A 56,213-nucleotide genomic window follows, 5' to 3' on the forward strand; every position below is an offset into this window, starting at 1 on the left:
CAGCAATTGTTGACCTTCAGGAAAGCCACAACCCTCGCAGAAGGGCTTCTGGAAGAATTGCGGGTGGTCTACACCGGCTCTCTCCAAGCCAACAACATGGCGCGCTTCTACGGCATCGAAGCCGTCGAGCGCGCCATGAAAACCATGGAGGACATCGCCATTCCCATCGGCGGTCACACCTATCCGCCCGATACGCTCAAATGGTTGACTGTCGATACCAGCCCCGGTGAGGCGGTATTGTTCGACCATTCGACGCGCATGATCGTCGCCACCCAACCAAAAGGTGCAACGTCCTGGTCACGCAGTACGAATGCCTCGGAGGCCTTTCGTCAGAGAACCGCGGAGATCTTCGATGCACTGTTTATGGAAAAGGTGATCACACAAACGCCCAACAGCGCTTTGAAGATCGATAAGACGATGAGAACGCTTCATAGCATGCTCCCTCGTGGCAAGCGATCCAGGAATCCCAGGAACATCGCCTATGCGGAAGTCACGACCGCGTCAGGCACTCGCGAGGTATACGTCAGTGTTTCGGGGGCTCAAGGGATCACCGGACAGCTTCCGCTATTCAAGCAAAACTTCGGCGCAGATCAGGTCACCATGGGGGAAACCACTTACTTCAATATCGACATGAACCAGTCGTTTTCCAGCACCTCTCTGGACGTAACCGCCGAGGGCAAGCTGCTCGCCGTGCCGCGCACTATCGATGACATTGGCACTTACCGTCCGGAGCTGACCAGCCGACCGACCTCACTGGACAGCGAAAGCAAGTTGATCAGCGTGATCCGTGCCAAGTACCCGGACAGTGAATCGATCCAGTCGGTCAATGTCGCCACAACCATGGCGCCATGCGATTCCTGCTCGGTGGTGATGAAGCAGTTCGCCTACGACGGCGGGGAAAATGCACTGGAGGTCCTGTGGAAATGACCTACAACTGCTGCAAATGCCCATAAAGCTTGGCGTACAACCCACCATCGGCAATCAGTTGCTGATGGTCGCCATCCTCGGCAATGCGCCCGCCATCGAACACCAGCACGCGGTCGGCCTGTTTCACCGCTGACAGCCGATGGGCAATGATCAGCGTGGTGCGTTCACTGAGGAAGCGCGCCAGGGCTTCATGCAGGTTGTATTCGGTGGCGGCGTCCAGCGCCGAGGTGGCTTCGTCGAGGATTACCACTTTCGGCTGGGCCAACACCATTCGAGCAATGGCCAGGCGTTGGCGCTGGCCGCCGGACAGGCGCACGCCGGAACGCCCGACCACGCTGTCCAGGCCTTGGGGCAAGCCGCGCACGGTGCCATCGAGTTGGGCGATTTCCAGGGCCTGCCAGCACGCTTCGTCGCTGCGCTCGCGACCCATGGTCAGGTTGGCGCGGATGGTGTCGTTGAACAGCGCCGGATGCTGCAGCACCACCGCGACATTCTCCCGCACCGTTTCCAGGCCGATTTCCTGCTGCGTCGCACCGCCGAAACGAATGGTCCCGGCCAGCGGCGTGTACAGGCCCAGCAGCAATTGCACCAAGGTACTTTTGCCGCCACCGCTGGCGCCGACAATCGCGACTTTTTCACCGGGGGCGATGGACAGGTTCATCTGGTCCAGCACCAGCTCGTCGCCGTAGCTGAAACTCAGGCCCTGCACCTCGATACCCACGGTGTTGCGGCCCTGGAACGGATCAACGCCACCGGGGTATTGCGGCTCATCGGCCCGGGCCAGCAACTCGTTGATCCGCGACAGCGCGCCACCGGCGGCGTAGTAGGCGTATTGCAGGTTCAGCAGCTGTTCCACCGGACCGATCATGAACCACAGGTAGCTGAACACCGCGAGCATCTGGCCGATGGACAGGTCGGAGAACAACACCGTAAGCATCGCCGCCGCGCGGAAAATATCGATGCCGAACTGGAACAACAAGCCACTGGCGCGGTTCGAGGCATCGGTTTTCCACTGCGAGTTGACTGCGTAATCCCGCACTTCCCGGGCCCGTTGGCCGAGGCGTCCGAGGAAGAAGCCCTGGCGGTTGCCGGCGCGTACTTCCTGGATCGAATCCAGGGTTTCGGTCAGGGCCTGGGTGAAGCGCGAGGTGCTGTCGTTCTCCAGTTTTTTCAGGTGCTTGACCCGTTTGCCCAACTGCACCGTGGCGTAGATCACCAACGGATTGAACAGCATGATCAGCAGCGCCAGTTTCCAGTGCATCCACACCAGAATGCTCGCAGTGCCGACCAGGGTCAGCATGGCCACGAGGAAACGGCTGAGGGTTTCACCGACGAATTTGTCCAGGGTGTCGAGGTCGGTGACCAGGTGCGTGGTCACCGTGCCGCTGCCCAGGCTTTCGTATTCGCCGAGGGAGATGCGCTTGAGCCGTTCGATCAGGCGCACGCGAATGCGATAGACGATGTCCTTGGCCAGCGCCGCGAACAACTTGGCCTGGACCACGTTGAACAGCAATGCGCCGCAACGCAGGACAAAGGTCACCAGCAACATCAGGCCGATGTAGCCGGCGGCTTTCTGCCAAGCGTCGGGCAAGGCGTGATTCATGATTTTCAGCGCGGAATCGCCGTGCCCCAGCAGCACTTCGTCGACCAGCAACGGCAGCAGCAACGGAATCGGCACGCTGCACAAGGTCGCCAGCACAGCCACGCCGTTGGCAATCCACAGGGATTTTTTGTGATGCAGGGCCAGTCGGCGGATTTCCGCCCAGCTCAGTCGATCGACACGCGGGGCTGCGGGTGCATCATCGGGCAGATCATGCACAGGCAGCGCGCTCCAGCCAGCGGCCGAGCAGCGGTGACAGGACACTCAAGGGTTGATAGCCATTGGTCAGCAGCGCCAGTTGCCCGTCGCGCTCGGCCAGCAAGGTCGGGAACCCGGCGATGCCCAGGTCCTGGACCCAGGTGAAATCGGCGGCGGTGGCGGCGTGTTGATCGGCGCGGTCGAACGCGGCGGCGAATTCGATGCGTGGTACCCCGGCCTGCTCCGCCAGTTCCACCAGGACGCTGGCGTGGGTGACGTCGCGACCTTCGGCATAGAACGCATGCTGGATCAGCCCGAGCAGTTTCCACGCGCAATCCGGCGCCAGGCTGCGCGCCGTCACCAGCGCCCGGCAAGCGGGCTCGGTGTCGTAGACAAAACCGTCGGGCAAGGCGCCTTCGCGTTTGAACGGCTGGCCGGTGGCCTCGGTGACCGCCTGCCAGTGCTCAAGAATGTAGCGCCGGGTGGTCGGCTCCAGGGCCGCGCCGCTGCCGGTGCGCAAGCCGCCCACCACCAGATGCAACTCCACGCCCGCTGCCTGTGCCTGCTCGACCAGCGCTTCAGCCACCGGCGCGAAGCCCCAGCACCAGGAACACATCGGGTCCATCACATAGAGCAGGCGAGCAGACATGATTCAAGCCTCGGCAGGGGTTTGCTTGTAGTTGTAACCGATCGGGTGCGGCAGGTTGCGCGCCTTGGCCAATTCGATCTGCTTCTGCCGATCAATGGCGCTGCGACGGGTTTTCTCACTCAGCGTATCCCAGCAATGCGGGCAACTGATGCCCGCCACATAGTGCTCGGACGTGCGGTCTTCGACGCTGATCGGTGTACGACAGGCATGACATTGATCGTAGTCGCCTTCGCTCAAGTCGTGACGCACGGTCACGCGGTTGTCGAAGACGAAGCAGTCGCCCTGCCACTTGGTCTCTTCCTGCGGCACCTCTTCGAGGTACTTCAGGATGCCGCCCTTGAGGTGATACACCTCGTCGAAGCCCTGGCTGAGCATGAAGCTCGACGCCTTTTCGCAACGAATGCCGCCGGTGCAGAACATCGCGACTTTCTTGTGCACGGCCGGGTCGAAGTGCTCTTTGATGTAGTCGGGGAATTCGCGAAAACTGGTGGTTTTCGGATCGATGGCGCCTTCGAAGGTGCCGATCGCCACTTCGTAGTCGTTGCGGGTGTCGATCAGCAGCACTTGCGGGTCGCTGATCAGCGCGTTCCAGTTCTGTGGCTCGACGTAGGTGCCGACAGTTTTGTTCGGGTCCACGCCTTCGACGCCGAGGGTGACGATTTCTTTCTTGAGCTTGACCTTGGTGCGGTAGAACGGCTGGTCGTCGCAGTACGACTCTTTGTGGTCGATGTCGTCCATGCGCGGGTCGTTCTTGAGCCAGGCCATCAGCCCGTCAATGCCTTCGCGGCTGCCGGAGACGGTGCCGTTGATGCCTTCTTCGGCGATCAGCAGGGTGCCCTTGATGCCGTTGTCGACCATCGCTTGCAGCAATGGCTCACGCATCTCGACGTAGTTTTCCAGGGTGACGAACTTATACAGTGCCGCCACAACAGCCCATCAATCCTGCTGGAGCCGCGTCGATCTGTGCCCATTCTTCTGGCGTGTAGGCTTCGAGCGGCAAGCTATAAGCGGCAAGTTAAAGCCGCGCGCCTGATCTTGCAGCTCGAAGCTTGCAGCTGCTTTTTACTGCTTTCCTCCCGCACAGGTCGGCGAGGCGGGGGCCGCGTCGATCTGTGCCCATTCTTCTGGCGTGTAGGTATGCAGCGCCAACGCATGAAACTCACCCATCAGCTCGCCCAGAGTGCCGTAGACCTTCTGGTGACGCTTGACGCGATTGAGGCCCTCAAACTGCTGGCTGACGACCACCGCCTTGAAGTGGGTTTGCAACCCACGGCTGTGCATGTGGCTTTCATCCAGCACTTGCAGGTGCTCGGGCTGCAACAGCCCCAGCGTTGATTCGATGCGTTGTTGCATGGTCATACTCGACTCCGCTTAAGGCTTTTTCTTGACGGCAGGAGCAGCGGCGCCTTTAGGCTCCAGCTCGGCAGTCATGTCAGCCAGCAGTTTGTTGACCACTGGTACCGCGCTTTCGAGCTTGGCCTGGGTCATCTGGGCCGATTGCTGAGTCAGCTGCGGCATTTTTTCCAGGACTTTTTTACCCAGTGGCGACTGGTAGAACGCGACCAGGTCCTTGAGCTCGGATTCGCTGAAGTTGGTGGTGTAGAGCTTGACCATGTCAGGTTTCAGCTTGTTCCAGCCAATGGCCTGGTCCAGAGCGGCGTTGGCCTTGGCCTGGTAAGTTTCCAGCAGGGCTTTTTTCGATTCGGGGGCTTTGGTCTGCTCAAATCGCTGAGCGAACATTTGCTGCACTTGCATGTACACCGGAGTGCCCAATTTGTCAGCGTGCGCCAGGGTCAGGAAAGCTTCGGCACTGGCATTGTGGCTGGCGGTATCGGCAAAAACAGGGCCGCTGGCGCAAACCAGTGCAACCGCGGTACAGATGGCACGAAGACGAGTCATCGAGTTTCCTTTCTAGCAGGCGAGGTCGTTACCCCAAGGGCGACCATTCTGCACCTAAAAAAGTGTGTCACTCAACCCCAAGCCTTGTCGGGCCTGAATTAGAGGGGTTGAATGGTCAAAAAACAGACTGATGGAACCACGGCCGACGATCACGGCCTAAACTGCGCAATCAGACCTACAGGAGTGTGAGCGATGAGCCGTATCGAAACCGACAGCCTTGGTGAAGTGAACGTCCCGGATGAAGCCTACTGGGGCGCACAGACCCAACGTTCGCTGATCAACTTCGCCATCGGCCAGGAACGCATGCCCCTGGCGGTGCTGCACGCCCTGGCGCTGATCAAGAAAGCCGCGGCCCGGGTCAATGACCGCAATGGCGACCTGCCGGCGGACATTGCCCGGCTGATCGAGCAAGCCGCCGACGAAGTACTCGACGGCAGCCATGACGACCAATTCCCGCTGGTGGTCTGGCAGACCGGCAGCGGCACCCAAAGCAACATGAACGTCAACGAAGTGATCGCCGGTCGCGCCAACGAACTGGCCGGCAACGCCCGCGGCGGCAAGTCGCCGGTGCACCCCAACGATCACGTCAACCGCTCCCAGAGTTCCAACGATTGCTTCCCCACCGCCATGCACATCGCCACGGTTCAAGCCGTGCAGCACAACTTGCTGCCGGCGATCAGCGAATTGTCGGGCGGCCTGGCCGAGTTGTCGGCGCGGCACATGAAGCTGGTCAAGACCGGCCGCACCCACATGATGGATGCGACACCGATCACCTTCGGCCAGGAGTTGTCGGCGTTTATCGCGCAGCTGGATTACGCCGAACGGGCGATCCGCAGCGCCCTGCCCCAGGTCTGCGAACTGGCCCAGGGCGGCACGGCGGTCGGCACCGGGCTGAACTCACCCCATGGATTTGGCGAAGCGATTGCCGCCGAACTGGCCGCGCTGTCCGGCCTGCCGTTTGTCACCGCACCGAACAAATTCGCCGCCCTCGCCGGCCATGAACCGCTGACCACGTTGTCCGGGGCGCTGAAAACCCTGGCCGTGACCCTGATGAAAATCGCCAACGACCTGCGCCTGCTCGGCTCCGGGCCACGGGCCGGTTTCGCCGAAGTGAAGCTGCCGGCCAACGAGCCGGGCAGTTCGATCATGCCCGGCAAGGTCAACCCGACCCAATGCGAAGCCCTGTCGATGCTGGCGTGCCAGGTGCTGGGCAACGACGTGTCCATCGGCTTTGCGGCGAGTCAGGGCCACCTGCAATTGAACGTGTTCAAACCGGTGATCATCCACAACCTGCTGCAATCGATCCGGCTACTGGCCGATGGGTGCAGCAACTTCCAGCAGCATTGCATTGCCGGGCTGGAGCCGGATGCGCAGAAAATGGCCGAACACCTGGAACGGGGCTTGATGCTGGTGACTGCGTTGAACCCGCACATTGGATACGACAAGTCGGCGGAGATCGCCAAGAAGGCCTACAGCGAAGGACTGACCTTGCGCGAGGCGGCGTTGCAATTGGGTTATCTGACCGATGAACAGTTCGATGCCTGGGTACGGCCGGAGAATATGCTGGAAGCGGGCGCCAAGGGTTGACCCCCTGAACTGATCGTTCCCACGCGTGGGAATGCCTCACCGGACGCTCTGCGTCCGCTTCAGTAGGGGCGCGGAGCGTCCCGGGCTGCATTCCCACGCGGAGCGTGGGAACGATCAATTAACTGACGGCCATCCGCTGACGCCGCGCCCGAAGCCCCGCCATTAACGAAGGCCCCAACGCCACCAGCGCCGACCCGACCACCACCAACACCGCCCCGCCATACCCCAGACCATTAATCGTCTCGGCGTGCACATATTCCGGCCACGCCCACGCCGCCCCCGCCACCGCCACAAATGTCACCAGCGGCGTAATCGCCAGCGTCGCACTGACCCGCGAAGCCTCCCAGTGCGCCAGCGCTTCGGCAAACGCGCCATAAGCGATCAGCGTGTTCATGCAACACGCCAGCAGCAGCCAGCCTTGCCGCGGGCTCAGGCTCAGCGCCTCCAGTGGATGCACCCACGGCGTCAGCAGCAGCGCGCAGAACAGGTAAATCACCATCATCACCTGCAACGAGTTCCACACCGTCAGCAATTGCTTCTGGCCCAGGGCGTAAAACGTCCAGACCGTGGACGCCGCCAACACCATCAAGACGCCAGCGGTGTAGTCGGTGAGGGAGGTGAGCAGCTCCATGAGCCGCTGATTGAAAAACAGCCCGAAACCGATCAGCAGCACCAGCAGGCCAATGCCCTGCCCCACGCTGAATCGCTCCTTGAACACAAACAGGCTGGCGATCAGCAACATGATCGGGCCCATCTGCACCACCAGTTGCGCGGTGCCGGGGCTGAGCAGGTTCAGGCCCATCAGGTACAACACGTAGTTGCCGACCAGGCCGAGCACCGCCATCAGCACCAGCCAGCCGCCCTTGGGTCCGAGCACCTTGCGGCTCGGCAAGCGCCTGGTCGCCGCCAGATACAGGAACAGGCACCCGCCGGATACCGACAGGCGAAACCAGGTCACTGTCACCGGGTCCATCACTTCCAGCACCTGTTTGAGTTTGATCGGCAAAATGCCCCACAGCAGCGCCGTCAGCAGCGCCAGGAACAGTCCATACACCCAGCGACCCGATGAAATATGCATGCCGACCCCAAAGCCCAGTGACAAGAATCGTCATTCTAGGCCCGGCACCCGACGGCACACAGGGACAGTTACGCACCGGCCGCGAATGAAACTGTGCAGGTCGCAACGCTAAATTGACGCAGTGCCGTCGATCAGGTCGCCGGGCACTGCAAGTACTTCACACCTAAGCTCATTGGATCCGCAAACAGGACTTACCCTCAGGAGATCGCCATGTACGGCATGCGCGCCCAGGACAACGCCCCCGCCACGCACTTTCGCAGTGACCGGATGTGTCGTGTGAATGGGGAGTTGTATTTCAGCACCCGGGAAAACACCCTTGAAGGGCCGTTTGATAACCCCGAGGCGGCGGCGCGGGAGATACAGGCGTATATCGAGCGGATGCAGATTCAGAGCAAAAACCGGTAGACCTGTGGCGAGGGAGCTTGCTCCCGCTGGGGTGCGAAGCGCCCCCAAAGAATGGGACTGCTGCGCACTCCAACGGGAGCAAGCTCCCTCGCCACAAAAGCATTCAATCCAGGTTAACGCACCGCCTCAAACAACCCCGTCGCCCCCATCCCGCCCCCCACGCACATGGTCACCACGCCATAACGCAATTGGCGCCGCTGCAACTCGCGCACGAGATGCCCGACCTGCCGCGACCCGGTCATGCCGAACGGGTGGCCGATGGAAATCGACCCGCCATTGACGTTGTACTTCGCGTTATCGATTTCCAGTCGATTACGGCTGTACAGGCACTGGGAAGCGAACGCTTCGTTGAGTTCCCACAGGTCGATATCAGCGATCTGCAAGCCCTTGGCCTTGAGCAACTTCGGCACCGAGAACACCGGGCCGATGCCCATTTCATCCGGCGCGCAACCGGCCACGGTGAACCCACGGAAGAACGCTTTCGGCTTCAAGCCCAACTCCAGGGCTTTTTCCAGGCTCATCACCAGCGTCATCGACGCGCCATCGGACAGTTGCGACGAGTTACCCGCCGTCACCGAACCGTCCTCGGCAAATACCGGATTCAAGCCGGCCAGGCTTTGCAGGGTGGTGTCCGGGCGGTTGCAGTCGTCGCGATCAACCATACCGTCGAGGATCTGCACCTGGCCGGTGGCCTTGTCTTCGACCCGGTATTTGACCGCCATCGGCACGATTTCATCGTCGAACAGGCCGGCAGCCTGGGCCTGGGCCGTGCGCTGCTGGCTCTGCAACGCATACAGATCCTGTTCTTCGCGGCTGACGTTGTAGCGGCGGGCGACGATTTCGGCGGTCTGGCCCATCGGGAAGTAGATGCCCGGCACCTGCTCTTTGAGCAGCGGGTTGATCAGGTTGTCGGTGTTGACGCTTTTCATGGTCAGGCTGATGGACTCGACGCCACCGGCGACGATGATGTCGCTGCACCCCGAGGCAATCTGGTTGGCGGCAATCGCGATGGCTTGCAGGCCCGAGGAACAGAAACGGTTGAGGGTCATGCCGGCGGTGCCGATGCCCAGGTGCGAGAGCACCGCGACGTTGCGTCCGATGTTGTAGCCCTGGGCGCCCTCGTTGGAGCCGGCGCCGACGATGCAATCCTCGACACTGGCCGGGTCGATGTCGTTGCGCGTGAGCAGCGCATTGACGCAATGGGCCGCCATGTCGTCCGGACGGGTCTGGTTGAACTTGCCGCGAAAGGACTTGGCCAGGCCGGTCCGTACGCTGTCGACGATCACCACTTCACGCATGGCATACCTCATTGTTGTGGTCGGTTGAGAGTGGACCGAGCATAAGTCCACCCCATTACCGACCGCGACAATCATTCACCCCGCGTATGCGCAACCATCGTTTCACTTCTTGTGCTTGCTGGCCTTCTTGTCGGCTTTTTCAAACGCCTCTTCCAGCGCCCGGTTGATGGTGCGCAACACCTTGATCCGCGCCCAGCGCTTGTCGTTGGCTTCCACCAGGGTCCAGGGCGAAATTTCGGTGCTGGTGCGATCGACCATGTCGCCGACCGCCGCGCGGTAAGCGTCCCACTTGTCGCGATTGCGCCAGTCGTCCTCGGTGATCTTGAAGCGCTTGAAGGGGATCTCTTCCCGGGCCTGGAAGCGCTCCAGTTGGGTCTGCTTGTCGATGGCCAGCCAGAACTTGACGACGATGACGTGCGACTCGGCGATCTGCTCTTCGAAATCGTTGATCTCGCTGTAGGCCCGCAGCCAATCCGCCGGCGGGCAGAACCCTTCGATGCGCTCCACCAGTACCCGGCCGTACCAGGAGCGGTCGAACACGGTGAATTTGCCCTTGGCCGGGAGGTGCCGCCAGAACCGCCACAGGTAAGGTTGCGCCCGCTCTTCTTCGGTCGGCGCGGCAATCGGCACGATGCTGTACTGGCGTGGGTCGAGGGCGGCCGCGACCCGACGGATCGCCCCGCCCTTGCCCGCCGCGTCATTGCCTTCGAACACCGCCACCAGGGCGTGCTGGCGCATGCGTTTGTCGCGCATCAGCCCGGAGAAACGCGCCTGCTCGGTAATCAGTTGTTCTTCGTAATCGTCCTTGTCCAGGCGCTGGGTCAGGTCGAGGCTGTCGAGCAGGTTGATTTGATCGATGTGGGTAGGCAACGGCGCGGCGTTGACCTTGTCGGGGTGGATCTTGGGCCGCTTGAGGGCATTCTGCAGACCTTCGAGCAGGATCTGGCCGACCACCAGACTGCGGTAATTCGGGTCCGCGCCTTCAATCACGTGCCACGGCGCGTAATCGCGGCTGGTTCGGCGCAACACGCGCTCGCCGTACTTGACGAATTTGTCGTAGGTTTTCGATTGCTGCCAGTCCAGCGGACTGATGCGCCAGCTGTGCAACGGATCGTCGGCAAGGGCCTTGAGCCGCGCTTTCATCTGTTTCTTGGAGAGGTGGAACCAGAACTTGAAGATCAGCGCGCCTTCGTCGCAGAGCATTTTCTCCATGCGCTCGGCCTGGTTGATCGCCTGATCCAGCACCGGGTCCTTGAACAAACCATGGACCCGCCCTTGCAACATCTGGCTGTACCAATTGCCGAAGAAAATCCCCATGCGGCCCTTGGCCGGCAGCATCCGCCAGTAGCGCCAGGCCGGTGGTCGCGCCAGTTCTTCGTCGGTTTGCTGGTCGAAGGTGCGCACCTCGATCAGGCGCGGGTCCATCCACTCGTTGAGCAACTTCACCGTCTCGCCCTTGCCGGCGCCTTCGATGCCGTTGATCAAAATAATCACCGGGAAGCGTTGCTGCTGCTGAAGTTCGAACTGCGCTTCGAGCAAGGCTTCACGCAGGATCGGCACTTCGGTGTCGTAGGTTTCTTTGTCGATGGCGTGACCGATTTCGGCAGATTCGAACATGGGCGGCTCCGTTCCTAGATTGAGCAAGACTAGCGGATTGACCTGATAGGTATCAGAGAAATTCCGTATGTCGTGAGGCTTATGGCTTGAGGCTTTTGACTTTGTGGCGAGGGAGCTTGCTCTCGCTCGGCTGCGAAGCAGTCGCGAAATCAGCCCACTCGGTTTACCTGACAAGTCGAGTTGTCTGGATTTGGGGTCGCTTCGCGACCCAGCGGGAGCAAGCTCCCTCGCCACAAAAGCCCAATGCTCTCTCACTTGTTTTCCCGCCACCTTGCCATGGATCAAGCGCCGCCCCACCGATCAGCTAGAATGCCCGCCTTGCCGTTGCCGAGCCTGCCATGAACCCTGAATTGCCCAACGCCCAGCTCGACTGGGACGACCAGGGACGCCCGTACTCGCGGGTGTTCGATGATGTGTATTTTTCCGACCTGTCCGGGCTGGAGGAAACCCGCTATGTGTTCATCGAACAAAACCGCCTGAAGGAGCGCTTCGCCGCGTTGCCCGCCGACGGGCGCCTGGTGATTGGCGAGACCGGGTTCGGCACCGGGTTGAATTTCCTCTGCGCCTGGCAACTGTTCGAAGAACAAGCGGTGGCCGGTGCGCGCCTGCATTTTGTCAGCGTGGAAAAGTACCCGTTGACCGCCCCGGACCTGCAACGGGCGCTGGCGTTGTGGCCGGAACTCAAGCCGTTCGCCGATCAATTGTTGGCCCAGTACGTGGCGATCCATCAAGGCTTTCAACGCCTCGTGCTGGATAACGGCCGGGTGACCCTGACCTTGCTGATCGGCGATGCGCTGGAACAGTTGCCGCAGCTGGATGCGCAAATCGACGCGTGGTTTCTCGACGGTTTTGCCCCGGCGAAAAACCCCGACATGTGGACCGCCGAGCTGTTCGCCGAACTGGCGCGCCTGGCCGCTCCCGATTCCACCATCAGTACCTTCACCAGCACCGGTTGGGTCCGGCGTTTGCTCAACGCAGCGGGCTTCAAGATGAAGCGCACGCCGGGCATCGGCCATAAATGGGAAATCCTGCGCGGTGCTTTTGTCGGTTGGCCTTCTGAGACACCGGCACCGACGCCTGCCAAGCCCTGGTTCGCTCGCCCTGCGCCACATAACGGCGAACGCCGCGCCCTGGTGATCGGCGCCGGGCTGGCCGGTTGCGCCAGTGCCGCCAGTCTCGCGGCGCGGGGTTGGCAGGTGCGGTTGCTGGAACGTCACGCCGATATCGCCCAGGAAGCTTCGGGCAATCCCCAAGGCGTGCTGTACCTGAAACTGTCCGCCCACGGCACGGCGTTATCGCAACTGATTGTCAGCGGTTTCGGCCATACCCGGCGGGTGCTCGAACAGTTGCAGCGCGGCGTCGACTGGGATGGCTGCGGCGTGCTGCAACTGGCGTTCAATGCCAAGGAAGGCGAGCGTCAGGCGCAATTGGCGGCGGCGTTTCCTGCCGACTTGCTGCACCTGCTGGATCAGCCCCACGCCGAGGCCCGGGCCGGTATTGCGCTGGCCCATGGTGGCTTGTTCTACCCCGAGGGTGGCTGGGTGCATCCGCCGGCGCTGTGCCAGTGGCAGGCTTCGCAACCCAATGTGCAATTGCTGACCCATCGCGATGTGCTGGAGTTGCGCAAGGTCGATGACCAGTGGCAAGCCTGGGACGGCGATACCCTGCTCGCCAGTGCTCCGGTGGTGGTGCTGGCCGGCGCCGCCGAGATCAAGCGTTTCGCACAAAGCGCCGACCTGCCGCTCAAACGCATTCGCGGGCAAATCACCCGGTTGGCACAAACCACCGAGAGCCAGAGTCTGGCCACGGTGGTTTGCGCCGAAGGTTACGTGGCGCCGGCACGCCTGGGCGAACACACCCTGGGCGCGAGCTTCGATTTCACCAGCGACGACCTGACACCGACCGCTGCCGAACACTTGGGCAACCTGCAATTGCTGGAAGAAATCTCCAGCGATCTGGTCACCCGCCTGCACGCCGATCAACTCGACGCCGAACAGCTGCAAGGTCGCGCCGCGTTCCGTTGCACCAGCCCCGATTACCTGCCCATCGTCGGACCACTCGCCGATGGCGAGGCGTTTAACCTGGCCTATGCCGCCCTGAGCAAGGACGCCCGGCAAGTGCCCGACGTCCCCTGCCCCTGGCTCGACGGTTTGTACGTCAACAGCGGCCACGGCTCACGGGGCTTGATCACCGCGCCGCTGTCCGGTGAGCTGCTGGCGGCGTGGCTGGACAACGAACCGTTGCCGTTGCCACGCAGCGTGGCCGAGGCCTGTCACCCGAATCGCTTTGCCTTGCGCCGGTTGATTCGCGGCAGTTGAGCAGACCGCAACAAGACCTGTAAACCCAGATCGACCCCTTCCATCGCCTCGTCGGTCAATCGCTCCAGCACTTGAGTCTCGCGGGGGAAAACCACCCGCGACACGGCGGTTGTGCCTACCGTCCGCAACACCCCGCCCCCGCTACTTATAACCGATCGATCTAAAACTCCCGCCAACCCACCGGGTCAGTTTCAGAGTACCCGCCGTTTTGGCGCGGACTCGAATGACCCTCCCCAACGGAAAAACCGGTAAGGACTTTATGTGCGGATTAGCTGGCGAGTTACGCTTTGATCATCAACCTGCGGACCTCGCGGCCGTTGAACGAATCACCCATCACCTGGCCCCTCGCGGCCCGGATGCCTGGGGTTTTCACAGCCAAGGGCCGATTGCCCTGGGCCATCGTCGCCTGAAAATCATGGACCTGTCGGACGGCTCGGCGCAGCCGATGATCGACAACCAACTGGGCCTGTCCCTGGCCTTCAACGGCGCGATCTACAACTTCCCGGAACTGCGCACCGAGCTTGAAGCGCTTGGCTATGCCTTCTATTCCGGCGGCGACACCGAAGTGCTGCTCAAGGGCTATCACGCCTGGGGCGAAGCATTGCTGCCCAAGCTGAACGGCATGTTTGCTTTCGCGATTTGGGAACGTGACGCCCAGCGCCTGTTCATCGCCCGTGACCGTCTCGGCGTGAAGCCGTTGTACCTGTCGCGTACTGGCCAACGCTTGCGCTTTGCCTCGGCTCTGCCGGCGCTGCTCAAGGGCGGCGATATCAGCCCGATGCTCGACCCGGTGGCGCTCAACCATTACCTGAATTTCCACGCGGTGGTCCCGGCCCCGCGCACCTTGATCGCCGGCATCGAGAAACTGCCGCCCGCGACCTGGATGCGCATCGAGGCGGATGGCACCACCGAGCAGAAAACCTGGTGGACCCTGCCCTACGGCCCCCACGCCGATGAGCTGAACCTGACCCTGGAAGACTGGCGCGACCGCGTGCTCGACAGCACCCGCGACGCCGTCGCCATCCGTCAGCGTGCCGCTGTCGATGTGGGCGTGCTGCTTTCGGGCGGTGTCGATTCGAGCATGCTCGTGGGTCTGTTGCGTGAAGTCGGGGTGGAAAACCTCTCGACCTTTTCCATCGGTTTCCAGGATGCCGGCGGCGAGCGCGGCGACGAGTTTCAGTACTCGGACCTGATCGCCAAGCACTACAACACCCAGCACCATCAACTGCGCATTCAGGAAAGCGAGATCATCGAGCAACTGCCCGCGGCGTTCCGCGCCATGAGCGAGCCGATGGTCAGCCATGACTGCATCGCCTTCTATCTGTTGTCCCGGGAAGTGGCCAAGCACTGCAAAGTGGTGCAAAGCGGCCAGGGCGCGGATGAGTTGTTCGCCGGTTATCACTGGTACCCGCAAGTGGACGGCGCCGCCGATCCGTACGCGGCGTATCGCGAGGCGTTCTTCGACCGCAGCTACGAGGACTACGCCGCCACCGTGCAGCCGAAATGGCTGACCGCGAATGACGCCGCTGGCGACTTCGTGAAGGAACATTTCGCACAACCCGGCGCCGATGCGGCGGTGGACAAAGCCCTGCGTCTGGACAGCACGATCATGCTGGTGGACGACCCGGTCAAACGCGTCGACAACATGACCATGGCCTGGGGCCTGGAAGCGCGTACGCCGTTTCTCGATTATCGCCTGGTGGAATTGTCGGCCCGGGTGCCGGGCAAATTCAAACTGCCGGACGGCGGCAAGCAAGTGTTGAAAGAAGCCGCGCGACTGGTCATCCCAAGCGAAGTGATCGACCGTAAAAAGGGCTACTTCCCGGTGCCCGGCCTCAAGCATTTGCAGGGCGACACGCTGAACTGGGTGCGCGAACTGCTGCTTGATCCAAGCCAGGATCGCGGCCTGTTCAACCCGGCCATGCTTGACCGCCTGCTGACCGATCCCCAAGGCCAGTTGACCCCGTTGCGCGGCTCCAAGCTGTGGCAATTGGCGGCGCTGAACCTGTGGCTCAGTGAACAAGGACTCTGATCGATGAAACCCCACGCCTCGGCTTATAGCCAACGCTTGTTGCGCGGTCAGTCCCCTTCCTACGAACGCTTGCAGGCGCGCCTGGCCGAAGACGGCAGCGAATTGAACGCCGCGCCGATTGCCGTGCATTGCGGTTGGGGCCGGTTGCTGATCGGCCATACCTTCCCCGATGCCGCGAGCATTGCCCAGGAGTTACTCAACGAGCGGCCCGGCGAGCGCGACATCGCCTTGTACGTCGCCGCGCCCCAGCAAGTGCTGGGGCTGGAACCGGCGCAGTTGTTCCTCGATCCGTCCGACACCTTGCGCCTGTGGTTCAGCGATTACCGCCAGTCGACCCGGGTGTTCCGTGGCTTTCGCATTCGCCGGGCCCAGAGCGAGGCTGATTGGCAGGCGATCAACCTGCTGTATCAGGCGCGCGGCATGTTGCCGATCGACCCGTCGTTGCTAACCCCGCGTCATATGGGCGGCCCGGTGTATTGGCTGGCGGAAGATGAAGACAGCGGCGCGATCATCGGCAGCGTCATGGGCCTCAATCACCACAAGGCCTACAACGACCCGGAAAACGGCAGCAGCCTCTGGTGCCTGGCGGTTGACCCGCATTGTTCGCGGCCCGGTGTCGGAGAAGTGTTGGTGCGGCACCTGATCGAACACTTTATGAGCCGGGGTCTGAGCTACCTCGACCTGTCGGTATTGCACGACAACCGCCAGGCGAAAAGCCTGTACGCCAAGCTCGGTTTTCGTAACCTCTCGACCTTCGCGATCAAGCGCAAGAACGGCATCAATCAGCCGTTGTTCCTTGGGCCGGGGCCGGAGGCCGAGTTCAATCCTTATGCGCGGATCATCGTCGAGGAAGCCCATCGGCGCGGCATTGATGTGCAGGTGGATGACGCCGACGCCGGGATGTTTACCCTCAGCCATGGCGGGCGCCGGGTGCGTTGCCGCGAGTCCCTGAGCGACCTGACCAGCGCTATCAGCATGAGCCTGTGTCAGGACAAAAGCCTGACCCACAAGGTGCTGAAGGCCGCCGGTTTGAACCTGCCCTCCCAGCAACTGGCGGGCAACGGCGACGACAACCTGGCGTTTCTCGACGAGCACGAACGGGTGGTGGTCAAGCCGCTGGACGGCGAACAGGGTCAAGGCGTGGCGGTGGATTTGCAGACCATTGAAGAGGTTCAGCAAGCTATCGAAGCGGCGCGCAAGTTTGATTCGCGGGTGTTGCTGGAAAGCTTCCACGAAGGCCTGGACCTGCGGATTGTGGTGATCGGTTTTGAAGTGGTCGCCGCCGCGATTCGGCGGCCGGCGGAAGTGGTCGGTGACGGCCAGCATTCCATCGGTGCGCTGATCGAAGCCCAGAGCCGACGCAGGCAAGCGGCTACCAGCGGCGAAAGCAAGATTCCGCTGGACCACGAAACCCAACGCACCTTGCAAGCGGCGGGTTACGACTACAACAGCATTCTGCCGGCGGGTGAGCATCTGTTCGTACGGCGCACGGCGAATCTGCATACCGGTGGCGTGCTGGAGGATGTCACCGCGATCCTGCATCCGACCCTGGTGGACGCCGCCGTGCGTGCGGCGCGGGCGCTGGATATCCCGATGGTCGGGCTCGACCTGATGGTGCCGGCGGCCGACCAGCCGGAGTATGTGTTTATCGAAGCCAATGAACGCGCCGGACTGGCGAATCATGAACCGCAGCCGACGGCGGAGCGGTTTGTGGATTTGTTGTTTCCCCATAGTCAGCCGGCGGTTTAACCCCCTTCATGATCGTTCCCACGCTCTGCGTGGGAATGACTCCTCGGACGCTCCGCGTCCGTCTTGGGACGCAGAGCGTCCCTGGCTGCATTCCCACGCAGAGCGTGGGAACGATCAGTCGTCACCTCATCAGGAGTTTCCATGACCAGCAAAATCCCCGAACCGGATCTCAACTATCTGCAAAAAGTCCTGCTGGAAATGCTCGCCATTCCCAGCCCGACCGGGTTCACCGACACCATCGTGCGTTACGTCGCCGAGCGGCTCGAAGAGCTGGGCATTCCGTTCGAGATGACCCGGCGCGGCACCATTCGCGCCACCCTCAAGGGCAAGAAGAACAGCCCCGATCGCGCGGTGTCCGCGCACTTGGACACCATCGGCGCAGCCGTGCGCGCGATAAAGGACAACGGGCGCCTGACCCTGGCCCCGGTCGGCTGCTGGTCCAGCCGGTTTGCCGAGGGCAGCCGGGTCAGCCTGTTTACCGACAACGGCGTGATCCGTGGCAGCGTATTGCCGTTGATGGCCTCCGGGCATGCGTTCAACACCGCTGTGGATGAGATGCCGATCAGTTGGGATCACGTCGAGTTGCGCCTGGATGCCTACTGCGCCACCCGCGCCGATTGCGATTCCCTGGGGATCAGTGTCGGCGATTTCGTTGCTTTCGACCCGTTGCCGGAGTTCACCGAAAGCGGCCATATCAGCGCTCGTCACCTCGATGACAAGGCCGGGGTGGCTGCACTGTTGGCGGCGATGAAAGCCATCATCGACAGCGGCGAAGAGCTGATGATCGATTGTCATCCGCTGTTCACCATTACCGAAGAAACCGGCAGTGGCGCGGCGGCCGCGTTGCCGTGGGATGTCAGCGAATTCGTCGGCATCGACATTGCGCCGGTTGCCCCGGGCCAGCATTCCAGCGAACACGCGGTCAGCGTGGCGATGCAGGATTCCGGCGGGCCGTATGACTATCACCTGTCGCGGCATCTGCTGCGGCTGGCCAGTGACAATGAATTGCCGGTGCGCCGCGACTTGTTCCGCTATTACTTCAGCGACGCCCATTCGGCGGTCACCGCCGGGCACGACATCCGCACCGCACTGCTGGCGTTTGGTTGCGACGCGACCCACGGCTATGAACGGACGCACATCGACAGCCTGGCGGCGCTCAGTCGCTTGCTCGGCGCGTATATCCTGAGCCCGCCGGTTTTTGCCAGCGACGCACAGCCGGCCAAGGGTTCACTGGACCGGTTCAGTCATCAGATCGAACATGACACGCAGATGGAAAGCGACACGCGGGTGCCGTCGGTGGATAGTCTGGTTGGGCAGCGCAACGACAGCTAAGTCCTGCGGTGTTTGAACAATCGCCTTCGCGGGCAAGCCTTGCTCCTACAGGTCTTGTGTTGACCTCGATATCCGGGCACGACACAAAACCTGTAGGAGCAAGGCTTGCCCGCGATGGCGTCAGATCAGGCAATGAAGAGCTCAGGCTAGCCGCAAAACCTCATTCGCCGTAGCATCGCGCCATTGTTTTAGCCGAGGTGCCTATGCTGATCCCTTACGACCAACTTGAAGTCGACACCCTGACCCGCCTGATCGAGGATTTCGTGACCCGCGACGGCACCGATAATGGCGACGACACGCCGCTGGAAACCCGCGTATTGCGCGTTCGCCAGGCACTGACCAAGGGCCAGGCACTGATCGTTTTCGACCCGGACAGCGAGCAATGCCAGTTGATGCTCAAGCACGACGTGCCCAAGCACCTGTTCGACTGATCGCCTAGCGTCCTTTGCTTTTCGCCCGTTTGATCTGGATGCGTTCGTAGACTTCGGCCCGATGCACATTGACGTCTTGGGGGGCTTCGACGCCGAAGCGCACGCTGCCGCCGTTGACCGCCAGAATGCGTACGGAAATGTTGTCACCGATGGAAATCAACTCGCCTACAACGCGACTGAGTACAAGCATGGCATTCGTCCTTCAGAGTTACCGGACCCTGAAGATGCCCCGCGCGTACTTGGGCTTCAATGCGTTGCGGGCAAATCAGTCCTGCCCTACAGCCCAGGACGTCGCAACCCTCAGACAACTCCTACAAACACCGTGAAATGAAGGACCGATCCTTCAGGACGCGGAGAAACGTGGGCCGAAAAGGATGACAGACGCGCCAATCACGCACAGCGCCACGCCGATCCAGTCCGAACCCAGCGGACGAATCCGCTCGACCACCGCCAGCCAGCCAATCGACGCAATGATGTAGATGCCACCGTAGGCGGCATAGGCGCGGCCGGCGTACGTGGCTTCGACCCGGGTCAGCAGCAAGGCGAACAGGGTCAGGCTCAGCAGCGCCGGGATGACCCACAGGGCACTTTTACCCTGGCGCAACCACATCCAGAAGGCGAAGCAACCGGCGATTTCGAACAGTGCGGCGAGAAAAAACCACAGGTAATTGAGCATGCAGGCGTCTCGTTTGGATGACCGATGGCGGCCACCCTAACGACGCGGGTGCCAGCGGGCAAGATCAGCCGGCGGTTTGTTTGGCCTTGGCGCGCATTTTGTCGGCCATGACGGTCATTTCGTTGTAGAGCAGTTGCGGGTTTTTCTGCTTGAGCGCCCACGCCATGCGTCCCTGTTCGTGGGGCAGGATCATGAATTCGCCGGCGGCCACTTGCGTGTAGATGTAGTCGGCAATGTCGGTGGCGGTGATCGGTGAGCTTTCCAGCAACTTGCCGACCTGGGCTTTCATGGCCGGGGTCGGGCCACGGAAGGAATCCAGCAAGTTGGTCTGGAAGAACGACGGGCAGACCACATGGACCCCGACTTCCTGCTGGGCCAATTCGATCAGCAAGCTTTCAGAGAGCGCCACCACACCGGCCTTGGCCACGTTGTAATTGCTCATGGCCGGCCCCTGCATCAGCGCGGCCATCGACGCGATGTTGATGATCTTGCCTTTGCTCTTTTCCAACAACGGCAGGAAGGCCTTGCAGCCTTTGACTACGCCCATCAGGTTGATCGCGATCTGCCAGTCCCAGTCTTCCAGGGACAGCTCACTGAAGAATCCACCTGAGGCGACCCCGGCATTGTTGACGATGACATCGATGCCACCGAGCCGCTCTTCGCAAGCCTGGGCAAACGCCGTCAGCTGGCTGTAATCACGCACATCGCAACGCTGGATAAAACCGTCGCCGCCGGCTTCGCGAACCCGTTTCAACGTTTCTTGCAAGCCGGGCTCGCTGACATCCGACAAGGCCAGTTGCCAGCCTTCGCGGGCCCAACGCAGCGCGATTTCGCGACCCAGGCCTGAGCCTGCGCCAGTGATCATCATGCGATTTTGCATAGCAAACAGCCTTGTTGTTCTGGGGAAGATGCGCCGAGTGTAGCGAAGGATATTGCCCGACCCACGCTCCATCAGATTGCTGAATGGTCTGCGCAAACCGGGGCATGGCGTGAGACCGAGTCGCGGCCTTCGCGGGCAAGCCTTGCTCCTACAAGAAGAGCGCCGCGTTCCCCGTAGGAGCAAGGCTTGCCCGCGAAAAACGATGACACGGTTTAACTGACCAACTAACAACAAAACGCAAAAAAGAAATAAACCTTCGTTCCAAAAAACATTAAAAAACTTTGAATTTTCTTTCAGTTGCACAAGTCGGAGTTGTTAAGCAGTTCGGATTTATCGCATTCCGGCTGATAGTTAAAACGTTAGGTCATTCAGAACACTTCCAACAAGGAAATAGACATGGGCACAATTCTTATCGTTATCCTGATCCTGCTGCTGGTCGGTGGTTTGCCAGTCTTCCCGCACTCAAGAAGTTGGGGTTATGGGCCATCGGGTATCCTCGGCGTCGTGTTGGTAGTGCTGTTGATTCTGCTCTTGCTCGGCAAGATATAAAGATTTAACCCGACCAAAAAAAAGAGGCCCTTGAAAAAGGGCCTCTTTTTTATTGCATCAAAAACGTTAGTCCGGCTTGCCGTTCACCACGCCGGCGGTGTTATCCAGCAGGCTCTTGGTCGCGGTTTGCAGGAACGACTCAAGTTTCTGCTTGAGCGCCGCTTCATCAGCCGACTCTGAAATCACCACCCCTTTCGGGTTAGCGCCCAATTCGTACTGATACAGCTTCGGCGGCATCTCTTTTGGCAGCACCAGCACACGGTCGGCGGTCAGCAATGCGACGGTCTGATCGCTGCCCGAAGGCTTGATCACGCCGAAACCTTTATCGCCTTCCGGCAGGTTCAGCAGGTCGCGGCCCCAGCACTGGTGAATCACATCGCCACCGACGCGGCCCATGATGGTCGGCACGATGTCGATCTGAGTGCCCACGGTGTGGTCACGCTGACCGAATTTTTCCTGGATGCCCGGCGCAATCATCAGCATCGGCACGTTGAAGCGGCCCAGGTCCATTTCAGTGATTTGCTGCTCGTCGCCGAAACCATGGTCGCCCACCACCACGAACAGGGTTTCATTGAAGTAAGGCTCTTTACGCGCCTTCTCGAAGAACTGACCCAGCGCCCAGTCGGAGTAGCGCATGGCGGTCAAGTGTTCGTTCAGGCTGCCGCGATCGGTCACGCGTTCGACCGGCAAGGGTGTCGGCAAGGCGTACGGCGTGTGGTTGGACAAGGTTTGCAGCAAGGCATAGAACGGTTTTTTGTCCTTGCCATCGCGTGCCTTCAGTTCTTCCAGGCCACGGTTGAACATGTCCTGGTCGGACACGCCCCAGGTCGGGTCGGAGAACACCGGGTTGACGAAGTCATTACGCCCGATGAAGTTGGTCATGCCCTGGTTGCTGAAGAAGCCCGACTGGTTGTCCCAGGCGAAGTCGCCGTTGTAGACGTACACATCGTCATAGTTACGGGTACTGAGCAACTGCGGCAGGCCGGACAGTTTGTGGCTGCCTTCCGGGGTCTGCATCAGGTATTCGAAACCCGGCAGGTTCGGGAAGCAGGCCATGGTGGCGAACATGCCCTGGTGGGTATGGGTGCCGTTGGAGAAAAAGCGATCGAACAACAGGCCTTCTTTCGACAACTTGTCGAAGGCGGGCGTGATGTTGCCCGGACGACCCAGGGCGCCCACCGAGTGACCGGCGAAGCTTTCCATCAAGATGACCACGACGTTCTTGATCGGCAGGGTCTTGTTGGCGTCCGGCGTGTAGTTGCGGCGCACTGCTGCGATGTCGGCATCGACCAGTTTGTCACTCGGCGTCAGCAACATGTCGCGCACGGTCTGCTGGGCCAGAGGCTGTGGCAGCGTGGCTTTCCAGATGTTGTCGCGCTCTTCGGACATCCGCGCCTTGCCGGCGGCAATCAGCGACAGCGTGCCGTTGAGGCCCAACTGGTTGGCGAAGTTGGAGTCGGTGGTGTAGACGTCACCCCAACGCAGGGGCGGGCCTTGACGCAGGGTGCCACGGGCGGCGACCACGCACACCAGCAGGCACACCACGAACACCGCGATGCGCGCATACCACGGGGCGATCTGGCGCGTGCCGATGCTGCCACCGCTGAACGGGCCGCGAGGACGGGTGGCGCGGTCGGCGCCCTTGAATGCCAGGGTCAGGATCAAGGTGCCCACGGCCCAGGCCAGCAGGTAGCGAACCACCGGGAAACCGTACCAGAGCATGCTCATCACGGTTTTCGGGTCTTCCTTTACATACTGGAAGACCAGGCCGTTGAGGCGCTGGTGGAATTCACGGTAGAAGTCCATCTCCATCAGGCCGAGGAACAGCGCGATGCTTGAAGCAATGGTCAGCCAGAGGCGGAAGAACCCGCGGGCCGCCATGGCCCGGGCGCTGAACAAGGCCAGCAGCAACGGAATAATGAGGTAGACCACCAGGCGCAGGTCGAAACGCAGGCCGTTGGCGAACGCTTCGAGGAAAGTCGAAGCCGGTGTGTCGAGGATCATCGCGCGGTTGTAAACCAGCAGCGCAACGCGCAGCAGGCTGAACATGACCATCATGACCAGGGCACACAGTAGCGTGTAGGCCAGATGCGATTTGACGGTCGGTTGCAGCAGGCGACTAGAAGCTCGCTGCTGATTCAGGGCGTCCGGGTTTGCCATGTCGTTTTAGGACCCATTGGAAGTTGAAGTTGCAAAAATACAGCTGCGCCCTGCCCTCTGTTGGCCACTACTTGGCCCCGGGGCTTGCGCGGAGCGCAAATGTTGCACGATCACTCGCGGCATTGCCATTGATTACTGTCCGCAATGTTGGCGCGGGCGAATTGTCTTGGACACTTTGTGAAAAATTCGTGCAACGCATATCCGGAAACACAATAAAGCCGCTGCATGTCCCCCAACGAAAAACGCCCCGAACCAGTCGGGGCGTTATCGAAAGAGCGGCGCGGTTACTTCTCGGCGCGTTCTTTCAGGGCTTTCAGGGTGTTGAACGGTGCGTCGACCACGAACTTGTTGGCCACCATCGACGGCACGCTGCCACCCGGCTCAGTGTGCACCTGGTAGGTCACTTCGACCTGGTCACCCTTGGGTACGAACTTCCAGAAGCCGTCGACTTTGGCGACCCGGACGAAGCCTTTTTCCTCAGGAATGTATTTGGGTACGCCTTCGAGTTTGCGGGTCAGGCTGCCGTCGGCGCCTTCGACCGTGGTGACGTGCAGTACCGAATCACGCGGAGTGACGGGCCAAGGGGTGTTGAACTGAGTGTAGGTCCAGCTCTGATCGCCTTCGTGTTTGAGCAGCTTCTGGGCTTTGCACTCATGAATCCACGAGCAGGCGCCCGCCACGTCTTCCTGCAACGCACGCAACTTGGCGATGGTCGTCTTCATCAGGGTGACGCCCTGGTAGGCCTTGTAATCGGAACCCGCCACTTCACTCAGGGACACCTTGATGCCGTCTTCGTTTTTGGCAACTTTCCAGTCTTCAGCGTGAGCGGCCGTGGTGGCCAGCACAACCGTCAAACCACACAGCACAGCCATACGATGCAGCGAACCCATAGTCTTATTCCTTATTGTTGAAGTTCCATTCTTGAACACATCACGCCGCCGTCATTTGCTCCCACCAGCCAAGCAGCCGGATGGCTTCTTCACTGCTGTTTCCGCAGACCTCGGCATCGGCTTCGAAAGCCGAGCAGACAGCCGGACGTTCGGCCTGGCCGAAAATATTGCACAGGTTTTCGACAGACAGTTGCACGCAACGTTCTCCGGCAGGTTTGCCTTGCGGCATGCCGGGAATCGGTGAACTGATGGAAGGGGCAATACAGCAGGCGCCACAGCCTTCACGGCATTTCATGACGACAAACACCTCGCGACGGGCAATGTGTAAAAGGGACGTGGCACAGAGTACCCGCTAAAACGACTGTTTAAAATTACCTGGCCCGCAGTTTTTGTGCTCAAGCGAACGTGACCGACCAGTCTCCGACGAAGTGTCTGGCCCGCGGCTCACCGATGGGAATAATTTAACGCTTGAACTCGAATTCCAGCGCCGCGCCTTCAACATCACGACGCTCTTCGTTGCGCAGTTGCAGCTGCATTTCGTTGCTCAGCAGACGGCCGTTGAGTTGGAAGTCACTGGTCTTGTCACCGAACATTTGTGGCAATACCCCATCGTGTTTGGGCAATGGCACAGTCCCTTTGGGCTTGAGCTCTTCGACCATTTGCTTGGGCAAGCTCAAGTCGAGCGTGGCCGGTGGCAGTTGAGTGGTCTTGACCACTTCACTGGCCGATTTGGATTTGGAGGCAATGGGGGGACGTTTTTTGATCGGTGCGGCCTTCTTTTTAGCAGGCGTCGCTTTTTGGGTCACAACCGGTTTCTTCGGAGTTACCTGGGCACTACTGGCAGCCGGTTTACCCTGGGCGGCAGCGGCCATGACACCGACCGGAAACGCAGTCACCAACAGGCAGATCGACAGCCAGGCAGCAGAAAAAATCGTTTTCATGGACCCAACGGCACTAACGGCAGAGGGCCATATGCTCGCCTGTTGGGAGCGACATGACAAGCACGGGCAGCAGATGACCTGCCCGTGGGGTCAAAAACCGTTGGCCGTCTCCTGGCAGAGCTGGGTCGCCAGCATGCCCAGCGTCATCAATGCCCGCTCGGCTTCACGGTTCCAGGGCGTGCCACAGTTCAGTCGAATGCAGTGATTGAACTGCTCGGTGTTACTGAAGATCAGGCCCGGGGCGATGCTGATGCCTTGCTGCAAGGCTCGCACATGCAATTCCTGAGTGTTGACCCGCCCCGGCAGACTGACCCACAGAATAAAGCCACCGGTTGGCCGGCTCATCTGCGTGCCTTCGGGGAAATACTGTTGCACTGCCAACTGGAAGGCGCTGAGGTTTTTGCGGTACTCCTGACGGATGAAACGTAAATGCCGGTCGTAGCCGCCGTTTTCCAGGTACGCCGCGATGCCCATCTGCGTGACGCTACACGCCGAATGGGTGCTGAACGTTTGCAGACGCTGGATTTCCTGCTGGTATTTACCGGCGATCATCCAGCCGATCCGCACGCCCGGCGACAGGGTCTTGGAGAAACTCGAGCAATAGATCACCCGGTCGAGCCGGTCGTAGGCCTTGAGCGCTTTGGTCCGACCCTGCTCGAACATCAGCTCGCCGTAGATATCGTCTTCGACGATCTGGATGTCGAAATCCGAGGCCAGGCGCAGTAGTTGTTTCTGGCGCTCTTCGGGCATGGTGCCGCCCAATGGATTGCTCAGTCGGGTGGTCAGCACCAGCGCCTTGATCGACCATTGGTTGGCGGCCAGCTGCAGCGCTTCGAGGCTCATGCCGGTGGCGGGATCGCTGGGAATCTCGATGACTTTGAGGCCGAGCAGGTCGGCCAGTTGCAGCAGCCCATAATAGGTCGGCGACTCGGCGGCGATCAGGTCGCCCGGCCGGGTCAATACGCGAAGCGACATCTGCAAGGCATCGACGCAACCGTGGGTGATCACCACTTCGGACGGATCGACCACCACGCCGGCATCGCGCATGCGAATCGCCACCTGACGGCGCAACGGTTCAAAACCCGGGCTGAACATGTAGCTGAAGGCCCGTGGGCTATGGAAGCGAGTGACCTTGGCCAATTGCTGATGCAGCGCCCGCACCGGCAAATAGTCGACGCTCGGCACCGCCGCACCCAGCGGGAACACGCCTTCGCGGCGGGATTCCACCAGCACTTGCTGGATGATGCTGCTGCGGGTGACCAGGCCGGGCCGTTCGACCCGGGCAATGTCCGGGGTCGGCGCGGTCAGGGCGGGAGTCTGGTGCACGTAGTAACCGGACTGCGGCCGGGCGCGAATCAGGCCCTGGTCCTCAAGGTTGGCGTACGCCTGCAACACCGTCGCATGGCTGACATTGAGCTGCGAGCTCATCTTGCGCACCGAAGGCACGCGCTCCCCCGGTTGATAGACACCACGACGGATGTCCTCGGCCAGTTGCTGAGCAATACGTTGGTAGAGCAAGAGATTGGTCATGACGCAGCACTCGATTTCACGGGCATTTTATTCTTGTGTGAAACAATACCGGAACAGTTTAGAAGTGTACGGGGACAGTTGCCACAATAGTCGACCGTACAGTGCAGTGTCAGCAAAATCTGTACTGCTTTGTGAAGCGATTGGCAGGCGTAAAAAAACCCGGCGCTGACGGGCAGGCCGGGTTTTCCAGAGACGCTGCCCTATCGGGCGGCGCCGAGCTGGCCTTTTTCGTCGGAGAACACAATTTCTACTCGACGGTTCTGTGCGCGACCACGCTCAGTGGCGTTGACGTCCACCGGGTATTCATCGCCATAGCCTTCGACCTGGATGCGTTTGTCTTCGATACCCAGGTCCATCAACACGTCGGCCACCGATTGCGCGCGGTCGCGGGACAGTTTGAGGTTGTCCTGCTTGCCGCCGGTGCTGTCGGTGTAGCCCTCGATCCGCACCACGCGTTTCGGGTTGAGTTGCAGGAACTGCACAATTTTCAGCACCACACGGTTCGCCGAGTTCTTCAACTCCGCCTCACCGGTATCGAACAGTACGTCGCCCAGGGTCATCACCAGTCCGCGATCGGTCTGGGTGGTGGCCAGTGCAACGATCTGCTCTTCAAGCCACTTGCCCTGTTGTTGCACGCTGAGCAACTTGGACTCGCGCAGGGCCAGTTGCAGGCGCTGGCGCTCCAGTTCGAGCTTGGCCGCCTGCTCCTCGTTGAGCACCTGATTGGTGTGTTCCCGGGCAATTTCGCTGTAGCGCTGGCTCAGGTACGCGTAATGCACCACATCCGAGCCGCTGCCCCAGTAGCTGGACAAACGATCGGCCCGGGCCAAGGACTCACCGGCGCGGATCACATCCTTCGGCGCAATGCGCAGCACGTTGGAATCTTCCTTGACCTTCTGGAAGTCGGCGCTGGCTTCTTGCAGGGCCGACTCACTGTGCTGGCCGGCGCAGCCATACAGGCTGACGCAGCCTGCGAGGAGCAAACCGCCGAGTGCTTTGGTCTTGAGGCTCATTGGGCATCTCCCAGTTGCTTGCGCAGGCGAGTGATGCGGGTATTGAGTACGTTCAACTGCTCCTGGCTCTTGAGGGTCAGGACCCGGGCTTCGGCCAGACGCGCATCCAGTTCAGCCTGTTCGGCGCGCATGCGGGCGTGCTTGTAGGACTGGTCGGTCATGTCACCTTGGGCGCGGGAGAATTTGTCTTCTGCCAGCTTCAGCTCAGGCACTTCGTCAGCGGTGGCGCCAACGGCCTTGGCTTGGACGAGGGCCTGCTCGGTCAGGCGTATTTGTTCATTCGGCGCAGGATCGGCTGCACAACCCGCCAGAGCCAGAACGGCCAGGGCAGCGAAAAGAGGTCGAATACTCACTAAAAATCCCTACTGTTTTGGGGTACTGGCGGGGTGTTGCTGCAGTTGCTGCTGGGCTTTCCAGCGCTCGATGTTGCGTTGCAGCACGGCTTCCGTCAGTCCGGACGCGGGCAATTCTGTCATCTTTTTGGCCAGCTGTCCGCGCAACCACGGATCGTTGCAGGCGGAGTTATGGGAAACCGCGAGGAACAGGCCGGGCCTGTCGACCGGTTGCGGATAGGCTTGCAGGTCGTTGCCCATGCTCAATGCCTGCGCGGCCGCCATGCCCGAGTAGCGCCCGGCGAGTACATATTCCACCTCGCCCAGCAGCAATTTCTGAAAGGCCTGGGTCAGGTTTGGTGTACGGCTGAGGGTCAATTGCTGCTCGGCGAAAGTGCCAAATTCCCGGGTCATTCGAGACTTTTCCGACACAGCGCCGGTGTGCCCGTGCAGGTCTTGGGCTTCGCTGTAGGGCAGCGTCGAGTCTTTACGGGTCCAGACCAGATAGTCGTTTTCCAGCAACGGCGGATGGATGTAATCCAGGGTTTCCAGCTCGCTGAGCGTCAACGGCGCGTCCGCCAGCATGTCCATGCGCCCGCTGCGCACTTCATCCAGGGCCTGGGCACGTTTGCCGGCGTAAAGCATCTCGATCTTGATACCCAGCTCCCCTGCCACGCGCTGCAACAAATCGGCACTGGCGCCGATCAGGTGCTTGGGGTTCTGCGGGTCTTGCCACAGGTACGGCGGTGCATCCGGGCTGCCGGTGACCACCAGGCGCTCGCATTTGCCAGCGGCGCTCGCGAGCCCTGGCAACAGCGTCAGCCCCAGCAGCAATGACCAGCCACCTACGCGGCGCAAATCCATGGCAACACTCTCCCATTCAAATCCGGAACAAAAAAAAGCCCGACCAAAAGGTCGGGCTCTTTATAAGTCAGGCCGCTGGATTAGACCAGCTTCTCGAACTCAGGGATTGCTTCGAACAGGTCTGCCACCAGGCCATAATCGGCCACCTGGAAGATCGGCGCTTCTTCGTCCTTGTTGATCGCAACGATCACTTTGGAGTCTTTCATGCCAGCCAGGTGCTGGATCGCGCCGGAGATACCGACCGCGATGTACAGCTGTGGAGCAACGATCTTGCCGGTCTGACCGACCTGCATGTCGTTGGGTACGAAACCTGCGTCGACCGCAGCGCGGGAAGCACCGACGGCAGCGCCCAGCTTGTCGGCCAGGGCGTACAGGTGTTTGAAGTTGTCGCCGTTCTGCATGCCGCGACCGCCGGAGACGACGATCTTGGCAGCGGTCAGTTCCGGACGATCGGACTTGGCCAGTTCTTCGCCAACGAAGCTCGAAGTACCAGCGTCGTGGGCAGCGGCAACCGCTTCCACAGCAGCCGAACCACCTTCAGCGGCAACCGGGTCGAAACCGGTGGCACGCACGGTGATCACTTTCACTGCGGCGTTCGATTGAACGGTAGCGATGGCGTTACCGGCGTAGATCGGACGCTTGAAGGTGTCAGCGCTTTCAACCGAGATGATCTCGGAGATCTGGTCAACGTCCAGCTGCGCAGCAACGCGCGGCAGGATGTTTTTGCCGTTGGACGTCGCGGCAGCCAGGATGTGGCTGTAGCTTTTACCCAACTCTGCAACCAGAGGAGCAACGTTTTCCGGCAGTTGGTGAGCGTAGGCAGCGTTGTCAGCCACCAGCACTTTCGCCACGCCAGCGATTTTCGCTGCGGCTTCGGCCACGGCGCCAGCGCCTTGGCCTGCAACCAGCACGTGGATGTCGCCGCCGATTTTGGCAGCAGCGGCCACGGTGTTCAGCGTGGCCGGGGCCAGCACTTTGTTGTCGTGTTCAGCAATAACCAAGATAGTCATTTAGATTACCTTCGCTTCGTTTTTCAGTTTCTCGACCAGTTCAGCCACCGACTTGACCTTGATGCCCGCGCTGCGTGCAGCCGGCGCTTCGACTTTCACGGTCTTGTTGGTGGAGGCGGTGGAAACGCCCAAAGCGTCCGGAGTCAGCACTTCGAGAGGCTTCTTCTTGGCTTTCATGATGTTTGGCAGGGACGCGTAACGCGGCTCGTTCAAACGCAGGTCGGTGGTGACGATGGCCGGCAGTTTCAGGGAAACCGTCTGCGCGCCGCCGTCGATTTCGCGGGTCACGGCAACGGTGTCGCCAGTGACTTCGACTTTCGAAGCGAAGGTGCCCTGACCGTAGCCGCTCAATGCAGCGAGCATCTGGCCAGTCTGGTTGTTGTCGCTGTCGATGGCTTGTTTGCCAAGGATCACCAGCTGAGGCTGTTCCTTGTCGACGACAGCCTTCAACAGTTTGGCAACGGCCAGGGAAGTCAGATCTTCAGCGGATTCGACGAGGATGGCGCGGTCGGCACCCAGAGCCAGCGCGGTGCGCAGTTGCTCTTGTGCGGTGGACGGGCCGATCGAGACGACGACGATTTCAGTCGCAACACCTTTCTCTTTCAGGCGTACGGCTTCTTCCACTGCGATCTCGCAGAATGGGTTCATCGACATCTTCACGTTAGCGAGGTCGACGCCGGAATTGTCCGCCTTGACGCGAACCTTGACGTTGTAATCCACAACGCGTTTGACAGCTACAAGAACCTTCATGGATTCCTCGTTACTCTCCGGTGAAAAGAAAGTCGCCTAGGCGAACCTGGCGGTTGATGCTCGTGGGCGCAAGGGCACCTCTAAAAACGCTGGCATCTGAACGGGGTGACACGGCTCGCGTTGCTGATGACCGTTCGTCAGTGGTGACCGATGAGTCATTCATTACCGCGGCGTGTAAACTGCGCGCCGAATCCTCGCTACGCATCACCTTGTACTGCCATCGCCCTGTCTTTAGAGGTGCTCTTGAAACCAACAGTCAGCCTACGGCGAGCGCAAAACCGCCCGTATCTTGACCGGAACACCTATTCCGGTCAATACGGCAAAATGGCCAGTCATAAGCCGCGTGACTTGGATTTCTCTGGCTTTGAGCCAATTCAAACAAACGTTTGTATTGGACGCTAGGAGTGGTGTAGATATAATGCGCCACCCAGAGAGAAAGGTGGTTCATCGATTGTCCTCTTCCGGCCTTGCGCCGGGATTCATGGATGCGACACCAAACCTCCAATATTAGAAAAAAAACTGTTGAGCCTTGAGTAGGAGATAACCTGTGGAACGCGAATACATGGAATTCGACGTGGTCATCGTCGGTGCCGGCCCCGCTGGTCTTTCCGCCGCCTGCCGCTTGAAGCAGAAGGCCGCCGAAGCCGGTAAGGAAATCAGCGTCTGCGTGGTCGAAAAAGGCTCCGAAGTCGGTGCTCACATCCTGTCTGGTGCCGTGTTTGAACCACGCGCCCTGAACGAACTGTTCCCGGACTGGAAAGAACTCGGCGCCCCGCTGAACACGCCGGTCACCCGCGATGACATCTTCGTTCTCAAGAACGCTGAAAGCGCGCAGAAAATCCCCGACCTCTTTGTGCCCAAGACCATGCACAACGAAGGCAACTACATCATCTCCCTGGGCAACCTGTGCCGCTGGCTCGCTCAGCAGGCCGAGAACCTGGGTGTGGAAATCTACCCGGGCTTCGCCGCCCAGGAAGCGCTGTTCGACGAAAACGGCGTGGTACGCGGGATCATCACCGGCGATCTGGGCGTTGACCGCGAAGGCCATCCGAAAGAAGGCCTGTACACCCCAGGCATGGAGCTGCGTGGCAAGTACACGCTGTTCGCCGAAGGTTGCCGTGGCCACATCGGCAAGCAACTGATCAAGCGCTTCAACCTCGACAGCGATGCCGACGCCCAGCACTACGGCATCGGCCTGAAAGAAATCTGGGAAATCGACCCGGCCAAGCATCAGCCAGGCCTGGTGGTCCACACCGCCGGTTGGCCGCTGGACATCATGGGCACCGAGAACACCGGTGGCTCGTTCCTCTATCACCTGGAAAACAACCAGGTCGTAGTCGGTCTGATCGTCGATCTGTCCTACAGCAACACTTACCTGTCGCCGTTCGACGAGTTCCAGCGCCTCAAGCATCACCCGGTGCTCAAGCAGTACCTGGAAGGCGGCAAGCGCATCAGCTACGGCGCTCGCGCGATCTGCAAGGGTGGCCTGAACTCGCTGCCGAAAATGGTGTTCAAGGGCGGCGCGCTGATCGGGTGCGACCTCGGCACCCTGAACTTCGCCAAGATCAAAGGCAGCCACACAGCGATGAAGTCCGGCATGCTCGCCGCAGAATCCGTAGCCGAGGCGTTGTTCGCCGAGAAGGACGGCACCGAAGAGCTGACCACTTACGTCGATGCGTTCAAGAAGAGCTGGCTCTACGACGAACTGTTCGCCAGCCGCAACTTCGGCCCGGCGATCCACAAATTCGGCGCCATCGTCGGCGGCGGTTTCAACTGGCTCGACCAGAACATCTTCGGCGGCAAACTGCCGTTCACCCTGCACGACACCAAGCCGGATTACGCGTGCCTGAAGCTCGCGGCGGACTGCAAGAAGATCGACTACCCGAAACCCGACGGCAAGCTCAGCTTCGACAAACTCAGCTCGGTGTTCATCTCCGGTACCAACCACGAAGAAGAACAGCCGTGCCACCTGAAGCTGACCGACCCGAGCATCCCGATCAGCAAGAACCTGCCGCTGTACGATGAGCCTGCCCAGCGCTACTGCCCGGCCGGCGTGTACGAAGTGGTGACCAAGGAAGACGGCGAGAAGCGCTTCCAGATCAACGCCCAGAACTGCGTTCACTGCAAGACCTGCGACATCAAGGACCCTGCACAGAACATCACCTGGGTGGCGCCGGAAGGCTCCGGCGGCCCGACTTACCCGAACATGTAAGCGCCGCACGCCTGAACATCGAGGCTCCCGAATGGGGGCCTTTTTGTTGCCTACGATTCAGGAATCACCACAACCCAAATGTAGGAGCAAAGCTTGCTCGCGATAGCGGTATGCCAGGCAACGACAATGCCGAATGACAGACCGCTATCGCGAGCAAGCTTTGCGCCTACAGAAGATTGTCGGTGTTTCAGGCAGCGCGCTCATCCCCCGGATTACGCTCAAAGTAGCGCTTGTACTCACGACTGAACTGCGACGTGCTCTGATACCCCACCCGATGCGCCACCTGCGCCACGCCCAACCCTTCAGCCAGCAACAACTGCTGCGCCTTGAGCAAGCGCAAACGCTTCAGATACTGCACCGGCGACAACAACGTGCTGCGCTTGAAATGCTCATGAAAGGTCGACGCGCTCATGTTCGCGCAACTGGCCAGCGTCTCGACATTCAACGGCTCGGTGAAATGCCCGTGTAAATGGTTGAGCGACGCCGCAATCCGCGCGAACTGCCCTTGCTGTTCCACCAACGCCCGCAACACATCGGCCTGGGGACCGCGCAAGGCCACGAACAATAATTCACGCACCCGCGCCTGGCCCATGATCTGGCATTCCAGCGGATCGTGCAGGCAGCGCAGCAGCCGCTCCACACAACCGCGCATGCTGTCATCGAGCACCGTCGAGGTCATGGATTCCAGCGTCTGCGCCGCAATACTGCGCCCCGACACCAGCCCCATGGCCAGCACCAATTCACCAAGCAGGATCCGGTCGATGGCGATGGAAATCCCCAGCATCGGCCCCTCCGGCGCGGCAAAGGTTTCGCACTCGAACGGCACCGGCAACGCCTGGATCAGATAATGCCCGGCGCCATATTCCAGGGTTCGCGGCCCCAGGTACGCCAATTTGCTGCCCTGGACAATGATCACCAGGCTCGGCTCATAGATCTGCGGCCCACGGGCCACATCGCAACTGGCGCGCAACACCTGCACACCTGGCAACGCCGTGGGGGCGAAACCGTCGCGGGTGGTCAGCGGCTGGAGCAGTGAAACCAGCGTGGCATTGGCATCTAAATGACGAGTCAACAACATGGGGAAAACTTCATGGAAATCGGGATGAAAGCATCATCGCAGGTCTGATGGCCAATGCGACCGATCCGAGGCGCATGCCGGAGGATTAGGCATGACACCCGGAGGAATCGCCATGGCCGACACCCGGTTCGGTCCCCAGAATGGCCCACCTCACCTGTCACTGCTTTTGCGAGGTTTCTCATGTACACCGCTATCGGATACGCCGCCCAGTCGGCCACCACTCCCCTCGCCCCCGTGAAATTCGAACGCCGCAGCCCGCGCGCCGACGACGTTGCGATCGACATTCTGTACTGCGGCGTCTGCCATTCCGACATCCACCAGGCCCGCAACGAGTGGGGCATTGCCGTTTACCCGCTGATGCCCGGCCATGAGATTGTCGGAAAAGTTACTGCCATCGGTGCGAACGTGACCAAGCACAAAATCGGCGATCTGGTCGGCGTCGGCTGCATGGTCGATTCCTGCCGCAGCTGCGAAGCCTGCCAATCGAACCTTGAGCAATACTGCCTCGAAGGTCCGACCATGACCTACGCCACCCCGGACCGGGTCGATGGCAGCAACACCATGGGCGGTTACTCCGACAGCATCGTGGTCAGCGAGCACTTCGTGGTGCGCATCCCGGAAAAACTCGACCTGGCCAGCGCCGCGCCGATCCTCTGCGCCGGCATCACCACCTACTCGCCGCTCAAGCACTACGGTGTTAAGGCTGGCGACAAGGTCGGGATCCTCGGCATGGGCGGCCTCGGCCACATGGGCATCAAATTCGCCAAGGCCATGGGCGCGGAAGTGACGTTGTTCACCCGCTCGGCGAGCAAGGCTGAAGAAGCGCGGCGCCAGGGCGCGGACCACGTGATCGTGTCCACCGATGCCGAACAGATGAAGGCCGCCGCCGGGCATTTCGACTTCCTGCTGGACACCATTCCGGTGCAGCACGACCTCAACCCCTACCTCGACACCCTGCGCTTCGACGGCGTGCATATCCTGGTGGGTTTGATCGAGCCGGTTGATCCACCGGTCCACGCCGGCAAACTGGTGATGAGCCGCCGCGTGCTGGCCGGTTCGCTGATCGGTGGCGTTGCCGAAACCCAGGAAGTGCTGGATTTCTGCGCCGAGCACAACATCACCTGCGACATCGAAATGCTCAACATCCATCAGATCAACGAAGCGTTCACCCGCATGATTGCCGGTGACGTGAAGTACCGCTTCGTGATCGACATGGCGACGCTGAAGGTCTGATCAGACCTTAGCGCCGAGTTCGGCAGAGAGCCGGGCCGTGACCCCTTTGATCAGGGGGATCAGCTCGGCCATTTTTTCCAGCGGCATGTACGGCACGGTGCTGGCGATGCTGATACCGGCGACGATGCGCTTGCTGGCATCTCGAATCGGCGCCGCGACACAACGGATCGACGGTTCGTTATCTTCCAGATCAAACGCGTACCCCCCCGCCACATATTCGACCATGCGCTGCTGAAACTGCTCCCAGGACTGCTCCGGGTGCTGCGGCCAGAACTGACTTTTCCCACCGGCCGGCAGGCTCACTTCGTACAGCCGCTTCCAGTCTTCCTGGGTGTCATCGAGCATCAGCGCCTTGCCGATCCCGGTGCGCGCCAACGGCATGCGATGGCCGACCCGCGAACGCATTTCCGGGCCATTGCGCCCCGGATTCTTGTGCAGGTACAGCACCTCGTCGCCCTCACGAATCGCCAGGTGAATGGTGTCGCCGGTCAGCGCCGACAACTCATCCAGATACGGCCCGGCCAGGGTCACCAGTGGCAACTCTTCCCGCGCCTGGAACCCCAACTCGATCAACTTCGGCCCCAACAGATAACCGACTTGCGGCACCACCCGCAGGTAACGCTCGTCCACCAGGCAACTGGCCAGTCGATGGGTGGTGCTGCGCGTGGTGCCGATCAGCCGGGCGATTTCCTTGAGATCCCGGGCGCCACTGGCCACGGCCTGAACCACACCCAGGCCGCGAAGCAGTGTCTGGGTGCCGGTCGGCGCGGCGTCCTTGGCGATTTTTGGGGCGTCTTCCTGCATATCCAGCCTTTACCGTTGAGCGAGGGAACGGGCGGCATTATGGTCGCCCGACGGCTGCCACTACAACTCGATACGCTCGACCTTGCCCACCAGCAGCACGTAGGACAACGCACCGATCAGCGCCAGCACCGCGATGTAAGTAATGGCCGGGGCAAACGAATCGCCGGTAGCGAGGAAACCGATGACGATCGGTGTGGTAATCGCCGACAGGTTGCCGATGAAATTGAACACCCCGCCGGTCAACCCGAGCAACCGTGCCGGGGCCAACGTTGACACCAGCGACCAGGTGATCGAGGCGAGCCCGTTACCGAAGAACGCCAACGCGAGGAAGGCGATCACCAGCGGCGTCGATTCGACGAAGTTGGCGCCGATGATCGAGGTGGAAATCAGCAGACCACCAATGATCGGCAGCTTGCGCGCGAAACCGACGGTGTAGCCGCGACGGATCAGGAAATCGGAAAAGAACCCGGAACACAGCACACCGACGAACGCCGCGAGAAACGGCAACGATGCGAGCAAACCGGACTTGATGAAGTCCATGCCGCGATATTTCACCAGGTAGGTCGGGAACCAGGTCAGGAAAAACCACAGCGTCGAGTTGAGGCAGAACTGGCCGAGGTAAATGCCCCACAGCTTGCGTTTGCTCAGGACGATTCCGAGGTCGGTCCAACTGAATTTGGCCTTGGCCTTGGCGGTGTCCGCCTGGATATCCACCAACCCGCCGCCCTCGCGGATCAAGTCGATTTCCGCTTCGTTGGCGCCCTTGAAATCCCGTGGCTCGCGATACACCGCGTACCAAATCACCGCCCAAATAATGCCGACGACACCGGTGCTGACGAACACCATGTGCCAGCCAAACTCATGCTGCAGCCAGGCCAGAACCGGCGTCAGGAACGCCAACCCGACAAACTGCCCGGAGGTGTAGAAGCCGATGGCGGTGGCGCGTTCGCGCTCGGGGAACCAGGTGGTGACTACGCGGCTGTTGATCGGATAGGCCGGGGCTTCCAATGCACCGACGGCCATGCGCAGCACGAACAGCGCGATGAAGCTGGCGGCGAAACCGAGCATCACCGTGGCAATCGACCACAACAGCAGTGCCACGCTGTAAAGAATGCGCGGCGGCACGCGATCCACCAGCCAGCCGCCGGGGATCTGCATCGCGGCGTAGGTCCAGCCGAACGCGGAGAAAATCAGGCCGACGTGGATCGGGTCGATTCCCAGTTCACTGGTCAGCGCCGGGGCGGCAATCGACAGGTTGCTGCGGTCGAGGTAGTTGATCACCACGGTGATAAACAGCAGCACCATGATGAAAAAACGCTTGCGGCTGGGCGTCACCAACGACGCCTGCCCGGTGAGGGTTTGCGGTTGCATGAGGGATGCCTCTTCTTATGTTTATTGAGGGCGTAAGTTGTGATCGTTCCCACGCTCTGCGTGGGAATGCAGCCCCTGACGCTCTGCGTCACAGCGTGAACAGCGGACGCGGAGCGTCCATGGCGGCATTCCCACGCCGAGCGTGGGAACGATCACCGAGTGGGTATCACCACTCCGCAAAACTGCCATCGGCATGGCGCCAGATCGGGTTGCGCCAGCGATGCCCGACCGCCGCGCGTTCGATCACATATTCCTCGTTGATCTCGATCCCCAGCCCCGGACCATTCGGAATCTTCACGAAGCCTTTGTCGTAATCGAACACCCGCGGATCCTTGACGTAATCCAGCAGGTCGTTGCTCTCGTTGTAGTGGATGCCCAGGCTCTGTTCCTGGATGAACGCGTTGTAGCAAACCGCGTCCAGTTGCAGGCACGCCGCCAGCGCAATCGGACCCAGCGGGCAATGCAGCGCCAGCGCCACGTCGTAGGCTTCGGCCATGTTCGCGATCTTGCGGGTTTCGGTGATGCCACCGGCGTGGGACGCATCAGGCTGGATGATGTCGACGTAACCTTCGCTGAGCACCCGTTTGAAATCCCAACGGGAGAACAGGCGCTCACCGAGGGCAATCGGCGTGCTGGTCAACGGTGCCAGTTCCTTCAGCGCTTCGTAGTTTTCGCTGAGCACCGGCTCTTCGATAAACATCAGTTTGTACGGGTCGAGTTCCTTCATCAGTACCTTGGCCATGGGCTTGTGCACCCGGCCATGGAAGTCGACGCCGATGCCGACGTTCGGCCCGACCGCGTCACGCACGGCCGCGACGTTGGCCAGTGCCAGGTCGACTTTCTCGAAGGAATCGAGGAATTGCAGCTCTTCGGTGCCGTTCATTTTCACCGCGGTGAAGCCACGCTCGACCGCTTCTTTCGCCGCGCGAGCGGTGTCCGCCGGGCGGTCACCACCGATCCACGAATACACGCGAATCTTGTCCCGCACCTGGCCGCCGAGCAAATCGCTGACCGACACGCCCAGGGCCTTGCCCTTGATGTCCCACAACGCCTGGTCGATGCCGGCCAGGGCGCTCATGTGGATCGCGCCGCCGCGGTAGAAGCCGCCGCGATAGAGCACGGTCCAGATGTCTTCGATATTGCGTGGGTCTTTGCCGATCAGGTAGTCGGACAATTCTTCAACGGCAGCGGCGACCGTATGGGCGCGGCCTTCGACCACGGGTTCACCCCAGCCGGTTACGCCTTCGTCGGTTTCAATCTTGAGGAAGCACCAGCGCGGCGGGACGATGAAGGTGGTGAGTTTGGTGATTTTCATCTCATTGTCTCTCTTGTTAGATGCAGCGCTCACAGCGCCAAAAATTCTTAGCTCAGGGCTTTCCAGGCAGTGACGTAAGCCTTGGCATTGGCCGCCACTTGCTCGGGGGTCATGCCCGGTTTGAACAACCCGGAACCGAGGCCGAAACCTTTGACGCCCGCGTCGATAAACACCTGCATGTTGTCCGGTGTGATGCCACCGACCGGCGCCAGAATGGTTCCGGCGGGCAACACCGCGAGCCAGGCTTTCACCACCGCTGGCCCCATCTGCTCGGCGGGAAACATCTTCAGCACATCGGCGCCTTCGGCCAACGCGGCGAACGCTTCGGTCGGCGTCGCCACGCCCGGCGACAGGTACAACCCCGCTGCCTTCGCCGCACGCAAGACCTTGGGATCGCTGTGCGGCATGACGATCACCTGCCCGCCCGCTGCTTTCACCTGTTCGACCTGTTCCGGCGTCAGCACCGTGCCCGCGCCGATCAGGCAATCGGCGGGCAAGGTACTGCGCAGGATGCGGATACTGTCGTACGGCTCCGGGGAATTAAGCGGCACTTCAATGACGCGAAATCCGGCGCTGTACAGCACTTCGCCGATGGCCGCAGCCTCTGTAGGACGCAGGCCGCGCAGGATCGCGATCAGGCCGTTTTGCGCCAGGGCTTGCTTGAGCATGTCAGACCTCCAGTCAGGTTTAACGGGATGGGTTGGATTTGATCAGGCCGGCGGCAACCGCCAGTTGCCACAGCCCGCGCTCGGTGGCCTGCTCGGCCAACGTCACATTGGCAAAGCCGCAGGCGTCGAGGGCCCGGCTGTAGCGGGCGCAGAGTTGGGTATTACCAATGAGGATGATCGAGGGCAGATGCACGCTGTTGCGCCGGCGCCGCTGAACGTTGGCCAGGGCCGACAGCTCATGGCCAATCAATAGGCCGGACAGGTAATCCGGTTGCGCGGTGGCGCTGAGTTCGCCGGTCAGCCCGAGGCTGCGCGCACTGAACAAGGTCGACAACGGCCCGATCTCGCCGTCCGCCGACAGCGCCACTTGCACGCCGCGATCAAACGCCTGGCCATCGAACGAGGCGCCCTGTTGCTGGGTGCGCCCGAGAATGCTGTGTTCGCTGAGCACGGCGAAGACTTCGCCGGTCATGAAGGTGTCGAAATGCACGATGCAGCCGTCGGCCACTTCCACCCATTTCGAATGACTGCCGGGCAAGCCGATCAACAGGTCGTTGCCCGCCCCGCCCGGCAGGTTCTGCAACACACCAAGGACCTGGGTTTCCTCGCCGCGCATCACATTCGGCAGGCGCGAACGCTGAATCACGCCCGGCACGATGTGCACATCGACACCGCGAAGACTGCGTACGGTTTGTAGGGAATTTCCGAGATTGGCGACGTTGGCCGGCGTGTCCTGGTAGGACGCTTCGCGCCAGCCCTGGGCGCTGCCGACCATGCCGCAGGCAATTACCGGTAAACCGGGTTGCGCGTCGAGCCAGTCACCGCAAGCGTCGTCGAAGGCCAGTTCAAAACCGTCGGTGCATTCCTGGCCGTTAATGATTCGCGGCGTGCGCGGCAGCTGCATGATCCCGGACGACAGCGAACGCTGTTCCAGCACCTGGCCACCCGCGGCGAGTTTGTAAGCACGTAATGAGGTTGTCCCCCAATCGAGCGCGATCAATTGCGCCAGCATCGCTTCACCTGTTTTGTTTTTGGCAGTGAGTGAGCTGGACTATAGACCTCCTAGAGGGAAAATCTCAATATGTAATTAATACTCCCATATATTGGGATTATTCAAATTGTGATGTCCATCGTTCTCTGGCCCCAATTCCCGCCCCGACTTCAACCTTCAGCGTCTCCCGCGACATGGAACCCACCAGGTGGGTATCGCCGTTCTCAGCCGAGATACCGGGTTCGCGCCGACCATCGCCTCGAATAAGGGTGTAAGCCGTCAGCGGTTTGGGGGTTTGATCCGACCAGGTCACAAGCACCAGTTTCTTGTTGCTGGGTGAGAATGAAGCCAATAGACCGGCGTAGGGCACATCGCGGCATAAACCGACGTCGTCGATCTGGTCGTAAGCCGGTGCCAATTCTTCGCGCCATCGAACGACGCAAACCGGCTCGAATTGCAGCCACGTCAAAGGGCGATCAGCAGGTTTGAGTGAAACCTGCGGAGGCGCAATTCGAGGGTTTTTCACCTCGGCAATAATCCGCGACGTCGGGACGTACATCACTTTCGAATAGTAAGCCGTGAAAGGAAACGCGGTGATGACGACTTTACAGGGCACGTAGTCTTGAGGCTCCAGGAGTCGGACTAACCGTGATCGAGCGATATCCCTCATGCCAGTCCGGTCTTCATTGTCCTCAAATCGAATAATGGCCAATAGTTCATAACGTCGATCGCCCTCGATCAGGCGCATATCTTCTATGCGGCCATAACCTTCCAGCGCAATGTTGTGTTCAGCGGAGAAGTCGAGATCACCATCGAGCGAACAATGAAGGCTGGTGCTTATCTGTCCGCCGCGGCCGTGTGCTTCATATAAATGAATCAGGTCCCTGTCTGAAGTAAACCGCATGTCATAGAGCGAATAGCTATCGTGATTAATCGATACAAACTCGATGCGTGCCGGCGGTACGTCGAGATGCAGGCACCCCGAACAGAGAGCACAGAACATCATCAAGGTAAAAAAACGCAGGTAAATGCAGAAGCCAGGTTGCATTGCAGATGTCGTCCGTGAGCGCGCAAGGGGCGCACAGAGTGCCGGACTAGAGCAGTACCGACAACTGATTCATCCGCAGTTTGCCATCACGCCTCAACGCCCTTCGGCAAACTCCCGCAACACCGCCCCATCCATCCGATAACGCACCCACTCTTCCTGTGGCTGCGCGCCGAGGGATTTGTAGAACTCGATGGCGGGTTTGTTCCAGTCCAGCACGCTCCATTCAAAACGTCCGCAATCATTGGCGCAGGCGATTTTTGCCAAGTGACGCAGCAAGGTTTTGCCGGCGCCGCCGCCGCGTTGTTCGGGGGTGATGTAGAGGTCTTCGAGGTACAGGCAGTTGCTGCCCAGCCAAGTGGAATAGCTGAAGAAGAACACCGCGAAGCCAATCGCCAGACCGTCGCGCAGGCAGATCAGGCCGTGGGCGGTGGCGCCTTCGCTGAACAGGCTGCGCTCGATGTCGGCGACACTGGCGATGACTTCATGACGGGCACGTTCGTAGTCGGCCAGCTCAGTGATGAACGCGAGGATTTGCGGTGCATCGCTGGGGGTCGCCGGGCGGATCTCGATCGTCATGGACGTGCCTTGTCAGAAGTTGAAAACGCCATACTAAGGCGGCGCGCGGCGCTCGTCACATGGGAAAGCAAAAAGTCCCCTGTCACCCACCTCGCCCCTGTAGCCCCTGGCGAAGCCTGGGTTGGGCAGCGAAGCGTCCTGCTGACCTGGGCGTGCGGCCAGTCTCAACCGTTCGTCGTGCCTCAGGCACCAACCCAACCGAGGGCGGACCAACATCAGGTAAGGACTCTAATAATCTGGAGACGACACCATGATCATGTCCCGGCTGACCGCTCTCGCTCTCGCTGCCCTGCTGTCCTCTACGGCCTTCGCCGCCACCACCGGCACCGGCACCGGCCCGACCGACCCGGTGGAAAAACCCAAAGCCCCCGCCATCCAGAGTGCCCCTGGCATGAACACCGATGGCTCGGGAATCGACAGCAGTCTGCCGCCGTCCACCGGAACCGATCCGCGCCTCAAAGGCAACGACACCGGTCGCCAGGGCGGAACGGGCATGCCGGACGCCCAGACACCCGATAACGCCGGCTCCGGTATGGGCTCGAAAACCACCACCGGTGGCTCGGGCTCCGAAGGTGCCGGTCAATAGTTCGCCGACGCGAGCGACGCAACACCCTATCCACATCCATGAAAGAGGTAACCATGAACGTCGATAAAAACCTGGAAAAAGAAGTCCTGACCCGCCTGTTGCACGCCCACCCAACGGGGTTGGGCAAGGAGGTCCTGGACAATTACCGGGGGGAGAAAGTCGTGGCCAGCACCCTCGCCACTTTGCAGGATCGCGGATTGATCCAGCATGGCCATGTGAGTTGCAACGAGGCAGGCGAGCACTCGCTGAACCTGCCGATCAAGCTCAGTGCCGCCGGGGTTGAGGCGGCGCGCAAGCTGGACGTTTAAGCGCAGCAAGATCAAAGGATCGCAGCCTTCGGCAGTTCCTGCGGGGCTGTGAACCGCTGCGATCTTTACACCCCTTGAAGCCAGGAGAAATCCCATGCCTCGTGGAAGCAAAGACAAATACACCGCCGAGCAAAAGCGCAAGGCCGAACACATCGAAGACAGTTACGAACACAAGGGTGTTTCGAAGGACGAAGCTGAAGCCCGGGCCTGGGCGACGGTGAACAAGCAGTCGGGTGGCGGCGAACGGGCCGGCGGCGCCGGGCGCAAGAAACCGGCCAGCGCCAAGTCCGAGGACCGCAAGGAGTCCTCGCGCCGAGCGGTCGCCAGCCGTGAAGGCCATTCGCGCAACAGCAAGGCTTCGCGCGATACCCAGACCGTCGACAGTTTGATGAAAGAAGCCCGGGAGAAGAAGATTCCGGGGCGGTCGGGGATGCGCAAGCAGGCGTTGATTGAGGCGTTGCGCAAGGCCGGTTGACCGTCGGGATTTGTGTTGGTTTTTAGGGCCTCTTCGCGGGCAAGCCTCGCTCCTACAGGGGACTGTGTGGTCCCTTGTAGGAGCGAGGCTTGCCCGCGAAGACGTCAGGTCAGACTCAGCACATCGGATGATTGAACCGGTTAATCACATTCGAATATTTGCTGTTATAGCGATTAGCCGAATTGGCGATGTTCGAACTGCTCATCCGCGCCATCACACCGGTTTCTTCACGCTTGAACACGCCGTCCTTGATGTCTTTGACCAGCGAGCGGGACTGACCCAGGAAATCGTTGATCTCCAGCATGCCGCCGTTGCAGCTCTTGCCGGACTTGGTCGATTGCTCGGTGACTTTCTTGTCCCAACCCGCCGCGGCATCTGCCACTTGTGCCAGGGACTTCTCGAAAGCGTCGAGTGCGGCTGCGTCATTCGGCGCGGCAAACAACACGTTGGCGTCGGCATTGTTCAGCTTGCCGTAGTAAATCAGCCCGGCGCGGTAGTAAGCGGCGGTGTCCTTGGGCGCCTGGTCGAACGCTTCCTTGGTCAACGCCTGATCACGATCACTCAGGCCTTTGTAGAACGCCTGTTCTTTCTGCGCGACCAGGGTCAGTGCCGCCAGGTAATCCTTGCTCAATTGGCGCGCCTTGGCGCCATTGTCGGCCAGGTAACCTTTGGAGTTGGCGTAGTTGTTCAGCTCGTGGCTCAACGGTGACAAGGTCTTCAATGCGGCGGAAAAGTCCTTGGCGGCGGCATCGATTTCCACAATCGGGGCGTCGATGGCGGCGGCGGTGTCCAGTTGCTTGGCCGAGCGATCAACCAGAATGTCGTTTTCGATGCGCATCGAAGTGGGCGCTTCTTTGCCCTTCAACAGCGGCATCTGTTGGTTCAGGTAGTTGTCCTGGGCTTCCTGGAAAGACGTGGTCAGGCTGTTGGCCACATCGACATACAGGTTGTACTTTTCGATTTGCTGCTGTTCAGCGGCGCTTTGCTTTGGCTGCGCGGCGGCCGTCGCGTCAGGCTTGTCGCCACAACCGGCCAGCAGTGCCGAGGTCGCGACCGCTGTCGCGGCAATCATCATCCGGAAATTCATGTGTTCTCTTCCATAAAGAAACGCGGCGGGCCATGCATGGCTTGCCGGGGGGTGTGCAGTAGGAGGTAGGGCATACGAGAGACTCTGTCCTTAAGTGTACGAAACTGGCCTGACAGGCTGTCAGACGCTTCCCCTTCCTGGGGGCGCGCATTGTGCGAATTTTCGAACGGGATAGCAAATGGGTGCTGGAAGACCTGTGGCGAGGGAGCTTGCTCCCGCTGGGGCGCGAAGCGGCCCTCTCTTCACCTAAAAAAGGGGCCTGCTGCGCAGTCCAGCGGGAGCAAGCTCCCTCGCCACAGGATCAGCCGCCGAACGCCTCACGGATAAACGCATCCACCTGCACAGTCCCCGGCGAAGTCGCCGGCCCCCACCGCGTCACGGCCAACGCCGCCGCTGCGTTCGCCCGCCGCGCCGCCTCGACCGCCGACAACCCTTGCGCCAACCCGGCCACAAACACCCCGGCGTGAGCATCCCCGGCGCCGTTGCTGTCGACCGCGTCAACCTTAAACCCCGGCACATGCTGGCAGTCACCGCGCTGGCGAATCCAGCAGCCTTGCGGGCCATCGCGCACCACCATCAACACATCCGCCGGCAGATGCTCGACCAACCGATCCAGCGCCTCGCCAATGTCCGTCGCCCCGGTAAACCGCAACGCCTCGACACTGTTGCTGGTCCACACATCGATGCGTGGCAGCAACGCATTCATCAGCGGCTCATCCGGCGATTCGACCAACGGGCCCGGATCGAAAATCACGTTGATGCCTTTCGGCAATCCCAACACCCAATCCACCAGCGCCTGCGCTTTGCCCACGTGCAGCAAGCTATAGCCGCTGACGTAAACATAGTCCCCCGCCTCCGCCGGCACGCTCGCCAGGTCTTCGGTGGACACTTCACCTTCAGCGCCGATGTAGGAAATGAAACTGCGCTCAGCCGAGGCATCGGTCACCGCCACGCACAACCCGGTGTCGCGTTCGGCTTTGTGAGCGATACCAATCTGGATGCCTTCAACCTTCATCGCCTCCCGCGCCAGGTCGCCGAAACGCCCGGTGCCATGGCGGCCGAGGTAAACCACCGGCAGACCATTACGCTGGGCGGCGGCCATCACGTTGAAGCCGCCACCGGCTTCGAAACTGGCGGATTGCGCCAGCACGTCGCCGCCGGCCTGGGGCAGTTTATCCACGGCCATGACCAGGTCGATGATGACCTGGCCGGTGTGCAACAACTTAGGCATGAGCGTTCTCAACCAATGCAGTGCGACGATCCTTGGCCCCGCCGAGTACGAAATAAATCCCGCCAGCCACCAGGAAGGTCACGATCCAGCCGAGGCCGTTATGGCCCAGGTACGAGTCGGAAAGGAAGCCACGGAACCAGATGTTTTCCGCTGTGGTGCCAATGGTGGTGAAGCTGAAACCCAGCACGATGGCAATCGCCCACGCCCCGAAGGCACGCCACTCGATGCCGCCGCGATACCAATAGGCGCTGCTCGGGCTGACGTCCAGCAGGTCTTTGGGGCTGTAGTAATGACGGTGGATCAGGTCAACGACGAAGATCCCGACCCACGCAGTGATCGGCACCGCCAGCAGGGAAATGAAGGTGATGAACGGGCCGTAGAAGCTGTCGGCGATCAGCATGAAGTAGATCGAACCGGCGAAGATCGCCACGATGTCGACCACCACGGCATAGACGCGCGGGACCTTGAGGCCGAGGGTCAACGTGGTCAAACCGGCGGAGTACACCGACAGGTTGTTCGACAGCAGCAAGCCGCCGAACGCGGTGATCAGGTACGGCACGGCCATCCAGGTCGGCAGCATGTCGCGGATCGCGATGATCGGGTCGGTGGCTTGGGCCAGGTCGTTGTTGCCCACCGACAGCAAGCCGCCGAGGGTGATCAGCAGCACCAGCGGGATCCCCGCACCGAATGCGGCCGAGGCCACCAAGCGCACGGCCTTGACGCTTTTATGCTGGTAACGCGACATGTCCGCGCCCGCATTGGCCCAGCCGATGCCGGTGCCGGCGGCCATGGTGCCGACGCCGATGATCATCGCGCTGAGCGGTGCTGGCGTGGCGTTGAACACCGCACTCCAGTCGATGGTCGCGCAGAGGAAACCGCCCACCAGAATGTTCAGCGCGCCAAACACGTAGGTCGCCCACTTCTGGATCACCAGCAGCGTGGCGTGACCGAGGCCCGACACGGACAAGGTCAGCAGGACGAAAATCGCGATGAAAATCAGCGTGAGGACCGGTGCGCTTTTGGCTTCCACCGGCGAACCGAACAGGATCGAGCACAGCGACAGCAGCACGAAGGCGGCGGTGGTGGTATTGACCGTTTCCCAGCCCAGGCGCGACATCAGCGACACCACGGTCGGGCCGATATTGCCGCGCACGCCGAAGATCGCGCGGGACAGGGTCAGACTCGGTGCGCGCCCGCGACGGCCGGCGATGGAGATGATCCCGACCACGGCGAAGGAGCCGGCGGCGCCGAGGATCGCGACGATGATCGCCTGCCAGATCGCCAGGCCACGAAACGCCACCAGTGTGGCGCCCAACGGCAAGCCGAGGATGGAGATGTTGGCGGCGAACCAGACCCAGAACAGTTGCAGCGGATGACCGTTGCATTCGCTTTCCGGGACTGGCTCGATGCCACGGGTTTCCAGTTGCCCGGCGCTTGGCCCGGCGTTCGATGAACTCATGATGGATGCTCCTGTTGCCATTGTTTTGGTTGTGGGCAGCTTCGGAAGTCGACATAACATCCCGGCAGTTTCTGTGGCGAGGGAGCTTGCTCCCGCTGGGCTGCGAAGCGGCCCCAAATCCAGAGACCGTGGAATGTCAGATGAAACGGGTTACAGGGTTTGCGCCTGCTGCGCAGTCGAGCGGGAGCAAGCTCCCTCGCCACAAGTGACCATTGACCCTTGGATCAGCGCAGGGTGAGGAGTCCTTTCACAAGGGGTCCCAGCTCCAGGCCATTCACGGCTTTGACCTTATCGATCATCGCCGCCGGCCAGCTCTCCATGCCCAGGCAAGCGCCAAGCATGGCGCCGAGAATCGCCGCGATGGTGTCCGTGTCGCCACCGAGGCTCGCGGCCATGCACACGGCTTCGAAGGCATTCAATTCACCAATCGCCACCTGCTGGGCCAGGGCGAACGAGACCACCACCGATTCCTGCGACGCCACCGAAGTACCGATCACGTCGTACAGCAAGTCCGCCAGCAAGGCCTTGTCGCTGTCGATGCTGATGGTCCGCGCCCAACTGATCCGCGAGGCGATGCGTCCGCCCGCGACCCAGTGACCATGACTTTCCGCTTGCTGGGCGATGTGCATGCCCAGGTTCAGCGCTTCGCCCAGGTCCATGCCATTGATGCCGGCCGAGACCACCGCCGCCACCGCCGCCGCGCTGGAGATGCCCAACGTGGTGTTGTGGGTAACCTGGCAGGCCTGCACCACGGCACGGATGAAACGCTCTGGATCAGCAACATCCGCCGCGATCCCGACCGGGGTGATGCGCATCGCCGCGCCGTTGGTGGTGCCGTAGCGCCCCGACTCTTCCGGCGAATGGCCGGCGAGGATCATCTCGATGGCACGTTTGGTCGAAGGGCCGAGCAAGTCCTGCGAGCCCTTGGCCTGCATCTCGGCTTCCCATTCGATCAACCGTTGGGCCAATACCGACGGCTCGATCCGGCCTTCGCCTTCGATCAGCAATTGGCCAACCAGGATCGCCTGTTCGGTGTCATCGGTGATCGAGCCTTTGGGCATGTTGGCGGCGATCGGTTGGTCGGGGCCGGCGTCTTGCAGGTCGGTGATGTCGCCGAAGCGCGCCTTGATCTGGGTACGGCTCAGGGATTGGGTCGGCATGCCCAGGGCATCGCCCAGGGCCAAACCATAGAACGCGCCCAAGGCACGATTGAGCGCGGTCACTTTGACTCTCCAAATTGCAGGTGCAGACGAAAATGCACCGGGTCGAGCAAGCTTTCGACCTGCTCCATGAAGCGGCCCTGACGGTCGTACGTGGTGCGTAGGGCCTTGAGGAATACGGTGCCGGTCGGACGACCGAGCAGTTCGGCGTCTTCGGCGTTCAGCGGTTCGGCGCCGATCCATTGATCGCCGCGTTCGCCGATGTAGCCGTAGGCGGCCAGGGTGATGGTCAGCGAGTCATCGATCAGGCCCACTCGCGGCAGACTTTCCAAAGTGCCAGTGGCGGGAATCAATGAACGTTCAAGGGACACCAACGTGCCGTCATTAGCGCGGCGGCGACGGTCGAGGGTGATGAATTTGTCGGTGCCGAAACGCGGCATCAGGTCAGGACGACTGATCGGCTCCAGGCGCAGCACTTCGGTGTTGATCAGCGCCCCGCTGTCCGCCAGGGCCTGGGCCCAGCCGCTGCGCTGGTCGAGCACCACGCCGTCGAAGGTGACGATGGAGCCGACGCCACTTTGCGTCGCGATGTAGTTGCGCCTCTTCAGTTCGGCCAGGGCTTCACGCAGCGTGCCGCGGCTGACCTTGAATTCTTCAGCCAACTGATGCTCGCCCGGCAACAGAAAGCCGTCCTCCATGAGGCCGCTTTCAATGCGCCGGATGAGCTCGTCGACCACCCGTTGTTTCTTGTCAAATCGAACCTGTCTAATCATGTACAAAGAGATAACCGAAACAGGGTCGGGCGGGCAAGGGATATTTTTGGGGAGGTGACGGGAGGTGGCTAAGGCGATGCGCGGAATGGGCGGTGTCAGGTACAAAGCCTTCGCGGGCAAGCCTCGCTCCTACAGGTTAAATGTCAGTCGCAAAATTTGCGCACGACACACAACCCGTAGGAGCGAGGCTTCCCCGCGAAGGCGTCAGTCAGATCAACAAAAATCTCAGCGCTGTTTCAGACGGTCAATCACGACAGCCAGCAGAAGAATCGAACCCCGAATCACATACTGATAAAACGTATCGATGTTCTTCAGGTTCATCGCATTCTCGATGATCGCCAGAATCAACACCCCGGCAATCACGTGCCGGATCATGCCAATCCCGCCGCTCAGCGACACCCCGCCCAACACACACGCGGAGATCACCGTCAGCTCAAACCCCTGGCCAATCATCGGCTGGCCCGAGGTCATGCGCGACGCGAGGATCACCCCGGCCAACGCGCCGATCAAACCGTGCACGGCGAAGATGATGATCTTGGTCCGATCAACGTTTACGCCAGCCAGCAGCGCCGCTTCCTGGTTGCCGCCGATGGCCATGGTGTTGCGCCCATAGGTGGTGTAGTTCAGCAACCAGCCGAAAAACAGGAAGCAGACGATGGTGATCAGGATCGGCACCGGCACGCCGAACAACTGGCCGTTGCCGAAGACGAAGAACTGTTCCTGGGACACGCCCACCGCTTTGCCATTGGCAAAAATGTAGGCCAGGCCCCGCACGATTTGCATGGTCGCCAGCGTCGTGATCAAAGCATTGACCCGCAGCTTGGCGATCACAATCCCGTTGATCAACCCGACGATCAGCCCCATGAACAGCGCCGCCGCCACGCCGAGAAACACGCTGTCGGTGTCCCGCATCACCACCGCCGCGACCACGCCGGCGCAAGCAATCACCGAACCCACCGACAAGTCGAAATGCCCGGACGCCAGGCAATACAACATGGTGCACGCGGCAATCCCGGTGGTGGAAATCGCCAGGCCCAGCCCGCGCATGTTCAGCGGCGAGAGGAAGTTGTCGATCAGCAAGGTGCAGGCGACGAAGATGGCGATGGCCGCCAGCAGCATCACCCAGTCATCGAGGAAACGCCGCAGATCCAGAGGTTTGCGCGGGGTGGGCAGAGCGTTGTTTTGGATGGTCATCATAGTTACCTCTCAGTTCGCCACGCCGTCAGCGCGTTGGCGCGGCAAAGCCAGTTGCAGCAGGTTGGATTCATTCGCTTCGTCGCGGGACAGTTCGCCGCGCATCGCGCCTTCGCACAGCACCAGGATGCGGTCGGAAATGCCCATGACTTCCATCAAGTCGCTGGACACCACAATCACCGCGATGCCGCTGGCGGCAAGGTTGTGGATGATCTGGTAGATCTCGGCCTTGGCGCCGATGTCGATGCCACGGGTCGGTTCGTCGAGCAGCAGGACTTTCATCGGCATCGACAGCCAGCGACCGAGAATCGCCTTCTGCTGGTTGCCGCCGGACAGGTACATGATTTTCTGCGAGGCGCTCGGCGTCTTCACTTTCAGCGCCGCGATCTGCTTCTCGGCGTTGCCCTTTTCCCACAGGCCGCGCAACAGGCAACCAAAGGTGGAATGGGCGCCGCGCGCACTGATGTTGATGTTCTCGGCGACGCTGGAGAGCGGCATGATGCCCTCCTTCTTGCGGTCTTCGGGGCAGAGCAAAACGCCGGCGGCGATGGCATCGCGAGGGGAACGCAGTTTCAGCTCATGGCCACGCAATTCCAGGCGACCCGCCGTGTTGCGCGTCAAGCCGCTGAGCATGCGAAACAGTTCCGTGCGCCCTGCCCCGACCAGACCGAATAGACCGAGAATCTCGCCCTTGTGCACCTCGAAACTCACCGGCTCGCGCAGACCCGGCCCGAGCAAACCGTCGACTTTCAGCGCCACCGCACCGCGCTGGCGCGGACGGTAATCGTAGATGTCCTGGATGTCGCGGCCGACCATGCACGTCACCAACTGGTCGTGGGTCAATTCGCTCATGTTCTCGAAGGTGCGCACGAAGCGGCCGTCCTTGAACACCGTCACCGCGTTGCAGATGCGGAACACTTCTTCCATGCGATGGGAGACGTAGAGCACCACTTTGCCTTCATCCCGCAGGCGACCGATGATCGCCATCAAGCGGTCGATCTCCCGCGCGGAAAGGCTGCTGGTGGGTTCATCAAAAGCGATCACATGCGCGCCACGGGACAAGGCCTTGGCGATTTCCACCAATTGCCGCTGGCCAAGGGACAGGCGCCCGACTTTCTCTTGCGGGTCGATTTCATCGGCCAGGCCCTTGAGGCAAGCCAAGGCTTGCTGGCGCAACGCACCGCGATTGATCAGGCCGAAGCTGGCCGGCAGATGGCCGAGGAACAGGTTTTCCGCGACGGTCATTTCCGGGACCAGGTGCAGCTCCTGGTGAATCACCGCGACGCGGCTGGCGATGCTGTCGGCGGTGGACTTGAAGGCCATCGTCTGCTCGCCGATCTGCAGGTCGCCGCTGCTCGGGATATACGCGCCGCCGAGGATTTTCAGCAGCGTCGATTTGCCGGCGCCGTTCTCACCCATCAAGGCATGCACCTGCCCCGGATGCGCGACGAAACTGATGCCGTCCAGCGCCTTCACCCCGGGAAAGGTCTTGCCGATCCCGTTGAAGCGCAAGCTGCCGCCGCTGTGTTCTTGTGTTTGTGTTTGCGCTTGCATAACCACCTCATCACACAGATCAGGCGACCCCGTCGCCAGGGCCGCCGATGAAATCAACCGGCCTTCAGTTCCACAGGCCGATCTTTTCCAGTTCCTGCTTGAAGTTCTCGCGAGTGATCAGCGTCACGTCGTCCATGGCGGTGTATTTCGGCGGCTCTTTGCCGGTGGTGACCCACTCGTACATCATCGCCGCCGTGTTGTAGCCCTCGATGTGCGGGCTTGGCAGCATCGAGCCGAAGAAACCGCTGTTGGGCTTTTTCAGTTCGCCGATGGCGTCGGTGCCGTTGATGCCGATCCCGATCACGTTGGCGGCGGCAAACCCGGCGCTTTCGGTGGCGCGCACGCCGCCTAGCACGGTGTTGTCGTTCATGCCGCCGATGATCAGGTTTTTCGCGCCGCCGGGCAGTTTGACCAGCGCCGAGTTGGTGGCGTCCATGCTGCCCGGGACGTCGAGGGTCTTCTGCGCGGTGAAGAGGATATGGTCCTTCGGCAGGCCAGCATCTTCCAGGGACTTGACCGAACCGTCGGTGCGTTTCTTGCCGGTGTCGAGTTCGTTGAAGGTGTTGATCACGGCGTAGGTTTCTTTCCAGTCCCAACCGCGCTTCTTCGCTTCGGTGGCCATGGCGCTGCCCTGTTTCTGGCCGACTTCAAACGCGGCCATGCCGAGGTACGGCACGTCTTCCATGAACTTGCCGTTGGCATCGACGAAACGGTCGTCGACCGCCATCACTTTCAAGTCGTTGAGCTTGGCTTTGGCCACGATGGCCGGGCCGAGGCCGACGTCTGGCGGGCAGATCACAAAACCCTTGGCGCCGTTGGCCGCCAGGCTGTCGATGGCCGAGAGGGTTTTCTCGCCGTCAGGCACGGCGATCTTGATCAGGGTGAAGCCTTTGTCCTTGGCGGCTTTTTCCGCGAAGGCCCATTCGGTCTGGAACCAGGGCTCTTCGGCCTGCTTGACCAGAAAGCCGATTTTCACTTGCTCGGCCGCCAGCAGCGAACTGCTCAGGCTGACCGCCGTGACCGCCAAAGCGGCACAGCACAGGGAACGGATCCCGGGACGACGATTCATAAGCTGACTCCTTGTTATTTTTTTTGAGCGTTATTTGAAAGCCGGTACAGCGGTCAAAACGTGTAGCGAATAGTCATATCGTATGATGATTGGATTTCGCACGGAGTTCCGCGCCTGAAATCCTCTGCGCTCAGTCGTGGTACATGACCGAGCGACCACCATCGATGGTGATGCTCGAGGCGTTAATGAACGGTGCTTCATCGCTGGCCAGGAAAACGGCCGTCATCGCCACTTCCATCGGCTGCCCGATGCGCCGTGGCGGATGCAAGTCAAAGGCGCGCTGACGTTCGGCCTGGGGGTCGGCAAAGCCGTTCCAGTAATCGACGTTCAGCTGGGTTTCGATGTAGCCCGGCGCGATGGCGTTGACCCGGATGCCCTTCGCCGCGTATTCGATGCCGAGGGCGCGGGTCAGGCCGAGCAAGCCGTGCTTGGCCACCGGGTACGGGAAGCAGCCGGGAATGATGTGGCTGGAATGGGTCGAGGCGATGTTGATGATGCTGCCGATGCCCTGCTCGATCATCTGCGGCAACACCGCTTTGCAGCCAAACCACGCGCCGTCGAGGTCAATGGCGAAGCAGCGGCGCCAGTCTTCTTCGGTCATTTCCAGCGGGTCGCGGAACACATTGACCCCGGCGCAGTTGACTAACACATCGATACGGCCGTGGCGCTCGACGGCCAGTCTGGCCATGGCGTGCAGGTCTTGCTGATCGGAAACGTCAGCCTTGATCGCTTGAACGTCGAAGCCTTGGTCCCGCCAGTGCACCGCGACGCTCTCGACTTTCTCGCCCTGGATGTCACTGATGATCAGCTTCGCTTGCTGGGACGCGAAGGTCGCGACAATCGCCTCGCCAATGCCCTGGGCCGCGCCGGTCAGCAACACGACCTTGTTTTTCAGTCGTTCGCCCTTCGGCGGCTCGGGCACCGGTGGCAAGGTGAGAGGTTCAGCCATGAAGCCGGACTCCCTTTTCCAGGCACGACAAAAACCGGGCATCTGTCGATGTCCGGTCGAAAAACTGTTTGGAAAATCGCTGCATCACTTCACCTGTTTTGTTTTTTTAAGTGTGAGTGCGTGTAACTGATGGAGCCGACTATAAACCCGACCGCCAAATAATCTCAATATATAATTTTACATCCCATATTTTGGGATCTAGCCAGCAAACCTCGTACAGATTTTTCCGGGCACATCGACCCGAATCGATAGCACCGCACCGTCTAATGGATGATTGAGCGGGCTCGCAGCGCTGGTGATGTACAAGGTTTGCAGGTCTTCGCCGCCGAATACGCAACTGGTGGGACGGCTGACGGGCAGCTCGATCACCCGGTCAACCTGGCCTTCGGGACTCAAACGGAGCAGGCAGCTGCCGTCCCATCGGGCGTTCCACAGATAGCCTTGGGCATCCATCGCCGAACCATCCGGGCCACCCCGCTCATGGGGACCGAACCAGACCCGGGCCGGATCGAGGCCGCCATCGGTGCGGATGAAATGTTGATAGAGCGTGCCGTCGAGGCTGTCGGCGAAGTACAGCCGAGTCGAGTCATCGCTCCACAGCAAGGTGTTGGGAATGCCCAGGCCCCGGAGCAGCGGCGTGACCCGGGCATCGCGGTCGATACGGAACAGGCCGCCGGAGCGACGCTCGATAGGCAGGTCTTCGCCGTTCTCGCCGATGTTGTTTTGCATGGTGCCGAGCCAGAGCTGGCCTTGGGCATCGCAGCGGGCTTCGTTGGGGCGATTGCCCGGTTGCGGGTCGGCGACGCAGAGCAGGGTCAGGCGCGGTTCCAGGCCCGGCGAGTCCAGGTCCAGGCGATAGACACCGCTGCTCAGGGCCACCAGCGCATCGCCGCTCTCGCAGGGGATGAATGCAGAGACATGCTCGGGCATCTCCCAGATCTGCACGTTGGCGCCGATCAGCCGTAGCGCTTGCTTGCCGGCGATGTCGACCCAGTACAGCGCCTGGGTGGGGGCGTCCCAGAAGGGGCCTTCACCGAGTCGGGCGCGGTGTTGGGTAACGGCAGTCCACGTCATGAAACCTCCTTTCTTATGTTCTTCTAGGTAGGAGCGAGGCTTGCCCGCGAAGGCGATGGGTCTGTGACATCAGTGTTGAAAGTGATGACGCCTTCGCGGGCGAGCCTCGCTCCTACAGGATAGGTGTTGTCAGCTGGCTTTTTTGTCGGCCATGACTTGTGGGTAGAAACGTTTGATGGCCAGGTCCGCGTTGTCGATCAGGGTCATGCAGGCCCACACACCCCGCGCGGCATCCCGGGCGGCGATGGCGTCGGCCATGTCTTTGTGGATCGGCAATGTGCGGCGCAGTTCATCCGGATCGGCGGCGGACACTTCGAACGACACCGCCAGCAACGCGCCGAGGGCCGGGACCATTTGTTCGATGAATTGATTGTGGCTGGCGGCGAGGATGCACTCGTGGAAGAACTGGTCGGCGCGGTTGTAATCGATGCCGCTGTCCACTGCGCGCTCCAGCGCGTTGTAGGCCTGGAGGATCGCTTGCACCTGGTCGACGGTGGCGCGCTCGCAGGCCCAGCGCACGGCCATGGGTTCGATGGTGCGGCGCAGGTCGAGCAAGTCGTCGACGAAGTTTTCCGGCAGGCCGCTGCGGGACAACCAGCCGACGACTTGCGGATCAAACAGGTTCCAGCGCTTGATCGGCAACACCCGCGTCCCGACCTTCGGCCCGACTTCGAGCAAGCCCTTGGCGACCAGGGTCTTGATGGCCTCGCGAATCACCGTGCGACTGACCCCGAGCTGCTGGCCGAGGTCGGCTTCCACCTTGATGGTTTCGCCGGGCTTGACCTGGCCGGCGGCAATCCAGCCACCTAGCCAATCGACCGTCGACGCATGAAAACTGCTGGACATGAAAACCTCGAAGCAGGGACGGCAAAAAACCGTTCGCGATGAAGGCTCACGCTAATCATCATACGATTGGGTGTCAATTTGAATTTTGTGAGAAACACACAAAAACAATGTGGGAGCGGGCTTGCTCGCGAAAGCGGTGTGTCAGGTTATTTATAGGCTGACTGACACGACGCCTTCGCGAGCAAGCCCGCTCCCACATTTGGATTTGCTTAGGGCTCAAGCCCGATCGGGAAGAACTCACCACCACTCCACACGCCCAACCAGCGCTGGCCGTCGATTTCGCGGCTCACCGCCAGCTCGACCAATTGGTAGAACACGTTGCGATGGATCAGCGCTTCAAGGTTGGTGCGCACGTGCACGTAGGGCGCCGGTTCCTGGGTCACGGGATCGATCACCACGCGCATCGGGTGTTCGGCGCCTGCCTCGGCCATCTCATC

General features: G+C 60.9%; 55 protein-coding genes (2 of these 55 only partly in view). 14 read left to right on the forward strand and 41 right to left on the reverse strand.

Annotated features, from left to right (window positions below; genetic code table 11):
• Positions 1 to 927, forward strand: partial view of a deaminase domain-containing protein gene (locus tag ACY4LX_RS24770; protein ID WP_463258133.1) — the final stretch only. It extends 3,780 nt beyond the left edge of the window; the window shows 927 of its 4,707 coding nt (coding positions 3,781-4,707); the start codon falls outside the window, past its left edge; its stop codon occupies positions 925 to 927.
• A 1-nt stretch (position 928) separates the two neighbouring features.
• Here the strand turns inward: ACY4LX_RS24770 and ACY4LX_RS24775 are convergent, their stop codons facing one another.
• The 5 genes from ACY4LX_RS24775 to ACY4LX_RS24795 all read right to left on the reverse strand — a co-directional run bounded on the left by ACY4LX_RS24775 (position 929) and on the right by ACY4LX_RS24795 (position 5,273).
• Positions 929 to 2,746, reverse strand: coding sequence for an ABC transporter ATP-binding protein (locus ACY4LX_RS24775; protein WP_463258134.1), 1,818 nt, complete (start codon positions 2,744 to 2,746; stop codon positions 929 to 931).
• Positions 2,739 to 3,341 carry a DsbA family protein gene (locus ACY4LX_RS24780; protein WP_178129175.1) on the reverse strand — a complete coding sequence of 201 codons (603 nt, stop codon included), beginning with the start codon at positions 3,339 to 3,341 and terminating at the stop codon, positions 2,739 to 2,741. Before ACY4LX_RS24780 ends, ACY4LX_RS24775 begins: the two co-directional genes overlap by 8 nt.
• A 36-nt stretch (positions 3,342 to 3,377) precedes the next feature.
• The gene (trhO, locus tag ACY4LX_RS24785) at positions 3,378 to 4,301 is read right to left on the reverse strand and encodes an oxygen-dependent tRNA uridine(34) hydroxylase TrhO (protein WP_463258135.1); all 924 of its coding nucleotides are present in this window, start codon (positions 4,299 to 4,301) and stop codon (positions 3,378 to 3,380) included.
• 135 nt (positions 4,302 to 4,436) lie between these two features.
• The gene (locus ACY4LX_RS24790) at positions 4,437 to 4,733 is read right to left on the reverse strand and encodes a BolA family protein (RefSeq protein WP_090186621.1); all 297 of its coding nucleotides are present in this window, start codon (positions 4,731 to 4,733) and stop codon (positions 4,437 to 4,439) included.
• Positions 4,734 to 4,745: 12 nt separating this feature from the next.
• A complete protein-coding gene (locus ACY4LX_RS24795; protein WP_149660046.1) occupies positions 4,746 to 5,273 on the reverse strand; it encodes a DUF2059 domain-containing protein in 528 nt (175 codons plus the stop codon).
• Between the two features lie 192 nt (positions 5,274 to 5,465).
• Between ACY4LX_RS24795 and ACY4LX_RS24800 the strand changes: the two genes are divergently transcribed.
• On the forward strand, positions 5,466 to 6,860 hold the full coding sequence (locus ACY4LX_RS24800) for a class II fumarate hydratase (protein ID WP_149660045.1): 1,395 nt from the start codon (positions 5,466 to 5,468) through the stop codon (positions 6,858 to 6,860).
• 118 nt (positions 6,861 to 6,978) lie between these two features.
• On the opposite strand, the gene ACY4LX_RS24805 is transcribed toward ACY4LX_RS24800, so the two are convergent.
• Complete coding sequence (locus tag ACY4LX_RS24805; protein ID WP_463258136.1) at positions 6,979 to 7,938, reverse strand: DMT family transporter; 960 nt, start codon at positions 7,936 to 7,938, stop codon at positions 6,979 to 6,981.
• A 210-nt stretch (positions 7,939 to 8,148) separates the two neighbouring features.
• Between ACY4LX_RS24805 and ACY4LX_RS24810 the strand changes: the two genes are divergently transcribed.
• Positions 8,149 to 8,343, forward strand: a complete 195-nt coding sequence (locus ACY4LX_RS24810; RefSeq protein ID WP_463258137.1) for a DUF6316 family protein — start codon at positions 8,149 to 8,151, stop codon at positions 8,341 to 8,343.
• Positions 8,344 to 8,456: 113 nt separating this feature from the next.
• On the opposite strand, the gene ACY4LX_RS24815 is transcribed toward ACY4LX_RS24810, so the two are convergent.
• Positions 8,457 to 9,641 carry a thiolase family protein gene (locus tag ACY4LX_RS24815; RefSeq protein ID WP_463258138.1) on the reverse strand — a complete coding sequence of 395 codons (1,185 nt, stop codon included), beginning with the start codon at positions 9,639 to 9,641 and terminating at the stop codon, positions 8,457 to 8,459.
• A 102-nt stretch (positions 9,642 to 9,743) separates the two neighbouring features.
• Complete coding sequence (pap, locus tag ACY4LX_RS24820; protein WP_149660041.1) at positions 9,744 to 11,258, reverse strand: polyphosphate:AMP phosphotransferase; 1,515 nt, start codon at positions 11,256 to 11,258, stop codon at positions 9,744 to 9,746.
• A 338-nt stretch (positions 11,259 to 11,596) separates the two neighbouring features.
• Here pap and mnmC point away from each other — a divergent pair, with 338 nt between their 5' ends.
• The 5 genes from mnmC to ACY4LX_RS24845 all read left to right on the forward strand — a co-directional run bounded on the left by mnmC (position 11,597) and on the right by ACY4LX_RS24845 (position 19,120).
• Positions 11,597 to 13,576, forward strand: a complete 1,980-nt coding sequence (gene mnmC / locus ACY4LX_RS24825) for a bifunctional tRNA (5-methylaminomethyl-2-thiouridine)(34)-methyltransferase MnmC2/FAD-dependent 5-carboxymethylaminomethyl-2-thiouridine(34) oxidoreductase MnmC1 (protein ID WP_463258139.1) — start codon at positions 11,597 to 11,599, stop codon at positions 13,574 to 13,576.
• A 259-nt stretch (positions 13,577 to 13,835) separates the two neighbouring features.
• Positions 13,836 to 15,608, forward strand: coding sequence for an N-acetylglutaminylglutamine amidotransferase (locus ACY4LX_RS24830; protein WP_133838414.1), 1,773 nt, complete (start codon positions 13,836 to 13,838; stop codon positions 15,606 to 15,608).
• A gap of 3 nt (positions 15,609 to 15,611) precedes the next feature.
• Positions 15,612 to 17,357: an N-acetylglutaminylglutamine synthetase gene (gene ngg / locus ACY4LX_RS24835; RefSeq protein ID WP_463258140.1), complete on the forward strand. Its 1,746-nt coding sequence runs from the start codon at positions 15,612 to 15,614 to the stop codon at positions 17,355 to 17,357.
• 141 nt (positions 17,358 to 17,498) lie between these two features.
• The gene (locus tag ACY4LX_RS24840) at positions 17,499 to 18,689 is read left to right on the forward strand and encodes an osmoprotectant NAGGN system M42 family peptidase (RefSeq protein ID WP_266017837.1); all 1,191 of its coding nucleotides are present in this window, start codon (positions 17,499 to 17,501) and stop codon (positions 18,687 to 18,689) included.
• Between the two features lie 203 nt (positions 18,690 to 18,892).
• Entirely contained in the window at positions 18,893 to 19,120 is a 228-nt protein-coding gene (locus ACY4LX_RS24845) for a YheU family protein (protein WP_010461751.1), read from the forward strand.
• 4 nt (positions 19,121 to 19,124) lie between these two features.
• On the opposite strand, the gene csrA is transcribed toward ACY4LX_RS24845, so the two are convergent.
• From csrA to ACY4LX_RS24860, 3 genes are all read right to left on the reverse strand, one after another.
• A complete protein-coding gene (csrA, locus tag ACY4LX_RS24850; protein WP_133838340.1) occupies positions 19,125 to 19,310 on the reverse strand; it encodes a carbon storage regulator CsrA in 186 nt (61 codons plus the stop codon).
• A gap of 153 nt (positions 19,311 to 19,463) precedes the next feature.
• Positions 19,464 to 19,796, reverse strand: a complete 333-nt coding sequence (locus tag ACY4LX_RS24855) for a YnfA family protein (RefSeq protein WP_133838341.1) — start codon at positions 19,794 to 19,796, stop codon at positions 19,464 to 19,466.
• Between the two features lie 64 nt (positions 19,797 to 19,860).
• Positions 19,861 to 20,676, reverse strand: coding sequence for an SDR family oxidoreductase (locus ACY4LX_RS24860; protein WP_149660036.1), 816 nt, complete (start codon positions 20,674 to 20,676; stop codon positions 19,861 to 19,863).
• A 390-nt stretch (positions 20,677 to 21,066) separates the two neighbouring features.
• Between ACY4LX_RS24860 and ACY4LX_RS24865 the strand changes: the two genes are divergently transcribed.
• The gene (locus tag ACY4LX_RS24865) at positions 21,067 to 21,225 is read left to right on the forward strand and encodes a DUF3309 family protein (RefSeq protein WP_178129173.1); all 159 of its coding nucleotides are present in this window, start codon (positions 21,067 to 21,069) and stop codon (positions 21,223 to 21,225) included.
• 66 nt (positions 21,226 to 21,291) lie between these two features.
• Here ACY4LX_RS24865 and ACY4LX_RS24870 read toward each other — a convergent pair whose 3' ends face one another.
• The 10 genes from ACY4LX_RS24870 to ACY4LX_RS24915 form a co-directional block, all read right to left on the reverse strand.
• A complete protein-coding gene (locus tag ACY4LX_RS24870; RefSeq protein ID WP_463258141.1) occupies positions 21,292 to 23,385 on the reverse strand; it encodes an LTA synthase family protein in 2,094 nt (697 codons plus the stop codon).
• A gap of 284 nt (positions 23,386 to 23,669) precedes the next feature.
• Complete coding sequence (locus tag ACY4LX_RS24875) at positions 23,670 to 24,275, reverse strand: START domain-containing protein (protein WP_463258142.1); 606 nt, start codon at positions 24,273 to 24,275, stop codon at positions 23,670 to 23,672.
• Positions 24,276 to 24,315: 40 nt separating this feature from the next.
• Positions 24,316 to 24,570, reverse strand: coding sequence for a YkgJ family cysteine cluster protein (locus ACY4LX_RS24880; protein WP_149660032.1), 255 nt, complete (start codon positions 24,568 to 24,570; stop codon positions 24,316 to 24,318).
• A gap of 166 nt (positions 24,571 to 24,736) precedes the next feature.
• On the reverse strand, positions 24,737 to 25,216 hold the full coding sequence (locus ACY4LX_RS24885; protein ID WP_463258143.1) for a translation initiation factor 2: 480 nt from the start codon (positions 25,214 to 25,216) through the stop codon (positions 24,737 to 24,739).
• Positions 25,217 to 25,306: 90 nt separating this feature from the next.
• On the reverse strand, positions 25,307 to 26,746 hold the full coding sequence (locus ACY4LX_RS24890; RefSeq protein WP_149660030.1) for an aminotransferase-like domain-containing protein: 1,440 nt from the start codon (positions 26,744 to 26,746) through the stop codon (positions 25,307 to 25,309).
• A 200-nt stretch (positions 26,747 to 26,946) separates the two neighbouring features.
• Positions 26,947 to 27,759 (reverse strand): OmpA family protein, encoded by an 813-nt coding sequence (locus ACY4LX_RS24895; RefSeq protein ID WP_149660028.1) that lies wholly within the window; start codon positions 27,757 to 27,759, stop codon positions 26,947 to 26,949.
• Positions 27,756 to 28,112, reverse strand: a complete 357-nt coding sequence (locus ACY4LX_RS24900) for a DUF4398 domain-containing protein (RefSeq protein WP_149660027.1) — start codon at positions 28,110 to 28,112, stop codon at positions 27,756 to 27,758. The genes ACY4LX_RS24895 and ACY4LX_RS24900 overlap by 4 nt, the downstream gene beginning before the upstream one ends.
• 9 nt (positions 28,113 to 28,121) lie before the next feature.
• Positions 28,122 to 28,955: a substrate-binding periplasmic protein gene (locus ACY4LX_RS24905; RefSeq protein ID WP_463258144.1), complete on the reverse strand. Its 834-nt coding sequence runs from the start codon at positions 28,953 to 28,955 to the stop codon at positions 28,122 to 28,124.
• Positions 28,956 to 29,035: 80 nt separating this feature from the next.
• On the reverse strand, positions 29,036 to 29,965 hold the full coding sequence (locus ACY4LX_RS24910) for an electron transfer flavoprotein subunit alpha/FixB family protein (protein WP_463258145.1): 930 nt from the start codon (positions 29,963 to 29,965) through the stop codon (positions 29,036 to 29,038).
• Positions 29,966 to 30,715 (reverse strand): electron transfer flavoprotein subunit beta/FixA family protein, encoded by a 750-nt coding sequence (locus ACY4LX_RS24915; protein WP_123406900.1) that lies wholly within the window; start codon positions 30,713 to 30,715, stop codon positions 29,966 to 29,968.
• Positions 30,716 to 31,262: 547 nt separating this feature from the next.
• Here ACY4LX_RS24915 and ACY4LX_RS24920 point away from each other — a divergent pair.
• Complete coding sequence (locus ACY4LX_RS24920; RefSeq protein ID WP_149660024.1) at positions 31,263 to 32,927, forward strand: electron transfer flavoprotein-ubiquinone oxidoreductase; 1,665 nt, start codon at positions 31,263 to 31,265, stop codon at positions 32,925 to 32,927.
• A gap of 187 nt (positions 32,928 to 33,114) precedes the next feature.
• Here the strand turns inward: ACY4LX_RS24920 and ACY4LX_RS24925 are convergent, their stop codons facing one another.
• Positions 33,115 to 34,005, reverse strand: coding sequence for an AraC family transcriptional regulator (locus tag ACY4LX_RS24925; protein ID WP_463258146.1), 891 nt, complete (start codon positions 34,003 to 34,005; stop codon positions 33,115 to 33,117).
• Positions 34,006 to 34,185: 180 nt separating this feature from the next.
• On the opposite strand from ACY4LX_RS24925, the gene ACY4LX_RS24930 reads away from it, so the two are divergent.
• Positions 34,186 to 35,238, forward strand: a complete 1,053-nt coding sequence (locus ACY4LX_RS24930) for an NAD(P)-dependent alcohol dehydrogenase (protein ID WP_463258147.1) — start codon at positions 34,186 to 34,188, stop codon at positions 35,236 to 35,238.
• On the opposite strand, the gene ACY4LX_RS24935 is transcribed toward ACY4LX_RS24930, so the two are convergent.
• The 7 genes from ACY4LX_RS24935 to ACY4LX_RS24965 all read right to left on the reverse strand — a co-directional run bounded on the left by ACY4LX_RS24935 (position 35,239) and on the right by ACY4LX_RS24965 (position 42,011).
• Positions 35,239 to 36,042, reverse strand: a complete 804-nt coding sequence (locus tag ACY4LX_RS24935) for an IclR family transcriptional regulator (protein ID WP_463258148.1) — start codon at positions 36,040 to 36,042, stop codon at positions 35,239 to 35,241. It abuts the gene before it with no gap.
• 60 nt (positions 36,043 to 36,102) lie between these two features.
• On the reverse strand, positions 36,103 to 37,413 hold the full coding sequence (locus ACY4LX_RS24940) for an MFS transporter (protein WP_149660020.1): 1,311 nt from the start codon (positions 37,411 to 37,413) through the stop codon (positions 36,103 to 36,105).
• 166 nt (positions 37,414 to 37,579) lie between these two features.
• The gene (gene dgoD, locus ACY4LX_RS24945) at positions 37,580 to 38,728 is read right to left on the reverse strand and encodes a galactonate dehydratase (protein WP_090186690.1); all 1,149 of its coding nucleotides are present in this window, start codon (positions 38,726 to 38,728) and stop codon (positions 37,580 to 37,582) included.
• Between the two features lie 47 nt (positions 38,729 to 38,775).
• The gene (locus ACY4LX_RS24950) at positions 38,776 to 39,396 is read right to left on the reverse strand and encodes a 2-dehydro-3-deoxy-6-phosphogalactonate aldolase (protein ID WP_149660019.1); all 621 of its coding nucleotides are present in this window, start codon (positions 39,394 to 39,396) and stop codon (positions 38,776 to 38,778) included.
• Between the two features lie 19 nt (positions 39,397 to 39,415).
• On the reverse strand, positions 39,416 to 40,408 hold the full coding sequence (locus ACY4LX_RS24955; protein WP_463258149.1) for a 2-dehydro-3-deoxygalactonokinase: 993 nt from the start codon (positions 40,406 to 40,408) through the stop codon (positions 39,416 to 39,418).
• 97 nt (positions 40,409 to 40,505) lie between these two features.
• The gene (locus tag ACY4LX_RS24960) at positions 40,506 to 41,435 is read right to left on the reverse strand and encodes a hypothetical protein (protein ID WP_463258150.1); all 930 of its coding nucleotides are present in this window, start codon (positions 41,433 to 41,435) and stop codon (positions 40,506 to 40,508) included.
• Positions 41,436 to 41,528: 93 nt separating this feature from the next.
• Entirely contained in the window at positions 41,529 to 42,011 is a 483-nt protein-coding gene (locus tag ACY4LX_RS24965) for a GNAT family N-acetyltransferase (protein ID WP_133838361.1), read from the reverse strand.
• Positions 42,012 to 42,261: 250 nt separating this feature from the next.
• Between ACY4LX_RS24965 and ACY4LX_RS24970 the strand changes: the two genes are divergently transcribed.
• The 3 genes from ACY4LX_RS24970 (at position 42,262) to ACY4LX_RS24980 (ending at position 43,380) form a co-directional block, all read left to right on the forward strand.
• Positions 42,262 to 42,597, forward strand: a complete 336-nt coding sequence (locus tag ACY4LX_RS24970; protein WP_463258151.1) for a hypothetical protein — start codon at positions 42,262 to 42,264, stop codon at positions 42,595 to 42,597.
• A gap of 53 nt (positions 42,598 to 42,650) precedes the next feature.
• Positions 42,651 to 42,905 carry a hypothetical protein gene (locus ACY4LX_RS24975; protein ID WP_133838363.1) on the forward strand — a complete coding sequence of 85 codons (255 nt, stop codon included), beginning with the start codon at positions 42,651 to 42,653 and terminating at the stop codon, positions 42,903 to 42,905.
• Between the two features lie 94 nt (positions 42,906 to 42,999).
• The gene (locus tag ACY4LX_RS24980) at positions 43,000 to 43,380 is read left to right on the forward strand and encodes a Rho termination factor N-terminal domain-containing protein (RefSeq protein ID WP_149660015.1); all 381 of its coding nucleotides are present in this window, start codon (positions 43,000 to 43,002) and stop codon (positions 43,378 to 43,380) included.
• Positions 43,381 to 43,495: 115 nt separating this feature from the next.
• On the opposite strand, the gene ACY4LX_RS24985 is transcribed toward ACY4LX_RS24980, so the two are convergent.
• The 12 genes from ACY4LX_RS24985 to ACY4LX_RS25040 all read right to left on the reverse strand — a co-directional run.
• Positions 43,496 to 44,467 (reverse strand): DUF3829 domain-containing protein, encoded by a 972-nt coding sequence (locus ACY4LX_RS24985; protein WP_463258152.1) that lies wholly within the window; start codon positions 44,465 to 44,467, stop codon positions 43,496 to 43,498.
• Between the two features lie 301 nt (positions 44,468 to 44,768).
• Positions 44,769 to 45,698: a PfkB family carbohydrate kinase gene (locus tag ACY4LX_RS24990; protein ID WP_463258153.1), complete on the reverse strand. Its 930-nt coding sequence runs from the start codon at positions 45,696 to 45,698 to the stop codon at positions 44,769 to 44,771.
• A complete protein-coding gene (locus ACY4LX_RS24995) occupies positions 45,691 to 47,157 on the reverse strand; it encodes a purine-cytosine permease family protein (RefSeq protein ID WP_463258154.1) in 1,467 nt (488 codons plus the stop codon). Before ACY4LX_RS24995 ends, ACY4LX_RS24990 begins: the two co-directional genes overlap by 8 nt.
• A 224-nt stretch (positions 47,158 to 47,381) precedes the next feature.
• The gene (locus ACY4LX_RS25000) at positions 47,382 to 48,380 is read right to left on the reverse strand and encodes an ADP-ribosylglycohydrolase family protein (protein ID WP_463258155.1); all 999 of its coding nucleotides are present in this window, start codon (positions 48,378 to 48,380) and stop codon (positions 47,382 to 47,384) included.
• A complete protein-coding gene (locus tag ACY4LX_RS25005) occupies positions 48,377 to 49,090 on the reverse strand; it encodes a GntR family transcriptional regulator (RefSeq protein WP_149660010.1) in 714 nt (237 codons plus the stop codon). Before ACY4LX_RS25005 ends, ACY4LX_RS25000 begins: the two co-directional genes overlap by 4 nt.
• Positions 49,091 to 49,315: 225 nt before the next feature.
• Positions 49,316 to 50,284 (reverse strand): L-arabinose ABC transporter permease AraH, encoded by a 969-nt coding sequence (araH, locus tag ACY4LX_RS25010; RefSeq protein ID WP_149660009.1) that lies wholly within the window; start codon positions 50,282 to 50,284, stop codon positions 49,316 to 49,318.
• 12 nt (positions 50,285 to 50,296) lie between these two features.
• Complete coding sequence (araG, locus tag ACY4LX_RS25015) at positions 50,297 to 51,838, reverse strand: L-arabinose ABC transporter ATP-binding protein AraG (RefSeq protein WP_463258156.1); 1,542 nt, start codon at positions 51,836 to 51,838, stop codon at positions 50,297 to 50,299.
• Between the two features lie 64 nt (positions 51,839 to 51,902).
• Positions 51,903 to 52,907, reverse strand: coding sequence for a substrate-binding domain-containing protein (locus ACY4LX_RS25020; RefSeq protein ID WP_149660007.1), 1,005 nt, complete (start codon positions 52,905 to 52,907; stop codon positions 51,903 to 51,905).
• A 130-nt stretch (positions 52,908 to 53,037) separates the two neighbouring features.
• Entirely contained in the window at positions 53,038 to 53,856 is an 819-nt protein-coding gene (locus tag ACY4LX_RS25025; protein WP_463258157.1) for an SDR family oxidoreductase, read from the reverse strand.
• A 198-nt stretch (positions 53,857 to 54,054) separates the two neighbouring features.
• On the reverse strand, positions 54,055 to 54,930 hold the full coding sequence (locus ACY4LX_RS25030) for an SMP-30/gluconolactonase/LRE family protein (protein ID WP_463258158.1): 876 nt from the start codon (positions 54,928 to 54,930) through the stop codon (positions 54,055 to 54,057).
• Positions 54,931 to 55,059: 129 nt separating this feature from the next.
• Positions 55,060 to 55,776, reverse strand: a complete 717-nt coding sequence (locus ACY4LX_RS25035) for a FadR/GntR family transcriptional regulator (protein ID WP_463258159.1) — start codon at positions 55,774 to 55,776, stop codon at positions 55,060 to 55,062.
• A 209-nt stretch (positions 55,777 to 55,985) separates the two neighbouring features.
• A protein-coding gene (locus ACY4LX_RS25040) for a DUF1285 domain-containing protein (protein ID WP_463258160.1) crosses the window boundary here: on the reverse strand, positions 55,986 to 56,213 show its 3' end. 333 nt of this gene lie beyond the right edge of the window; 228 of the gene's 561 nt are visible here — the last part of the coding sequence; its start codon lies beyond the right edge, outside the window — the gene reads right to left on this strand; the stop codon is at positions 55,986 to 55,988.

Source organism: Pseudomonas sp. Emmai (genome assembly GCF_055179735.1).

Excerpts from the sequence above, each read along its gene's own strand:
- ACY4LX_RS24780 (WP_178129175.1), bottom strand. The coding sequence starts at position 3,341 with ATGTGTTCCTGGTGCTGGGGCTTCGCGCCGGTGGCTGAAGCGCTGGTC.
- ACY4LX_RS24790 (WP_090186621.1), bottom strand. The coding sequence starts at position 4,733 with ATGACCATGCAACAACGCATCGAATCAACGCTGGGGCTGTTGCAGCCC.
- ACY4LX_RS24795 (WP_149660046.1), bottom strand. The coding sequence starts at position 5,273 with ATGACTCGTCTTCGTGCCATCTGTACCGCGGTTGCACTGGTTTGCGCC.
- ACY4LX_RS24800 (WP_149660045.1), top strand. The coding sequence starts at position 5,466 with ATGAGCCGTATCGAAACCGACAGCCTTGGTGAAGTGAACGTCCCGGAT.
- ACY4LX_RS24805 (WP_463258136.1), bottom strand. The coding sequence starts at position 7,938 with ATGCATATTTCATCGGGTCGCTGGGTGTATGGACTGTTCCTGGCGCTG.
- ACY4LX_RS24810 (WP_463258137.1), top strand. The coding sequence starts at position 8,149 with ATGTACGGCATGCGCGCCCAGGACAACGCCCCCGCCACGCACTTTCGC.
- ACY4LX_RS24815 (WP_463258138.1), bottom strand. The coding sequence starts at position 9,641 with ATGCGTGAAGTGGTGATCGTCGACAGCGTACGGACCGGCCTGGCCAAG.
- pap (WP_149660041.1), bottom strand. The coding sequence starts at position 11,258 with ATGTTCGAATCTGCCGAAATCGGTCACGCCATCGACAAAGAAACCTAC.
- mnmC (WP_463258139.1), top strand. The coding sequence starts at position 11,597 with ATGAACCCTGAATTGCCCAACGCCCAGCTCGACTGGGACGACCAGGGA.
- ACY4LX_RS24830 (WP_133838414.1), top strand. The coding sequence starts at position 13,836 with ATGTGCGGATTAGCTGGCGAGTTACGCTTTGATCATCAACCTGCGGAC.
- ngg (WP_463258140.1), top strand. The coding sequence starts at position 15,612 with ATGAAACCCCACGCCTCGGCTTATAGCCAACGCTTGTTGCGCGGTCAG.
- ACY4LX_RS24840 (WP_266017837.1), top strand. The coding sequence starts at position 17,499 with ATGACCAGCAAAATCCCCGAACCGGATCTCAACTATCTGCAAAAAGTC.
- ACY4LX_RS24845 (WP_010461751.1), top strand. The coding sequence starts at position 18,893 with ATGCTGATCCCTTACGACCAACTTGAAGTCGACACCCTGACCCGCCTG.
- csrA (WP_133838340.1), bottom strand. The coding sequence starts at position 19,310 with ATGCTTGTACTCAGTCGCGTTGTAGGCGAGTTGATTTCCATCGGTGAC.
- ACY4LX_RS24855 (WP_133838341.1), bottom strand. The coding sequence starts at position 19,796 with ATGCTCAATTACCTGTGGTTTTTTCTCGCCGCACTGTTCGAAATCGCC.
- ACY4LX_RS24860 (WP_149660036.1), bottom strand. The coding sequence starts at position 20,676 with ATGCAAAATCGCATGATGATCACTGGCGCAGGCTCAGGCCTGGGTCGC.
- ACY4LX_RS24870 (WP_463258141.1), bottom strand. The coding sequence starts at position 23,385 with ATGGCAAACCCGGACGCCCTGAATCAGCAGCGAGCTTCTAGTCGCCTG.
- ACY4LX_RS24875 (WP_463258142.1), bottom strand. The coding sequence starts at position 24,275 with ATGGGTTCGCTGCATCGTATGGCTGTGCTGTGTGGTTTGACGGTTGTG.
- ACY4LX_RS24880 (WP_149660032.1), bottom strand. The coding sequence starts at position 24,570 with ATGAAATGCCGTGAAGGCTGTGGCGCCTGCTGTATTGCCCCTTCCATC.
- ACY4LX_RS24885 (WP_463258143.1), bottom strand. The coding sequence starts at position 25,216 with ATGAAAACGATTTTTTCTGCTGCCTGGCTGTCGATCTGCCTGTTGGTG.
- ACY4LX_RS24890 (WP_149660030.1), bottom strand. The coding sequence starts at position 26,746 with ATGACCAATCTCTTGCTCTACCAACGTATTGCTCAGCAACTGGCCGAG.
- ACY4LX_RS24895 (WP_149660028.1), bottom strand. The coding sequence starts at position 27,759 with ATGAGCCTCAAGACCAAAGCACTCGGCGGTTTGCTCCTCGCAGGCTGC.
- ACY4LX_RS24905 (WP_463258144.1), bottom strand. The coding sequence starts at position 28,955 with ATGGATTTGCGCCGCGTAGGTGGCTGGTCATTGCTGCTGGGGCTGACG.
- ACY4LX_RS24910 (WP_463258145.1), bottom strand. The coding sequence starts at position 29,965 with ATGACTATCTTGGTTATTGCTGAACACGACAACAAAGTGCTGGCCCCG.
- ACY4LX_RS24915 (WP_123406900.1), bottom strand. The coding sequence starts at position 30,715 with ATGAAGGTTCTTGTAGCTGTCAAACGCGTTGTGGATTACAACGTCAAG.
- ACY4LX_RS24925 (WP_463258146.1), bottom strand. The coding sequence starts at position 34,005 with ATGTTGTTGACTCGTCATTTAGATGCCAATGCCACGCTGGTTTCACTG.
- ACY4LX_RS24930 (WP_463258147.1), top strand. The coding sequence starts at position 34,186 with ATGTACACCGCTATCGGATACGCCGCCCAGTCGGCCACCACTCCCCTC.
- ACY4LX_RS24935 (WP_463258148.1), bottom strand. The coding sequence starts at position 36,042 with ATGCAGGAAGACGCCCCAAAAATCGCCAAGGACGCCGCGCCGACCGGC.
- ACY4LX_RS24940 (WP_149660020.1), bottom strand. The coding sequence starts at position 37,413 with ATGCAACCGCAAACCCTCACCGGGCAGGCGTCGTTGGTGACGCCCAGC.
- dgoD (WP_090186690.1), bottom strand. The coding sequence starts at position 38,728 with ATGAAAATCACCAAACTCACCACCTTCATCGTCCCGCCGCGCTGGTGC.
- ACY4LX_RS24950 (WP_149660019.1), bottom strand. The coding sequence starts at position 39,396 with ATGCTCAAGCAAGCCCTGGCGCAAAACGGCCTGATCGCGATCCTGCGC.
- ACY4LX_RS24955 (WP_463258149.1), bottom strand. The coding sequence starts at position 40,408 with ATGCTGGCGCAATTGATCGCGCTCGATTGGGGGACAACCTCATTACGT.
- ACY4LX_RS24960 (WP_463258150.1), bottom strand. The coding sequence starts at position 41,435 with ATGCAACCTGGCTTCTGCATTTACCTGCGTTTTTTTACCTTGATGATG.
- ACY4LX_RS24965 (WP_133838361.1), bottom strand. The coding sequence starts at position 42,011 with ATGACGATCGAGATCCGCCCGGCGACCCCCAGCGATGCACCGCAAATC.
- ACY4LX_RS24970 (WP_463258151.1), top strand. The coding sequence starts at position 42,262 with ATGATCATGTCCCGGCTGACCGCTCTCGCTCTCGCTGCCCTGCTGTCC.
- ACY4LX_RS24975 (WP_133838363.1), top strand. The coding sequence starts at position 42,651 with ATGAACGTCGATAAAAACCTGGAAAAAGAAGTCCTGACCCGCCTGTTG.
- ACY4LX_RS24980 (WP_149660015.1), top strand. The coding sequence starts at position 43,000 with ATGCCTCGTGGAAGCAAAGACAAATACACCGCCGAGCAAAAGCGCAAG.
- ACY4LX_RS24985 (WP_463258152.1), bottom strand. The coding sequence starts at position 44,467 with ATGAATTTCCGGATGATGATTGCCGCGACAGCGGTCGCGACCTCGGCA.
- ACY4LX_RS24990 (WP_463258153.1), bottom strand. The coding sequence starts at position 45,698 with ATGCCTAAGTTGTTGCACACCGGCCAGGTCATCATCGACCTGGTCATG.
- ACY4LX_RS24995 (WP_463258154.1), bottom strand. The coding sequence starts at position 47,157 with ATGAGTTCATCGAACGCCGGGCCAAGCGCCGGGCAACTGGAAACCCGT.
- ACY4LX_RS25005 (WP_149660010.1), bottom strand. The coding sequence starts at position 49,090 with ATGATTAGACAGGTTCGATTTGACAAGAAACAACGGGTGGTCGACGAG.
- araH (WP_149660009.1), bottom strand. The coding sequence starts at position 50,284 with ATGACCATCCAAAACAACGCTCTGCCCACCCCGCGCAAACCTCTGGAT.
- araG (WP_463258156.1), bottom strand. The coding sequence starts at position 51,838 with ATGCAAGCGCAAACACAAACACAAGAACACAGCGGCGGCAGCTTGCGC.
- ACY4LX_RS25020 (WP_149660007.1), bottom strand. The coding sequence starts at position 52,907 with ATGAATCGTCGTCCCGGGATCCGTTCCCTGTGCTGTGCCGCTTTGGCG.
- ACY4LX_RS25025 (WP_463258157.1), bottom strand. The coding sequence starts at position 53,856 with ATGGCTGAACCTCTCACCTTGCCACCGGTGCCCGAGCCGCCGAAGGGC.
- ACY4LX_RS25030 (WP_463258158.1), bottom strand. The coding sequence starts at position 54,930 with ATGACGTGGACTGCCGTTACCCAACACCGCGCCCGACTCGGTGAAGGC.
- ACY4LX_RS25035 (WP_463258159.1), bottom strand. The coding sequence starts at position 55,776 with ATGTCCAGCAGTTTTCATGCGTCGACGGTCGATTGGCTAGGTGGCTGG.